At 71.9% G+C, this 55074-nt stretch carries 54 protein-coding genes, 1 tRNA gene and 1 riboswitch (1 of these 56 only partly in view); of the genes, 25 read left to right on the forward strand and 30 right to left on the reverse strand.

Annotation, left to right across the window (positions count from 1 at the left end; translation table 11 throughout):
- The first annotated feature begins 393 nt into the window (after window positions 1–393).
- A complete protein-coding gene (locus ACVJ1F_RS13660; RefSeq protein ID WP_456886860.1) occupies window positions 394–1689 on the forward strand; it encodes an MFS transporter in 1296 nt (431 codons plus the stop codon).
- Between the two features lie 92 nt (window positions 1690–1781).
- Here ACVJ1F_RS13660 and ACVJ1F_RS13665 read toward each other — a convergent pair whose 3' ends face one another.
- Together ACVJ1F_RS13665 and ACVJ1F_RS13670 are read right to left on the reverse strand one after the other, a co-directional pair.
- A complete protein-coding gene (locus ACVJ1F_RS13665) occupies window positions 1782–1907 on the reverse strand; it encodes a hypothetical protein (protein ID WP_255349713.1) in 126 nt (41 codons plus the stop codon).
- Window positions 1908–2036: 129 nt separating this feature from the next.
- Window positions 2037–2522 carry an Asp23/Gls24 family envelope stress response protein gene (locus ACVJ1F_RS13670; RefSeq protein ID WP_456886862.1) on the reverse strand — a complete coding sequence of 162 codons (486 nt, stop codon included), beginning with the start codon at window positions 2520–2522 and terminating at the stop codon, window positions 2037–2039.
- A 182-nt stretch (window positions 2523–2704) separates the two neighbouring features.
- Between ACVJ1F_RS13670 and ACVJ1F_RS13675 the strand changes: the two genes are divergently transcribed.
- Together ACVJ1F_RS13675 and ACVJ1F_RS13680 are read left to right on the forward strand one after the other, a co-directional pair.
- Window positions 2705–4273, forward strand: coding sequence for a cryptochrome/photolyase family protein (locus ACVJ1F_RS13675; RefSeq protein ID WP_456886864.1), 1569 nt, complete (start codon window positions 2705–2707; stop codon window positions 4271–4273).
- A gap of 323 nt (window positions 4274–4596) precedes the next feature.
- Window positions 4597–5193, forward strand: a complete 597-nt coding sequence (locus ACVJ1F_RS13680; RefSeq protein WP_456886866.1) for a hypothetical protein — start codon at window positions 4597–4599, stop codon at window positions 5191–5193.
- A 201-nt stretch (window positions 5194–5394) separates the two neighbouring features.
- On the opposite strand, the gene ACVJ1F_RS13685 is transcribed toward ACVJ1F_RS13680, so the two are convergent.
- The gene (locus tag ACVJ1F_RS13685) at window positions 5395–6564 is read right to left on the reverse strand and encodes an SGNH/GDSL hydrolase family protein (RefSeq protein ID WP_456886868.1); all 1170 of its coding nucleotides are present in this window, start codon (window positions 6562–6564) and stop codon (window positions 5395–5397) included.
- A gap of 58 nt (window positions 6565–6622) precedes the next feature.
- Entirely contained in the window at window positions 6623–8314 is a 1692-nt protein-coding gene (locus ACVJ1F_RS13690) for an ABC-F family ATP-binding cassette domain-containing protein (protein ID WP_123571212.1), read from the reverse strand.
- Between the two features lie 79 nt (window positions 8315–8393).
- Between ACVJ1F_RS13690 and ACVJ1F_RS13695 the strand changes: the two genes are divergently transcribed.
- Complete coding sequence (locus ACVJ1F_RS13695; RefSeq protein WP_054147120.1) at window positions 8394–8579, forward strand: PspC domain-containing protein; 186 nt, start codon at window positions 8394–8396, stop codon at window positions 8577–8579.
- A 127-nt stretch (window positions 8580–8706) separates the two neighbouring features.
- Here the strand turns inward: ACVJ1F_RS13695 and ACVJ1F_RS13700 are convergent, their stop codons facing one another.
- Window positions 8707–9183, reverse strand: a complete 477-nt coding sequence (locus tag ACVJ1F_RS13700; RefSeq protein ID WP_456886871.1) for a DUF2017 domain-containing protein — start codon at window positions 9181–9183, stop codon at window positions 8707–8709.
- Complete coding sequence (gene clpS, locus ACVJ1F_RS13705; protein ID WP_123571211.1) at window positions 9180–9485, reverse strand: ATP-dependent Clp protease adapter ClpS; 306 nt, start codon at window positions 9483–9485, stop codon at window positions 9180–9182. Before clpS ends, ACVJ1F_RS13700 begins: the two co-directional genes overlap by 4 nt.
- 60 nt (window positions 9486–9545) lie before the next feature.
- A riboswitch (ZMP/ZTP riboswitch) is annotated at window positions 9546–9629 on the forward strand.
- A gap of 44 nt (window positions 9630–9673) precedes the next feature.
- Between clpS and glyA the strand changes: the two genes are divergently transcribed.
- Both glyA and ACVJ1F_RS13715 read left to right on the forward strand, forming a co-directional pair.
- Window positions 9674–10978: a serine hydroxymethyltransferase gene (glyA, locus tag ACVJ1F_RS13710; RefSeq protein ID WP_456886968.1), complete on the forward strand. Its 1305-nt coding sequence runs from the start codon at window positions 9674–9676 to the stop codon at window positions 10976–10978.
- A 62-nt stretch (window positions 10979–11040) separates the two neighbouring features.
- Window positions 11041–11958 carry a bifunctional methylenetetrahydrofolate dehydrogenase/methenyltetrahydrofolate cyclohydrolase gene (locus ACVJ1F_RS13715; RefSeq protein ID WP_456886969.1) on the forward strand — a complete coding sequence of 306 codons (918 nt, stop codon included), beginning with the start codon at window positions 11041–11043 and terminating at the stop codon, window positions 11956–11958.
- Window positions 11959–12195: 237 nt separating this feature from the next.
- On the opposite strand, the gene galK is transcribed toward ACVJ1F_RS13715, so the two are convergent.
- Together galK and galT are read right to left on the reverse strand one after the other, a co-directional pair.
- Window positions 12196–13401, reverse strand: coding sequence for a galactokinase (galK, locus tag ACVJ1F_RS13720; RefSeq protein ID WP_056043260.1), 1206 nt, complete (start codon window positions 13399–13401; stop codon window positions 12196–12198).
- A complete protein-coding gene (gene galT / locus ACVJ1F_RS13725) occupies window positions 13398–14501 on the reverse strand; it encodes a galactose-1-phosphate uridylyltransferase (protein ID WP_054146884.1) in 1104 nt (367 codons plus the stop codon). Before galT ends, galK begins: the two co-directional genes overlap by 4 nt.
- 55 nt (window positions 14502–14556) lie before the next feature.
- Here galT and ACVJ1F_RS13730 point away from each other — a divergent pair, with 55 nt between their 5' ends.
- Window positions 14557–15447 carry a DeoR/GlpR family DNA-binding transcription regulator gene (locus tag ACVJ1F_RS13730; RefSeq protein WP_402752898.1) on the forward strand — a complete coding sequence of 297 codons (891 nt, stop codon included), beginning with the start codon at window positions 14557–14559 and terminating at the stop codon, window positions 15445–15447.
- Between the two features lie 70 nt (window positions 15448–15517).
- Window positions 15518–16459 (forward strand): aldose 1-epimerase family protein, encoded by a 942-nt coding sequence (locus ACVJ1F_RS13735; RefSeq protein WP_456886874.1) that lies wholly within the window; start codon window positions 15518–15520, stop codon window positions 16457–16459.
- 445 nt (window positions 16460–16904) lie between these two features.
- Here the strand turns inward: ACVJ1F_RS13735 and ACVJ1F_RS13740 are convergent.
- Window positions 16905–16977, reverse strand: a tRNA-Lys gene (locus ACVJ1F_RS13740).
- A 158-nt stretch (window positions 16978–17135) separates the two neighbouring features.
- Between ACVJ1F_RS13740 and ACVJ1F_RS13745 the strand changes: the two genes are divergently transcribed.
- The 3 genes from ACVJ1F_RS13745 to ACVJ1F_RS13755 all read left to right on the forward strand — a co-directional run bounded on the left by ACVJ1F_RS13745 (window position 17136) and on the right by ACVJ1F_RS13755 (window position 20080).
- On the forward strand, window positions 17136–17765 hold the full coding sequence (locus ACVJ1F_RS13745; protein ID WP_456886876.1) for a DNA-directed RNA polymerase subunit beta: 630 nt from the start codon (window positions 17136–17138) through the stop codon (window positions 17763–17765).
- Between the two features lie 777 nt (window positions 17766–18542).
- Window positions 18543–19139, forward strand: coding sequence for a sigma-70 family RNA polymerase sigma factor (locus ACVJ1F_RS13750; RefSeq protein ID WP_056043251.1), 597 nt, complete (start codon window positions 18543–18545; stop codon window positions 19137–19139).
- The gene (locus tag ACVJ1F_RS13755; RefSeq protein ID WP_456886878.1) at window positions 19136–20080 is read left to right on the forward strand and encodes an anti-sigma factor; all 945 of its coding nucleotides are present in this window, start codon (window positions 19136–19138) and stop codon (window positions 20078–20080) included. Before ACVJ1F_RS13750 ends, ACVJ1F_RS13755 begins: the two co-directional genes overlap by 4 nt.
- 115 nt (window positions 20081–20195) lie before the next feature.
- Here ACVJ1F_RS13755 and pstB read toward each other — a convergent pair whose 3' ends face one another.
- The 10 genes from pstB to ACVJ1F_RS13805 form a co-directional block, all read right to left on the reverse strand.
- Entirely contained in the window at window positions 20196–20975 is a 780-nt protein-coding gene (gene pstB / locus ACVJ1F_RS13760) for a phosphate ABC transporter ATP-binding protein PstB (RefSeq protein WP_043597259.1), read from the reverse strand.
- 64 nt (window positions 20976–21039) lie between these two features.
- Window positions 21040–22134, reverse strand: coding sequence for a phosphate ABC transporter permease PstA (gene pstA, locus ACVJ1F_RS13765; protein WP_137847467.1), 1095 nt, complete (start codon window positions 22132–22134; stop codon window positions 21040–21042).
- Entirely contained in the window at window positions 22134–23096 is a 963-nt protein-coding gene (gene pstC, locus ACVJ1F_RS13770; protein WP_137847466.1) for a phosphate ABC transporter permease subunit PstC, read from the reverse strand. The genes pstA and pstC overlap by 1 nt, the downstream gene beginning before the upstream one ends.
- A 161-nt stretch (window positions 23097–23257) precedes the next feature.
- A complete protein-coding gene (locus ACVJ1F_RS13775; protein ID WP_402752895.1) occupies window positions 23258–24358 on the reverse strand; it encodes a phosphate ABC transporter substrate-binding protein PstS in 1101 nt (366 codons plus the stop codon).
- Between the two features lie 226 nt (window positions 24359–24584).
- On the reverse strand, window positions 24585–25526 hold the full coding sequence (locus ACVJ1F_RS13780) for an NUDIX hydrolase (RefSeq protein WP_456886882.1): 942 nt from the start codon (window positions 25524–25526) through the stop codon (window positions 24585–24587).
- Window positions 25523–27694, reverse strand: a complete 2172-nt coding sequence (locus ACVJ1F_RS13785; RefSeq protein WP_456886884.1) for an RNA degradosome polyphosphate kinase — start codon at window positions 27692–27694, stop codon at window positions 25523–25525. The genes ACVJ1F_RS13780 and ACVJ1F_RS13785 overlap by 4 nt, the downstream gene beginning before the upstream one ends.
- A gap of 154 nt (window positions 27695–27848) precedes the next feature.
- Complete coding sequence (locus ACVJ1F_RS13790) at window positions 27849–28067, reverse strand: hypothetical protein (protein ID WP_054146872.1); 219 nt, start codon at window positions 28065–28067, stop codon at window positions 27849–27851.
- Window positions 28068–28209: 142 nt separating this feature from the next.
- On the reverse strand, window positions 28210–29547 hold the full coding sequence (locus ACVJ1F_RS13795) for a hypothetical protein (protein WP_456886886.1): 1338 nt from the start codon (window positions 29545–29547) through the stop codon (window positions 28210–28212).
- A gap of 93 nt (window positions 29548–29640) precedes the next feature.
- The gene (gene mshD, locus ACVJ1F_RS13800) at window positions 29641–30471 is read right to left on the reverse strand and encodes a mycothiol synthase (RefSeq protein ID WP_456886888.1); all 831 of its coding nucleotides are present in this window, start codon (window positions 30469–30471) and stop codon (window positions 29641–29643) included.
- Between the two features lie 13 nt (window positions 30472–30484).
- Window positions 30485–31165 carry a winged helix-turn-helix domain-containing protein gene (locus tag ACVJ1F_RS13805; protein WP_056043227.1) on the reverse strand — a complete coding sequence of 227 codons (681 nt, stop codon included), beginning with the start codon at window positions 31163–31165 and terminating at the stop codon, window positions 30485–30487.
- Between the two features lie 113 nt (window positions 31166–31278).
- Here ACVJ1F_RS13805 and ACVJ1F_RS13810 point away from each other — a divergent pair, with 113 nt between their 5' ends.
- The 4 genes from ACVJ1F_RS13810 to ACVJ1F_RS13825 all read left to right on the forward strand — a co-directional run bounded on the left by ACVJ1F_RS13810 (window position 31279) and on the right by ACVJ1F_RS13825 (window position 34799).
- Window positions 31279–31569 (forward strand): hypothetical protein, encoded by a 291-nt coding sequence (locus ACVJ1F_RS13810; protein WP_056043223.1) that lies wholly within the window; start codon window positions 31279–31281, stop codon window positions 31567–31569.
- Between the two features lie 202 nt (window positions 31570–31771).
- Window positions 31772–32395: an FABP family protein gene (locus ACVJ1F_RS13815; protein ID WP_043597230.1), complete on the forward strand. Its 624-nt coding sequence runs from the start codon at window positions 31772–31774 to the stop codon at window positions 32393–32395.
- Between the two features lie 34 nt (window positions 32396–32429).
- On the forward strand, window positions 32430–33650 hold the full coding sequence (gene ygfZ / locus ACVJ1F_RS13820; protein WP_456886970.1) for a CAF17-like 4Fe-4S cluster assembly/insertion protein YgfZ: 1221 nt from the start codon (window positions 32430–32432) through the stop codon (window positions 33648–33650).
- 33 nt (window positions 33651–33683) lie between these two features.
- Window positions 33684–34799, forward strand: coding sequence for an FUSC family protein (locus ACVJ1F_RS13825; RefSeq protein WP_456886891.1), 1116 nt, complete (start codon window positions 33684–33686; stop codon window positions 34797–34799).
- Between the two features lie 70 nt (window positions 34800–34869).
- On the opposite strand, the gene ACVJ1F_RS13830 is transcribed toward ACVJ1F_RS13825, so the two are convergent.
- On the reverse strand, window positions 34870–35646 hold the full coding sequence (locus ACVJ1F_RS13830) for a hypothetical protein (RefSeq protein WP_056043213.1): 777 nt from the start codon (window positions 35644–35646) through the stop codon (window positions 34870–34872).
- A gap of 41 nt (window positions 35647–35687) precedes the next feature.
- On the opposite strand from ACVJ1F_RS13830, the gene ACVJ1F_RS13835 reads away from it, so the two are divergent.
- The gene (locus ACVJ1F_RS13835) at window positions 35688–36431 is read left to right on the forward strand and encodes a phosphoglyceromutase (RefSeq protein ID WP_159827656.1); all 744 of its coding nucleotides are present in this window, start codon (window positions 35688–35690) and stop codon (window positions 36429–36431) included.
- A 96-nt stretch (window positions 36432–36527) separates the two neighbouring features.
- Here the strand turns inward: ACVJ1F_RS13835 and ACVJ1F_RS13840 are convergent, their stop codons facing one another.
- The gene (locus ACVJ1F_RS13840; RefSeq protein ID WP_456886893.1) at window positions 36528–37061 is read right to left on the reverse strand and encodes an AAA family ATPase; all 534 of its coding nucleotides are present in this window, start codon (window positions 37059–37061) and stop codon (window positions 36528–36530) included.
- A 371-nt stretch (window positions 37062–37432) separates the two neighbouring features.
- Between ACVJ1F_RS13840 and ACVJ1F_RS13845 the strand changes: the two genes are divergently transcribed.
- The gene (locus tag ACVJ1F_RS13845) at window positions 37433–39418 is read left to right on the forward strand and encodes a cytochrome c oxidase assembly protein (RefSeq protein WP_456886895.1); all 1986 of its coding nucleotides are present in this window, start codon (window positions 37433–37435) and stop codon (window positions 39416–39418) included.
- Between the two features lie 128 nt (window positions 39419–39546).
- Here ACVJ1F_RS13845 and ACVJ1F_RS13850 read toward each other — a convergent pair whose 3' ends face one another.
- Both ACVJ1F_RS13850 and ACVJ1F_RS13855 read right to left on the reverse strand, forming a co-directional pair.
- Window positions 39547–40581, reverse strand: coding sequence for an LLM class flavin-dependent oxidoreductase (locus ACVJ1F_RS13850; protein ID WP_456886897.1), 1035 nt, complete (start codon window positions 40579–40581; stop codon window positions 39547–39549).
- Window positions 40582–40763: 182 nt separating this feature from the next.
- Complete coding sequence (locus ACVJ1F_RS13855) at window positions 40764–41408, reverse strand: HD domain-containing protein (RefSeq protein ID WP_456886899.1); 645 nt, start codon at window positions 41406–41408, stop codon at window positions 40764–40766.
- Between the two features lie 211 nt (window positions 41409–41619).
- On the opposite strand from ACVJ1F_RS13855, the gene ACVJ1F_RS13860 reads away from it, so the two are divergent.
- The 4 genes from ACVJ1F_RS13860 to ACVJ1F_RS13875 all read left to right on the forward strand — a co-directional run bounded on the left by ACVJ1F_RS13860 (window position 41620) and on the right by ACVJ1F_RS13875 (window position 44654).
- Entirely contained in the window at window positions 41620–42624 is a 1005-nt protein-coding gene (locus ACVJ1F_RS13860; RefSeq protein ID WP_456886901.1) for a GlxA family transcriptional regulator, read from the forward strand.
- A 73-nt stretch (window positions 42625–42697) separates the two neighbouring features.
- On the forward strand, window positions 42698–43057 hold the full coding sequence (locus ACVJ1F_RS13865) for a GntR family transcriptional regulator (RefSeq protein ID WP_173154511.1): 360 nt from the start codon (window positions 42698–42700) through the stop codon (window positions 43055–43057).
- Window positions 43054–43947 carry an ATP-binding cassette domain-containing protein gene (locus tag ACVJ1F_RS13870; protein WP_456886903.1) on the forward strand — a complete coding sequence of 298 codons (894 nt, stop codon included), beginning with the start codon at window positions 43054–43056 and terminating at the stop codon, window positions 43945–43947. Before ACVJ1F_RS13865 ends, ACVJ1F_RS13870 begins: the two co-directional genes overlap by 4 nt.
- The gene (locus tag ACVJ1F_RS13875) at window positions 43944–44654 is read left to right on the forward strand and encodes a hypothetical protein (protein ID WP_456886905.1); all 711 of its coding nucleotides are present in this window, start codon (window positions 43944–43946) and stop codon (window positions 44652–44654) included. The genes ACVJ1F_RS13870 and ACVJ1F_RS13875 overlap by 4 nt, the downstream gene beginning before the upstream one ends.
- 10 nt (window positions 44655–44664) lie before the next feature.
- Here the strand turns inward: ACVJ1F_RS13875 and ACVJ1F_RS13880 are convergent, their stop codons facing one another.
- Window positions 44665–45678, reverse strand: a complete 1014-nt coding sequence (locus tag ACVJ1F_RS13880) for a hypothetical protein (protein ID WP_157485563.1) — start codon at window positions 45676–45678, stop codon at window positions 44665–44667.
- A gap of 103 nt (window positions 45679–45781) precedes the next feature.
- Between ACVJ1F_RS13880 and ACVJ1F_RS13885 the strand changes: the two genes are divergently transcribed.
- Complete coding sequence (locus tag ACVJ1F_RS13885; protein WP_233568441.1) at window positions 45782–47116, forward strand: ATP-dependent DNA helicase; 1335 nt, start codon at window positions 45782–45784, stop codon at window positions 47114–47116.
- 90 nt (window positions 47117–47206) lie between these two features.
- On the opposite strand, the gene ACVJ1F_RS13890 is transcribed toward ACVJ1F_RS13885, so the two are convergent.
- Both ACVJ1F_RS13890 and ACVJ1F_RS13895 read right to left on the reverse strand, forming a co-directional pair.
- The gene (locus tag ACVJ1F_RS13890; protein WP_456886907.1) at window positions 47207–47851 is read right to left on the reverse strand and encodes a biliverdin-producing heme oxygenase; all 645 of its coding nucleotides are present in this window, start codon (window positions 47849–47851) and stop codon (window positions 47207–47209) included.
- Between the two features lie 142 nt (window positions 47852–47993).
- Window positions 47994–48446, reverse strand: a complete 453-nt coding sequence (locus ACVJ1F_RS13895; protein WP_056049797.1) for a DUF4383 domain-containing protein — start codon at window positions 48444–48446, stop codon at window positions 47994–47996.
- A gap of 238 nt (window positions 48447–48684) precedes the next feature.
- On the opposite strand from ACVJ1F_RS13895, the gene ACVJ1F_RS13900 reads away from it, so the two are divergent.
- On the forward strand, window positions 48685–49614 hold the full coding sequence (locus tag ACVJ1F_RS13900; protein WP_456886909.1) for a diacylglycerol kinase family protein: 930 nt from the start codon (window positions 48685–48687) through the stop codon (window positions 49612–49614).
- A 183-nt stretch (window positions 49615–49797) separates the two neighbouring features.
- Here the strand turns inward: ACVJ1F_RS13900 and ACVJ1F_RS13905 are convergent, their stop codons facing one another.
- Window positions 49798–50757 (reverse strand): helix-turn-helix domain-containing protein, encoded by a 960-nt coding sequence (locus ACVJ1F_RS13905; protein WP_056049799.1) that lies wholly within the window; start codon window positions 50755–50757, stop codon window positions 49798–49800.
- 118 nt (window positions 50758–50875) lie between these two features.
- Between ACVJ1F_RS13905 and ACVJ1F_RS13910 the strand changes: the two genes are divergently transcribed.
- Entirely contained in the window at window positions 50876–51358 is a 483-nt protein-coding gene (locus tag ACVJ1F_RS13910) for a glutathione peroxidase (protein ID WP_056049801.1), read from the forward strand.
- Window positions 51359–51377: 19 nt separating this feature from the next.
- On the opposite strand, the gene ACVJ1F_RS13915 is transcribed toward ACVJ1F_RS13910, so the two are convergent.
- Together ACVJ1F_RS13915 and ACVJ1F_RS13920 are read right to left on the reverse strand one after the other, a co-directional pair.
- On the reverse strand, window positions 51378–52856 hold the full coding sequence (locus ACVJ1F_RS13915) for a signal peptidase I (RefSeq protein ID WP_267659000.1): 1479 nt from the start codon (window positions 52854–52856) through the stop codon (window positions 51378–51380).
- Window positions 52857–52970: 114 nt separating this feature from the next.
- On the reverse strand, window positions 52971–53570 hold the full coding sequence (locus tag ACVJ1F_RS13920) for a hypothetical protein (RefSeq protein WP_056049806.1): 600 nt from the start codon (window positions 53568–53570) through the stop codon (window positions 52971–52973).
- A gap of 277 nt (window positions 53571–53847) precedes the next feature.
- On the opposite strand from ACVJ1F_RS13920, the gene ACVJ1F_RS13925 reads away from it, so the two are divergent.
- Window positions 53848–54378, forward strand: coding sequence for a MarR family transcriptional regulator (locus tag ACVJ1F_RS13925; protein WP_456886912.1), 531 nt, complete (start codon window positions 53848–53850; stop codon window positions 54376–54378).
- A gap of 59 nt (window positions 54379–54437) precedes the next feature.
- Here the strand turns inward: ACVJ1F_RS13925 and ACVJ1F_RS13930 are convergent, their stop codons facing one another.
- Window positions 54438–55074, reverse strand: the 3' portion of a protein-coding gene (locus tag ACVJ1F_RS13930; protein ID WP_456886914.1) for a hypothetical protein. Its footprint extends 203 nt past the window's final position; the window shows 637 of its 840 coding nt (coding positions 204–840); its start codon lies beyond the right edge, outside the window — the gene reads right to left on this strand; its stop codon occupies window positions 54438–54440.

Consider the following 55074-nt stretch of genomic DNA (forward strand, 5'->3'; position numbering starts at 1 on the left):
AACCCGTCGAGCGCGCGACCCCCCCCCCCCCCCCCCCCCCCCCCCCCCCCCCGGGGCGGCCCCCCCCCCCCCCCCCCCCCCCCCCCCCCCCCCGGGGGGGGGCCCCCCCCCCCCGCGGGGGGGGGGGGGGGCCACGAAACGCGGTGCGCCGCCGCACACCGGGCCCCTGGCCAGGCCGGGCACGAGCGGGTAGGCTCGACCTCGGTCGGGCGGTACTCCCGGCCCCGGGCGTGCACGACAGCGCGCAGTCGGGATCACCATCCTCCCCGAGTCACCCACGGTCACGAACGGCACCCGCCGCGAAGGCCGTGCCGCCGGCAGATCGTCACGATCGGCCGGCCCGTGGCCACCATCGGGTCGAGAGAACGGCGCCCGCCGACCACCCCAGGTTCCATGACACTCGCACCCCCGCGCCCCACCGCGCCGTCGTCCACCCCGTCCGCCCGCTTCCCGTGGGCCGGCCTGATCGCCATCGCCGTCGCCACGTTCCTCTCGATCTCGGGCGAGATGCTGCCGACCGGCCTGCTGCCCGAGATGAGCGCCGACCTCGGCGTCACCGAGTCGAGCATCGGCCTGCTCGTCAGCGTCTTCGCCTTCACGGTCGTGCTCACCAGCACCGGCCTCACCCACCTCACCCGTCGCCTGCCCCGCCACCTGATCGTTGTCGGCCTGATCGTCGTCCTGGCGATCAGCGCGGGCCTCACCGCGATCGCACCGACCTACGAGCTCGTGCTCGCCAGCCGCGTGCTCGGCGGTCTCGCCCACGGCATGTTCTGGGCCATCGGCGGCGCCTACGCCGGTCACCTCGTGCCCCGGGCCCAGGTCGGCCGCGCGCTCGCCGTCGCGATGAGCGGGGGCACCCTCGCGTTCGTGCTGGGCGTCCCGCTCGGCACCGCGCTCGGCCAGGCCCTCGGCTGGCGTGAGGCGTTCGGCATCCTCGCCGGGCTCATGGCGCTCGGTGCGGTCTTCGTCTACAAGTTGCTGCCGCCGGTCGGTCGGGGCACGGCGCACGAGTCGGTGCCGGAGCCGGTGACCGACGCGGTCCCGACGCTGGTCGACGGCACCGCGCCTCCTGCGGGGGCCGTCCGTCGCCGTCGCTCGCTGCCGAGGCCGAGCGTGCTCGGCGTCGTCCTGAGCTGCGTGATCACGGCGGTCTTCATGATCGGCCACTACTCGTTCTTCACCTACATCACGCCCTACCTCGTGCGCTCGACCGGGGTGCCCGAGCAGGGTCTGGCCGCGTGGCTCTTCGCGTTCGGCGTCGCCGGGGCCGTGGGGCTCGGCATGGTCGGGTGGTTCCTCGGGGCGCGACCGCGGGTGAGCATCCCGATCGGCGTGGCCGTGGTCGGACTGGCCGTGACCGGCATGCTCGTGTTCGAGGGCATGCTCGTGCCGTCGCTGGTGGCCTTCGTGCTGTGGGGCGTGACGTTCGGAGCGCTGCCGCCGCTGTTCCAGACCCGGATGCTGCAGGTAGCCCCCGAGCGGATGCGCGACCTCGCGAGCGCCTTCTACACGACCGGCTTCAACGCCGGCATCGGCGGGGGAGCACTGATCGGTGCCCTCGTGCTCGACGGGTCCGGGCTCGACTCGCTGCCCGTCCTCTACATCGTGGTCGCCGCGGTGGTGCTCGTCGCCGTGCTGGCCAGCGACCGCCTGCTCGCCCGTCGGTCGGCCCGCCCCGCCGCCTGAGCGGCGCCGCCGGGACGAACGAAGACGCAGGAGGCGCGACTCGCGTGAGTCGCGCCTCCTGCGTCCGAGGCGGTGCGGATGGTGCTGTTGGGTCAGCGACGGCGACCGGGCTGCTGGTAGCCACCGGCCTGGCCGTTGCCGCCGCCGCGCTTGTTCATGATCTTCTTGATGACGAAGCCCACGATGAGCGGGGCGAAGCGTCGGAGCAGTGATGCCATGGGGTGCCTCCTGGGGCGATGGTGCACGGGTCGTGCGGTCGAGCCGGTCGGCTCGGTGGGGTGCGGCCCGCGGTGCTGCGGGGACGATCGTGTCGGGACGACCGCCGCGGGTACCAGTGAACTCGCTGTCTACTGAACCCGCTGCGAGTCGTTCGCGCCGTCCGAGTCGTCGTCCTGTCCGGCGATGAAGATGTCGCTGACCTCGATGTTGATCTCGACGACCTCGAGCCCGACGAGCTGGGTGATGGCGTCGGCGACGGCCTGGCGGACGTCGTCCGCCACCTGCTGCACCGACAGCGGGTAGTCGACGACGATGCTGAGGTCCGCGGCGGCCTGGGTCTCGCCGACCTCGACCTTGACGCCCTGGCCGTGGTCCTGCTGGCCGACGGCGGTGCGCAGCGCGCCCACGGCACGCGACGCGCCGCCACCGATCGAGTGGACGCCGGGCACCTGACGGGCGGCGATGCCCGCGACCTTGGCGACGACGCCGTCGGCGATCCGCGTGGTGCCCGCGGCGTCGGACGACACGGTCGAGGCACCGTCCACGCGCGCGGCGCCGTCGACGCGCGAACTGCTGGTCAGGGTGGCGGGGGTGGGAGCGGCGGTGTTCGACATCTCGGGTCCTCTTTCGGCTGGGGGAGTCGTGCGGATGGTCGTGCGGTGGTCGTCGTGCGAGCGGGCGTGTCCGGGCGAACCGGGGCGACCCGTGCTGCACGTCAATGAGACGCCGCGCCCGCCCCGTTCGTCACGGTGAACATGCTGGCAACCCGCTGAGTGCCCACGTCTACTGTCGGGGCATGCAGCGCACCCGGTGGATCTTCCTCGACCAGCTCGGCCCGCACTTCGACGACGGCGACCCGATGCTGCTGGTCGAGAGCCGGTCGTCGTGGCGGGGCCGCACCCTGCACCGCGCCAAGCTGCAGCTGATCCTGTCGGCGATCCGGCACCGGGCGGCCGAGCTCGGCGACCGTGTCGACTTCCGGCAGGTCGAGCACTACTCCGAGGCCCTCGAGGGGCGGGACGACCTGCAGGTGGTCGACCCCACCTCGTACCGGGCGCGCCGTCTCGTGCGGTCGGTGGGAGCCGAGGTGCTGCCGAGCCGCGGCTTCGTCTCGAGCGAGGCCGAGTTCGCCGAGTGGGCCGCGGGTCGCCAGGGCGGACGCGGCCCTGGCCGGTCGGCAGGCGCGACGGCGGACGCCGACGACGCCCGTCGAGGAGGCGCGGGTCGACCGACCCGCGCGTCCGGCGGTCGACCGGCACCGCGCCTCCTGATGGAGGACTGGTACCGGGCGGTGCGCCAGCGCACCGGACTGCTGATGGAGGGCCCGCAGCCCGTCGGAGGCCAGTGGAACTACGACCACGACAACCGCGAGAAGCCGCCGAAGGGGGCGGCCACTCTCGGGCTGCCGCCGCAGGAGTGGCCCGAGGAGGACGAGATCGACGCCGAGGTGCGGGCCGACCTCGACCGCTGGGAGCGCGACGGGGTCGTCCGCCTCGTCGGCGACGACGCGCCCCGACGGTTCGCGGCGACCCGGGCCGAGGCGACGGCCGCGCTGGCGGACTTCGTCGAGGTGCGGCTGCCCGACTTCGGCCCGTTCGAGGACGCCACGCTGTCGGGCGACTGGACGATGGCGCACTCCCTGCTCAGCGCCCCCATGAACCTCGGGTTGCTCGACCCGCGCGAGGTCGTCGAGGCCGCCGTCGCGTCGTACCAGGCCGGAGACGCCCCCCTTCGGAGCGTCGAGGGGTTCACCCGGCAGATCGTCGGCTGGCGTGACTGGGTCTGGCACCTCTACTGGCACCTCGGCGAGGACTTCGCGACGACGAGCAACGCCCTCGGGGCGACGCAGCCCCTGCCCGAGGTGTTCGCCGGGCTCGACGTCGAGGCCGTCGAGGCCGAGTGCCTCAGCGAGACGCTCGACGGCCTGCGGCGGCACGGCTGGAACCACCACATCCAGCGGCTGATGATCCTCGGCAACTGGGCCCTGCAACGCGGGGTCGACCCGGCGGCACTCAACCAGTGGTTCGTCGACATGTACATCGACGGCACGCCCTGGGTGATGCCGGCCAACGTCGTGGGCATGTCGCAGCACGCCGACGGCGGGATCGTCGCGACGAAGCCGTACGCGTCGGGTGGTGCCTACATCGATCGCATGACCGACCACTGCGGTCCGTGCCGGTTCGACCCGAAGAAGCGGCTCGGCGAGGACGCCTGCCCGGTGACCGCCGGCTACTGGGCGTTCCTCGACCGCGTCGAGCCGGTGCTCTCGGGCAACCCGCGCATGGGCCAGCAGTTCGCCGGGCTCCGCGGGCTCGCCGACCGCGAGGCCGTCGTCGAGCAGGAGCGCACCCGCACGACCTGGTGAGCCGCGGCGACCGACGCCGCCGGAGGTCGCACCACCGTCGCGGGGGGGGACCCCCCGCCCGGGGGGGGGGGCCCCCCCGCGGCCCGGGGGGCGCCGCGGGGGGCCCCCGGGGGGGGGGGGGGGGCCCCCCGCCCCCCCCCCCCCCCCCGGGGGGGCCCGGCGCCCCCCCCGCCGGGGGGGGGCCCCCCCCCGGGGGGGGGGCCCCCCCCGGGGGGGGGGGGGTCCCCCCCCGCGGCGACGGTGCGTCCTCGGAGGTGCCCCTCGTTAGGGTGACGGGAGCACCGGGCACAGCGAGCCCGAGGCAGATCACGAGGGAGCCCCCGATGACCACGACCATGCGCAGAACGGCCGTGACGGCCACCACCACGGGCGTGCTCGCCCTCGGCCTGCTGCTCGCCGGCTGCACCTCAGGAGGCGCGGGTGACGGTGACGAGGCCGGTTCCGGCGGGTCCTCGGCCGGCTCGACGGAGGGCACCTTCGACGACCTCGCCAGCTGCGACGACGTCGGCTCGGCACTCGGCGGCGTCGTCGACGGCCTCGAGCTGCGCGACGACAGCACGTTCTCGGGTGACCAGGCGAACTGCCAGTGGGCCACCCCGACCACCGAGGCGACCGACGCCGCCGACGTGACGGCGATCGTCGTCCTCGCCCAGCGCCAGGAGTTCAGCGCCGACGACATCAGCGCCCAGACCTCGCAGATCGAGGGCACCGAGGGGGTCGAGACCGTCGACGACTCGCGCGTCCAGGCGTTCGGCGGCCAGGCCTTCTCGCAGTCGGTGACGCAGCAGGGCATCACGGCCTCGGCCAGCACGGTCCTCTCGCCTCACGGCCTGATCGCCGTCACGGCGACCGGTGCGGGGGACGACGCCCCGCTCAGCACCGACGAGACGCTCGACGCCGCCTACGGCCTCTTCGACTGAACCCCGCCGGGGCGGGCGTCTGTCCTCGTGACGCGCCCGCGCCTCCTCGTCCGACCACTCGACGTCACGCGCCGGCGATCGGGGCGGGCACGGGCGCCGAGTGGGCAGAAGATGCTCTCCGCCGACGTGTGAGTAGCATTTTCTGCCCACTCGGCGCAGCGACGCCCAGCCGAGCCGTGCCGTGCCGTGCCGTGCCGGGGCTCAGCCGACGCTGAGCTTCTCGAGCACGAAGTCGGCGATGACGCGTTGGCCGGCGTCGTTCGGGTGCACCCCGTCGGCCGAGAGCAGCGAGGCGATCCCGTCGGCGGGCAGGGCGTCGGCGAGGTCGACGTAGGCGCTGCCGGTCTCGGCCGCGAGGCGCTGCACGACGGCGTCGTACTCGGCGGCATCGCCGGCCAGCCCCTCGGTGAGGTTCGTGCCCGGCACGAACTCGCCCATCAGCATGACCGACGGCGGGTCGTCGAGGCTCTGCAGGCCGTCGATCAGGGTGCGGTAGTCGTCCTCGAACTGGTCCGGCGTGCGGCTGAACGCGTCGTTGGCGCCGAGCGTGATCGTGACCAGGTCGGGCTTGGTCGCGGCGATCGAGTCGAGGAACCCGGGCAGGTCGGCCGTGAAGGTGCGGGCCGTGGCGCCGGAGCGGGACGAGTCGAAGAGCGTGATGCCGCGGTCGCGATCGCCGTCGAAGGCGGTGAGGCCCTCGAGGTCGACCGGCGTCTGCGCATGGATCGTCACGGTGTGTGCGCCCGCGTCGAGCCCGGTCACCGACGTGATCCCGCTGGTGGCCATGGAGTCGCGGGTGTCGACCTCGATCGCCTCGCCGTCGTCGACGGCGTAGTCGAAGGTGCCGCGTCCGCTCGACCACCAGAGGTCGAGGTCGGTGCCCGTGAACGGGTACGTGGTGGTCGCGCCGGCACCGAGGGTGACCGCGCGGTAGCCGAGGTCGGCGGTGCGGGACGATGCCGACACCGACCCCTCGCTGCTCGAGGCCCAGCGGGCCCAGGTCGAGGCCGGGGGAGCGACGGCGAACGCGGCCGGCCGGTAGCCGACCCCGCCCGGCACGTCGTCGGTCGGGTAGCGCTCGCGCAGGCCGTCGAGGGTCAGGTCGATCCACCGGGAGTCCACGGTCGAGGCGCCCATGCCCTCGGAGATCGAGTCGCCGACGGCGACCCAGCGGGCGGAGTAGTCGTCGCGGGCGTCGAGGGCGGTCGCCCAGTCGGCGAGCTCCGAGGAGGCGCGGGTCGGCTGGGGAGAGGAGATCCCGTCCGTGGAGGCGCCGCCCGTGGGCTCGCTCGGGTCGGTCGGGGCCGCCGTGCAGCCCGTGAGCAGGGCGAGGGCAGCGGCGACCGCGACCAGTCGGGTGGTTCGGGTCATGACGACGACGGTAGTCGAGGGGCGCGGGGGTCGTTCACCGGCGACGGCGTCGGCGCCCTCACGACTCGGTGACGGTGCCGCCCTCGACCCTCCAGTGGCGATCGAGCCGGACCGTCTCGAGCATGCGCCGGTCGTGCGTGACGAGCAGCAGCGTGCCGTCGTACGACTCGAGGGCCTGCTCGAGCTGCTCGATGGCGGCGAGGTCGAGGTGGTTCGTGGGCTCGTCGAGCACGAGCACGTTGACGCCTCGGGCCTGCAGCAGGGCGAGGCCGGCGCGGGTGCGTTCGCCGGGCGAGAGCTCGTCGACCGGACGCGAGACGTGGTCGGCCTTGAGCCCGAACTTGGCGAGCAGCGTCCGCACCTCGGCCTGGGGCCAGTCCGGCACGAGCGCCTCGAACGCGTCGGCCAACGGCACGTCGCCGGCCAGGAGTGCCCTGGCCTGGTCGATCTCGCCGACGGCGATGCTGGCTCCGCGACTCGCGCCTCCTTCGCTGGGGGCCTGGCGGCCGAGCAGGCCGCGCAGCAGGGTCGACTTGCCGGCGCCGTTCGGGCCGGTGATGCCGATGCGGTCGCCGCCGTCCACCTGCAGCGACACCGGACCGAGCACGAACTCGCCCGTCGCGGGGTCGCCCTGGCGGAACACCGCACCGCTGAGGGTCGAGACGACCGAGCTCGACCGGGGTGCGGCTCCGATCGTGAACTCGAGCTGCCACTCTTTGCGGGGCTCGTCGACCTCGTCGAGGCGGGCGATGCGGCTCTCCATCTGGCGGACCTTCTGCGCCTGCTTCTCGCTCGACTCGGCCGAGGCCTTGCGACGGATCTTGTCGTTGTCGGGCGCCTTCTTCATCGCGTTGCGGACGCCCTGGCTCGACCACTCTCGCTGCGTGCGGGCGCGGCCGACGAGGTCGGCCTTCTTCTCGGCGAACTCGTCGTAGGCCTCCCGGGCGTGACGGCGGGCCGTCTCGCGCTCGTCGAGGTAGGCGTCGTAGCCGCCGCCGAAGACGCGGTTCGACGACTGCGCGAGGTCGAGCTCGAGCACCTTCGTCACGCATCGGGCGAGGAACTCGCGGTCGTGGCTGACGAGGACGATGCCGCCCCGCTGCCCCTGCACGAAGCGCTCGAGTCGTTCGAGGCCGTCGAGGTCGAGGTCGTTCGTGGGCTCGTCGAGCAGCGCGACGTCGAAGCGGCTGAGCAGCAGGGCGGCGAGGCCGACGCGGGCGGCCTGGCCTCCGCTGAGGCCGGTCATCGGGCTGTCGGGGCCGACGGCTCCGTCGCCGTCACGGTCGAGGCCGAGGTCGGCGAGCACCTGCGGCAGGCGGTCGTCGAGGTCGGCGGCGCCGCTGGCGAGCCACCGGTCGAGGGCGGTCGAGTAGACGTCGGCGGGTTCGAGGCCGTCGGCTCGGGGAGCCGGGTCGGGGTCGCCGAGGGCGGCGGCGGCGGCGTCCATCTCGGCGGTGGCCTGCGTGCTACCCGTGCGGCGGCCGATGTAGTCGGCGACGGTCTCTCCGGGCACGCGCTCGTGCTCCTGCGGCAGCCAGCCGACGAAGGCGTCGCCGGGGTTGAGGGTGACCGTGCCGGCCTGCGGCTCGTCGACCCCCGCCAGGAGGCGCAGCAACGTCGACTTGCCGGCCCCGTTCACGCCCACCACCCCCACGACGTCACCCGGGGCGACGGTCAGGTCGAGGTCGTCGAAGAGGGTGCGGTGCCCGTGGCCGCCGGCCAGGCCCTTGGCCACGAGTGAAGCGCTCATCCGGCCATTCTCGCGTACCGGGCGCCGGCCCGCGAGGCGGCCCTGGCGCCCTCCAGGCGGGGCTGGCATGCTCGGGGGCATGGCCTCCCTCACTCGTCCCCGCCGCGGCAAGATCATCGCCGGAGTCTGCGCCGCCCTCGCGAACCGCTTCGGCATCAGCGCCTTCCTGGTGCGCCTGATCTTCGTGCTGTCGATCATCCTCCCCGGGCCCCAGGTGCTCGTGTACCTCGTGCTCTGGGTCGTGTTCCCGAAGGAGAACCGCTAGTCCTCGCCACACGGGTCTGCCGATCGCCGGGTCGCGGCCCTCGCCCTGCGGGGCGCCGGGCGCGTGGCGCCGGACTGGGGCGCCGGGCGCGTGGCGCCGGGTCGGTGCGCCGGGTCAGGGCGCTGGGTCAGCCCTTGGGCAGGGACCGCAGCAGCGCCTCCTGCAGGTAGCCCAGCCAGTCGAAGACGTGGCCCATCGCCTGCAGCTGTCGGTCACCGCCCTCGGGGAGGCCGTCGCCGGTGGCCCCCAGGCGCTCGCCGAGGGTCAGGCGCAGGTCGTTGAGGGTGCGCAGCCACGACTGCTGGGCGGCACGGTCGAGCGTCGACCCCGGATCGCCGAGCGTCGCCAGCACCGCCCGGCCGTTCTCGACCTTGCGCCGGGTCAGGTCGTCGGCCGTGAACCGCCGGAACTCGGCGGCCGCCTCGGCGTCGTCCCGGTACGCCGCCGGCAGGAGGCGCGCCAGGGCCGGATCGCCCTCGTCACCGTTCTCGAGCAACGACAGCAGTTGACCGACCAGGTCGGTGAGCAGGCCCCGCTCGTCGGCGTCGAGCCGCACGCGGATCTCGTCGCCGCCCCGGGGGCGGACGAACGGCACCAGCGTCACGCCTCGTCCTCCTTCGAGAGGGTCGCCCACAGGCCGTAGTCGTGCATCGCCTCGACGTGCCGCTCCATCTCTTCGCGGTTGCCCGTGGCGACGACCGCACGACCCTCGGTGTGTACCCGCATCATCAGGCGCTTAGCCTCGGCCCGGCCGAAGCCGAAGTAGGTCTCGAAGACGTGCGTGACGTAGGTCATCAGGTTGACCGGGTCGTCCCAGACGAGCGTCACCCAGGGGGTGTCGGGCGAGGTCAGGAGGCGCTGGTCGGCCTCCGTTCCCGTGCGGGTGTCGTCGAGGGTGGGGCTCACCCGTCCAGGGTGTCACACGGTCGCCGAGCGGGTTCCCCGTCAGGGGTCGTCTTGTTATGCTGTGCGGGTCGCGACTGGCGTTCAGATGGTCACCATCGGGGAGCGACTGACACACGTGCGTGGCCGTACGCCTGGGCCACGACATCCGACCTCCGTCCGTCCCGTGTGCCAAGGAGTCCTCCGTGACCATCTCCGACCAGACCGCCGCCTCGTCCGCCGAGTCGACCGATCGCCAGCCGTCGACCTTCAACCAGCCGCTCTCGGTCGTCGACCCCGAGATCGCCGCCGTCCTCGAGCAAGAGCTCGGGCGCCAGCGCGACTACCTCGAGATGATCGCCTCCGAGAACTTCGTGCCGCGTGCCGTGCTCGAGTCGCAGGGCTCGGTGCTGACGAACAAGTACGCCGAGGGCTACCCGGGTCGTCGCTACTACGGCGGTTGCGAGTTCGTCGACGTCGCCGAGAACCTCGCCATCGAGCGCGCCAAGTCGCTGTTCGGCGCCGAGTTCGCCAACGTCCAGCCGCATTCGGGTGCCCAGGCGAACGCCGCCGTGCTCGCCGCGATCGCCGACATCGGCGACACGATCCTCGGTCTCGAGCTGTCGCACGGCGGCCACCTGACCCACGGCATGAAGCTCAACTTCTCGGGCAAGATGTACAAGGCCGTGGCCTACGAGGTCGACCCCGAGACCTACCTGATCGACATGGACGTCGTCCGTCGCCAGGCGATCGAGCACCAGCCCAAGGTCATCATCGCCGGCTGGTCGGCCTACCCCCGTCAGCTCGACTTCGCGGCCTTCCGTGCCATCGCCGACGAGGTGGGTGCCTACCTCTGGGTCGACATGGCGCACTTCGCCGGCCTCGTCGCCGCGGGCCTGCACCCGTCGCCCCTGCCGCACGCGCACGTGGTCTCGTCGACGGTGCACAAGACCCTCGCGGGTCCCCGCTCGGGCGTGATCCTCTCGAACCACGAGCCGCTGTTCAAGAAGCTCAACTCGGCCGTGTTCCCGGGCCAGCAGGGCGGGCCCCTGATGCACGTCATCGCCGCCAAGGCGACGGCGTTCAAGCTCGCCGCCGAGCCCGAGTTCAAGGACCGTCAAGAGCGCACCATCCGCGGTGCCCAGGCCCTCGCGGCCCGCCTCACGGCCGACGACGCCAAGGCCGCCGGGGTCGACGTGCTGACCGGTGGCACCGACGTTCACCTGGTGCTCGTCGACCTCCGCGCCAGCGAGGTCGACGGCAAGCAGGCCGAGAACCTGCTGCACGACGTCGGCATCACGGTGAACCGCAACTCGGTGCCGTGGGACCCCCGCCCGCCGATGGTCACCTCGGGCGTGCGCATCGGCACGTCGGCCCTCGCCACCCGCGGCTTCTCGGATGACGAGTTCGCCGAGGTCGCCGACATCATCGCGCTCACCCTGATGCCCTCGCCCGACGTCGAGGCCCTCGCGGCCCGCGTCAAGGCGCTGACCGACGCGTTCCCGCTCTACGCGTGAGCGCTGACGTCGCGGCCGGGACTCCGGCGGGCGTCGGGGTCGAGGCCTCGTCACGGGGTGCGGTGGGCGTCGAGCGTGCCCGTTTCGTCCCCGGCGACGACTCGTCCGCCGTGAAGATCGACGGCAATGCTCTGGCCGCCGCCGTCAAGGACGACCTGCGCCTCCGGGTGGACGCCCTCAAGGCCCGGGGCATCGCGCCGGGACTCGGGACGATCCTGGTCGGGGCGAACCCCGGTTCGCTGTCCTACGTCGCGGGCAAGCACCGTGACTGCGCCGAGGTCGGCATCGAGTCGATCCGCATCGACCTGCCCGACACGGCGACCGAGGACGAGATCCGTCGGGCGATCGAGACGATGAACGCCGACCCCGCGGTCACGGCGTTCATCATCCAGTTGCCGTTGCCCGCCGGCATCGACCCGACGGCGATGCTCGAGCTCATGGACCCGGCCAAGGACGCCGACGGCCTGCACCCGGTCAACCTCGGCGAGCTCGTGCTGGCCGTGCCCGGCGGCAAGGGGTCGATCGACACGCCCCTGCCCTGCACGCCGCGCGGCATCGTCGAGATGCTGCACGCCTACGACATCCCGATCGCGGGGACGCACGTCACGATCATCGGCCAGGGGCTGACGGTCGGGCGGCCGCTCGGGCTGCTGTTGACCCGCCTCGAGGCGACGGCGACGCTGACGCACTCCCGGACGGTCGACGTCGCCGCCGAGGTGCGCCGGGCCGACATCGTCGTGGCCGCCGCGGGCGTCGCGGGGCTGGTCAAGCCGGACTGGGTGAAGCCCGGGGCCGCCGTGATCGACGTGGGCATCACCCGCGTGCTGAACGAGGAGACGGGCAAGTACAAGCTGCGCGGAGACGTCGACCCGGCCGTCGCCGCGGTCGCGGGCTTCCAGTCGCCCGTGCCGGGTGGGGTCGGGCCGATGACCCGGGCCATGCTGCTGAAGAACGTGGTCGAGGCCGCCGAGCGTCCCTGACGCCAGGGCCCGCGGTGTGTGCTGCCGCTGCCCGCACCACGCCCTCATCCCGCCACGAACGACATACGCCGCCACGCAATGACGTGGCGGCGTATCGACTTCGTGGCGGGGAGCACTGCCGCCGCTCCCACCACGCCAGAAGATGGGCACAGCGCCATGTTTTCCCCTGGCGCTGTGCCCATCCCCTGGCGCTGTGTCCAACTCGTGGCGCTGTGCCCGTGGCAGGGCAGCCCGGCGTCAGGCGTCGCGGCGGGCGCCCTCGGCGGCGTGCACCGTGAAGACGGTCGGAGCCGTGTAGCCGGCCTCGGCGAAGGCGGCGACGATCGCGGCTTCGACGTCGGCGCGGGCCTCGGTGGGGACGAGCGCGATGGCCGACCCGCCGAAACCGCCACCCGTCATGCGGGCACCCACGGCGCCGGTCGCCTGGGCGGTGGCGACGGCGAGGTCCAACTCGGGGACCGAGATCTCGAAGTCGTCGCGCATCGACACGTGCGAGGCGTCGAGCAGGTGGCCGATCGCCTGCGGGCCGTCGGTGCGCAGCGTGCGGACGGTGTCGAGCACGCGCTGGTTCTCGGTGACGACGTGACGGACGCGACGGAAGGTCTCGTCGTCGAGCAGCTCTTCGGCCCGACCGAGGTCGTCGGCGTCGAGGTCGCGCAGGGAGTCGACGCCGAGGGCGGCGGCACCCTTCTCGCACGACGCGCGGCGCTCGACGTAGCCGCCGGTGGCGTGGGCGTGCTCGACGTGCGTGTCGACGACGAGCACCTCGAGGCCGGCGGCGGCGAAGCCGAGGTCGACGACGTCGGCGTCGAGGCTGCGGCAGTCGAGGAACACGCCCGAGTCGGCCTCGCCCAGCAGCGACGCGGACTGGTCCATGATGCCCGTCGGTGCGCCGACGACCTCGTTCTCGGCGAGTTGCCCGACCGCGGCCAGGGCCGAGCGGTTGACGTCCAGCGACCAGAGCTCGGCGAAGGCCACGGCCACCGAGCACTCGAGCGCCGCGGACGACGAGAGCCCCGCGCCGACCGGCACCTCGGATTCGACGAACAGGTCGAGGCCGGGGACGCCCGACAGGTCGATGGTCGACAGGTCGCCCCCGGCGGCCGCGAACGAGGGTGAGTCGGCGCGGTCGTGTGCGACCGACAACGCCCAGGCGATGCCGAGGGCGTACGCCGACCACCCCGACATCGATGCCGGGTCGAGGTCGTCGAGCGACACCTCGTGCACGCCGCCCTCGAACGACGACGCCACGCGCAGCAGGCGGTCGTCGCGCCGACCGACGGTGACGGTGGTGCGTCGGTCGATGGCGAAGGGCAGCACGAAGCCGTCGTTGTAGTCGGTGTGCTCGCCGATGAGGTTCACGCGGCCCGGGGCGGACCAGCGTCCGGCGACCTCGGTGTCGAAGACCTCGCGGAAGCCCTGGGGAGTGGTGGTGTCGGTCATGATCGCTCGATCGCCTCTCGGATTCGGTCGGCCTGCACCTCGGGGACGAGGTCGCCCACCCAGGCTCCCATCGCCGCCTCGGAGCCTGCCAGGAACTTCAACTTGCTCTCGGCCCGGCGAGGCGAGGTGATCTGCAGCATCAGGCGCACGGTGTCGCGTCCGACGCCGACGGGGGCCTGGTGCCAGGCGGCGATGTAGGGCGTCGGGTCGTCGTACAGGCCGTCGACACCCCGCAGGAGGCGCCGGTACATGACCGCGAGTTCGTCGCGTTCGTCGTCGGTCAGCGCCGCGAAGTCGGGGGCGTGACGGTGCGGCAGCAGGTGGATCTCGATGGGCCATCGCGCGGCGAACGGGACGAACGCCGTGAAGTGCTCGCCCGCGAGGACGACGCGGGGGCCGGAGCGTTCGCGGTCGAGCAGGTCGGCGAAGAGGGTCGGCCCGTAGGTCTCGATGCTGTCGAGCAGCCGCGTGGTGCGCGGCGTGACGTAGGGGTAGGCGTAGATCTGACCGTGCGGGTGGTGCAGGGTGACGCCGATGGCCTGGCCGCGGTTCTCGAAGGGGAACACCTGCTGGATGCCGGGCAGCGCCGACAGGGCGGCCGTGCGGTCGGCCCAGGCCTCGACCACGGTGCGGGCGCGTGACTCGCTCAGGTCGGCGAACGACCCGTGGGTCTCGGGGCTGAAGCAGACGACCTCGCACCGGCCGACGCTGCGCAGGGTGCGTTCGAGGCCGATGCGGGTCAGGTCGTCGAGGCCCTCGGGAGCGTCGTCGCTCTCGAGCAGCGGCCCGAACGACGGCGAGCGGTTCTCGAACACGGCGACGTCGTAGACGTCGGGGATCTCGGACGGGTTGGTCTCGCTGGCCGGCGCCAACGGGTCGAGCTCGGCCGGGGGCAGGAACACACGGTTCTGCCGCGACGCGGCGATCGAGACCCACTCGCCGGTGAGGACGTCCTGTCGCATGGTCGCCGTGTCGGGTCGCGGATCGAGCGTGCGCGCGTCGACGCGGCGCTCGGCCGTGAGCGTGGTGTCGGCGTCGTCGAAGTAGATGAGTTCGCGACCGTCGGACAGGACCGTCGCGCGTTTCGTGATGGACGACATCGCGCCTCCTTCAGTTCGGGGCACTCGCGACCACGATTTGCAGTTGCGAAAGTACGTGAAAGCATACGAAACTAGCCGGGTGAACGGCAACTCGACCCCGCCCCCGGTGCCGCAGCCCGCGCCGCTGCCGGGTGAGCGGCGCCGCGACCGCATCGCCGACCTCGTCGGGCGTCGCGGCTTCGTCCGCACGGCCGAGCTGGCGCGCGAGTTCCGGCTGTCCGAGGTGACGATCCGCACCGACCTCGAGAGCCTGGCGGCCGACGGCCTCCTCTCGCGCGTGCACGGCGGGGCGCTGTCCGTCGACCGCCCGGCCGAGCGACCGTTCGAAGAAGAGAGCTCGGTCTCGACCGAGGCCAAGCGGGCCATCGGGGTCGAGGCCGCGTCGCTCGTACGGTCGGGTGACTGCGTCGTGCTCGACGTCGGCACGACCACCACCCAGATCGCTCTGGCCCTGCTCGAACGGCACGACCTCGAGGGCGTCGTGGTCGTGACGAACGGCCTCACCATCGCGCTGGCGCTCGAACAGGCCGTGCCCCGGTTCACGGTCATCGTGTCCGGCGGCACCCTGCGGCCGTTGCAGCACTCCCTGGTCAACCCGCTGGCGACGAGCGTGTTCGCGAGCGTCACGGCCGACCTGGCGTTCATCGGCTGCACCGGCGTCCACGCCCTCCACGGGGTGACGAACGTCAACCTGCCCGAGACCGACCTCAAGCGCCTCATGACCCAGACCGCCCGCCGGTCGTACATCGTCGCCGACGGCAGCAAGCTCGGCGAGGCCCACCTCGGCGTCATCGGTCCGCTCGACACCTTCGAGGCCCTCATCACGGCGGGGGCCGACGAGGCGCCCGTCGCCGAGCTGCGTCGAGCCGGCCTCGCCGTCGTCACCGCAGGAGGCGCGGGCGAGGTCGACGCGCCTCCTCGCGACCCTGCCCCCTCGCGTCCCTGAGCCCGGGCCCCCGTCGCGGGGCCTCGAGCGATCCCGGACGCCACCGACACCCGAGAGCGAGACTGGAACGATGACGACGAGCAGCCCGACCGGAGAACAGTACGACCTCGCCCTCGAGCACGACGGGCACCGCGTCACGGGTGTGGTCACGCAGGTGGCGGCGGGCATCCGCGCGCTGGCCGTCAACGGCATCGCCCTGACCGAGACGTTCGGTGCCGACGAGGTGCCGCCGTCCGCCTGCGGCATCACCCTCGTGCCCTGGCCGAACCGGGTCGCGCGCGGCCGATGGACGCTCGACGGCCGCGAGCAGCAGCTCGACCTGACCGAGCCGTCCAAGGGCAACGCCAGCCACGGGCTGCTGCGGTACACGGCCTACCAGGTGGTCGACCGCGAGCCCCACGCCGTGACGCTCGGAGCGACGGTGTTCCCCCAGCACGGCTATCCGTTCGAGCTCGACACGAGCGTGCGGCACGAGCTCGTCCCGGACGGCATGGTGGTGACGCACACGATCACGAACGTCGGCCCGGACCGGGCCCCGTTCGCCGTCGGGTCGCACCCGTTCTTCCGTGTGGGCGACCACGATCCGGCGACGCTGACCGTCACGCTGGCGGCCTCGACGCGCTACGAGACCGACGAGGCGAGCATCCCGGTCGGGACGGTGCCGGTGGCCGGCACCGAGTTCGACCTCTCGCAGGGCCCTCGCCTGGGCGACCTCGACCTCGACACGGGTTACCGCGACGTCGAGCCCGACGCCGACGGCATCCGCACGACGACCTTCACGGCCCCCGACGGCTCGGCGACCGAGCTCTGGCAAGACCCGTCGTTCGAGTACGTGCAGGTGTTCACGCCCCGCAACTTCCCCCGGGACGGGGTCGAGGGGCTGGCCGTCGCCGCCGAACCGATGACGGCACCGGCCAACGCGCTGGCCTCGGGCGAGGGCCTGCGCTGGCTCGAGCCGGGCGAGACGTGGACGGGCACGTGGGGCGTGCGGTACCGGGCGTCCGGCTCATGACGATGACGTGGCGGTTCGTCGCAACTCGCTCGAGCGTCGATGTCCAGAAAACGCGAACCTGAGACCGGCGCGATGCCGGGCGCGTAACGTCGACTGCTGTCTCCCCAGGGTCCCGTAACCCTGGCGTACCCCGTAACGACTGCGTCGGCTTGCCCGACACGTGTCGCGAGGAGGCCGAGCGCCCCTCCCGGCCCGAACCGGAGGGGCGCTTTCTCTCGCCCTCAACAGACTCGTCGAGACGCGGAGGCGGACAGGGCGTATGTTCTGCCCATGCCAGGTGGGTGGGACCCACCTGAAATCGGGGGACAGGATTCGGGTTCGGTCTCTCGTGGTGGGGCCGCCGCATTCGGGTGCGACGTCGGCCCCACCTTCCTGGTCGGAAGACGGCCGTCCGTGACGGGCGACGACGACGTCGGAGCGATGTGGTGACGGCGACGCGTACAGGTGGGCCCCGTGGGGCTCGAACCCACGACCCGCGGATTAAAAGTCCGATGCTCTACCAACTGAGCTAGAGGCCCGTGCGCGTCCACTTTACGGGATGCCGCGCCTCCTGGCCGCCAGGCCGACCCGCGCCTCCCCGGTGTCGACGGGTGTCGACGGGTGCGCCCGGTGCAGGCGGTGATGCCGTGGGCGAACGCCCGGCTCGGTGTCGGTGGTCGCGCCTATCGTGGGTCCGGTGCCGAGACCATTCCACCGCCCGACCCAGTTCTCGGGGTCCGAGTTCGAAGCCTTCCAGGGCGGAGACGACCCCGCGACGATGAACCGCGTCGCCCACGAGTCGGCCTCGGCCCTCGTCGCGCGCGTCAAGCACGACCCGAGCCCCGAGATCCTCGACCGGCTCGTCACCTTCACCGACCAGCACGGCATCGACGCGGTCGCCGAGCTCTGGGCCCGGGCCAGTCCCCACAGCCTTCCCGGCGCCCTCTGGCGCATCTACCTCGTGCGGGCCGTCATCCGGCAGAACCCGGTCGAGGTCACCCAGCTCTTCGAGCGCGGGGTCGAGGCCGCCACCACGATCGACCCGGTCGTCGCGGGTGCGCCCGCTCCGGCCAGCCCGGAAGAGATCCTCGAACTCGCCGACCTGATCCTCCGCGGGGTCTTCGTCGGCGACTTCGCCATCGCCCTCGAGCGGGGTGCCGCGTTCTGCCGCCTCGCCGCCGCCGGCGCCACCTCGGTCGCGGACGACCAGGACGCCGTAGGGTCCGACCGCGCGGGCGAGCTCACCCGTCGCGCCCTGCGCTTCAGCGAGCTCGGGGTCGACCTCGTCGCCTGCGCCCACCTGTGGCGCGACGACAGCCTCGACTGAGCGCCGGGGCCAGCGCCGCGCGGGCGGGCCTGCGCCGCGCTGAGGAGGGCGGCACGGCCGAGCGCCGACCGCCGACCGGCGACCGCCCCCCGCTCGACACGCGCGGACCCGCCTCGCGTTCGCACGACGCGAACTCGGCGGACCGCTCGGCCCGAGGCGGGTAAAGTCTTCCCTGTCGGGCCGCAGTAACCCCGGGCTCCAAATTTAGCCGCTTCGAGCGGCCTCGCGCCGAGAGGCGTTTCTGCGGTCCGGCGCCTCTTCCTCCCGAGGTGGGTCCTCGGTCGAGAGCCGACGTGACGACCGACCGTCGGCCTCCTTTCCGCCGGCACCGCGGCTCGTCGGCTCGTCGGTGTGGGAACGTTACGAGCAGGCGACGGCGTCGGGCGATCGCTGGGTGACGGTGAGCGACGCGTCGGGGCGAACCCGTCGGCCCCTGGACGGCTGTCGGTCCGCCCCTGTCAGGTTCGACACCCGGGGTCCGGCCGGACACCACGAGCGTGCCGGGATGTTCACCCAATCCGGCGGGCCCCCCGTGCCGAATCATTGACGTGAGGGATCCACGATCCCCCGCCGACTCCCGTCCTCCCTTAGTTTCGGGCGTCGGCGGGCTGGTCTCCCTGCGATGCACCGGGCCTGAACGCCATCCCAGACGGACGCATCGCAGGGAGTCCCGTCCGCACCACGAACACCGCACCACGAACACCGCACCACATCACGATCCGCCCCGGATCGTGACCCACGACCCGACGAACAGTGCGACCGGAGGTGAACCCTGACATGCTCGAACTCGTGACCCGAGAGACAGAGACACCCGAGAGCGGGCCTGCTCCGTCGACCCCCGACATGTTGTTGCCGCGGGTCGCGCAGGGTGATCAGGCCGCTTTCGCCGAGCTGTACGACCAGACGGCGCCCCGCGTGCTGGGTCTGATCAAGCGCCTCCTGAAAGACCACGCCCAGTCCGAAGAGGTGGCCCAAGAGGTCTTCCTCGAGATCTGGCAGAACGCCACGCGCTTCGACTCCACCCGGGGCAGCGCCGCCAGCTGGATGCTCACGATGGCGCACCGACGAGCCGTCGACCGCATCCGCGCCTCCCAGGCCGGCCGCGATCGCGACCTCAAGATCGGCGTGCGCGACCTCGAGACCGACTTCGACTCGGTCACCGAGTCCGTCGAGATCCGCATCGAGCACGAGCGGGTCGAGCGGGCCCTCGGACGCCTCACCGAACTGCAACGGCAGGCGGTGAAGCTCGCCTACTACGGCGGCCTCAGCCACAGCGAGGTCGCGAAACTGTTGGACGTGCCGATCGGCACGGTCAAGACCAGACTGCGCGACGGCATGATCCGTCTGCGCGACGAGATGGGGGTGGCTTCGTGACCGACCACGACGAGCCCACGCACGGCCGCCACGCGGACGACGCGGGCACCACGAGAACCGACACCGACAACCTGTCCGGCGCCTACGTGCTCAACGCACTGAGCGACGACGAACGACACGCGTTCGAGGCACTCCTCGACGACACATCAGACCAGCACGACGACACCAGGACGGAGGTGGCCGAATTGAGAGAGACCGCATTGTTGCTCGCTCACGCGGCCCGGCCCGTCACCCCGTCGGCCGGGCTCCGCGCAAGCGTGCTCGACCTCATCGCGTCGACGCCGCAGCTCGCGCCGCTCACGGCGACGGCGGCCCCGACGAGCCCCACGGCAGACCACGACCTCGCGACGACCGCAGGAGGCGCGGGTGACGACGACCACGCACGTCGCGTCGAGCGCACCCCCGCCCCCGAGATGGAGCCGAGCGAATCCGAGGGTGCTCGCGTCCTCACGCCGACCGGCGCCGCGCACCGTCGTTGGTTCACGCGCCCCGTCGCCGTCCTCGGGGCGGCCGCCGCGGCCGCCGCGCTCTTCTTCGGCGGTGGAGCCCTCGTCGAGGGCCTCGGTCAGTCCGGCCAGCAGCAAGAACAGCAGGCCTCGGGCATCGACGAGATCTACGCCGCGAGCGACTTCCAGCGCTCGGTGGCCGACGTCAGCACCGGCGGCAAGGCGACCCTCATCTGGTCGGACGAGCTCGGTCGCTCGGCCGTCGTCGTGGACGGGATGACCTCGCTGCCCGGCGACCAGACCTACGAGCTCTGGTACATCAACGATGACGGCGCCGTCCCCGCGGGCACCTTCGACGCCTCGTCGAGCGCCCCGGCCACTCACCTGCTCAAGGGTGAGATGAACGCGGGCGACACCATCGGCATCACGGTCGAGCCGGCGGGAGGCTCGTCCTCGCCGACCAGCGACCCGGTCGTCGCCATCCCCAGCGCCTGACCCGTCGCCACGCCAGAAGAGGCGGTCCACCACGTGGTGGACCGCCTCTTCTCGTGTGCCCCTCACGGACACGCCGCGGGTGGGTGCGCCTCACCCCGAGGAGGCGCGGCGCCGATCAGCCGAAGCGTCCCGACACGTAGTCTTCCGTGGCCTGCACGCTCGGGTTCGAGAACATCTTCGCGGTGTCGTCGTACTCGATGAGCTTGCCGGGCTTGCCGGTGCCCGCGATGTTGAAGAACGCGGTCTTGTCGCTGACGCGGCTGGCCTGCTGCATGTTGTGGGTCACGATGACGATCGTGTACTGCTGCTTGAGCTCCTCGATGAGGTCCTCGATGGCGAGCGTCGAGATCGGGTCGAGGGCCGAGCAGGGCTCGTCCATCAGCACGACGTCGGGGGAGACCGCGATGGCCCGCGCGATGCAGAGGCGCTGCTGCTGACCACCCGAGAGGCCCGAGCCGGGCTTGTCGAGGCGGTCCTTGACCTCGTTCCAAAGGTTCGCGCCCTGCAGCGACGACTCGACGAGGCCGTCCTGGTCGCTCTTCGACATGCGACGGTTGTTGAGCTTGACGCCCGCGAGCACGTTGTCGCGGATGCTCATCGTCGGGAACGGGTTGGGGCGCTGGAACACCATGCCGACCTGTCGACGGACCAGGACGGGGTCGACGCCGGGGCTGTAGAGGTCGTTGCCGTCGATCAGCACCTCGCCCTCGACGTAGGCACCGGGGATGACCTCGTGCATGCGGTTCAGCGTGCGCAGGAAGGTCGACTTGCCACAGCCGGACGGGCCGATGAACGCGGTGACCGTGCGGGGCTCGATGGTGATGTTGACGTCTTCGACAGCCTTGAACTTGCTGTAGTAGACGTTGAGGTCGTTGACCTCGATGCGCTTGGACACGGTGATTCCTTCGGGGTGGGAGCCGGGCGGGAGCCGGGACGGGGTGTGGGTCGGGGCGGCCGGGTCAGCGGCCGAGCTTGGGGGCGAAGACGCGGGCGATCACGCGGGCCAGCAGGTTCAACGCCATCACCAGGAGGATGAGGGTGAGGGCCGAGGTCCAGGCTCTGTCGATGAACGCGGCGGCGTCGGTGCCCTGGCTGACGTACGAGCTGTAGGCGAAGACCGGAAGCGACTGCATGGCTCCGCCGAACAGGTTGTAGTTCATGTTCGCCGTGAACCCGGCGGTGATCAGCAGCGGAGCCGTTTCGCCGACAACGCGGGCGATGGCGAGCATGACGCCCGTCGTGATGCCGGCCACCGACGTGGGGATGACCACCTTCAGGATGGTCAGCCACTTCGGCACGCCGAGGGCGTACGACGCCTCGCGCAGCTCGTTCGGCACCAGCTTGAGCATCTCTTCGGTGCTGCGCACGACGACCGGGATCATCAGCACGGCCAGGGCGACCGAACCGGCCGCGCCCATGCGGACGCCCGCACCGAAGAAGATGACGAACAAGGCGTAGGCGAACAGGCCGGCGACGATCGACGGGATGCCCGTCATGACGTCGACGAAGAACGTGATGGAGCGGGCCAGGCGGCCCTGGCCGTACTCGACGAGGTAGATGGCCGTGAGCAGCCCGATCGGCACGGAGATCACCGCGGCGAGGGCGGTGATCAGCAGGGTGCCCGTGACGGCGTGCAGCCCGCCGCCGCCGGCGCCGACGATGTTGCGCATCGACATCGAGAAGAAGTCGGCGTCGAACCGGTTCGTCCCGGACGTCACGACGGTGATGAGCAACGACACCAGCGGTACGAGCGCGATGATGAAGGCGGCGCTCACGAGGGTGGTGACGACGCGGTCCTTCGCCCGGCGGATGCCCTCGACCTGCATCGCGACGACGAACACGAGCGCGGCGTAGAGCACGGTCCCGAGGACGATCGCGCCGACCCAGTTGAAGGTCTCGGTGACGCCGGCTGCGTTCAGGAGGGCGAAGACGACGCCCATGACGACCCAGCTGCCGAGCAGGATGACGAGGGGCGCGGCCTTGGGCAGGCGCCCCGTCGTGAGGGCGTTGACCGTGCGGGTGGACCGGCGCACGCCGGCGGTGGTGGTGGCCATCAGTTCGCTCCCGAGAAGGCCTTGCGGCGGTTGATGACGTAGCGGGCGATCGAGTTGACGATCAGGGTGATGACAAAGAGCACGAGGCCCGTCGCGATGAGGGTGTTGATCCCGATGTCGTGTGCCTCGGGGAACCTCAGGGCGATGTTGGCCGCGATCGTCGACGAGTTCGTCGACGTGAGGATCGCGGGGTTGATCACGAGGGCGGGTGACAGCACCAGGGCGACGGCCATGGTCTCGCCGAGCGCGCGTCCGAGCCCCAGCATGGCCGACGAGATGATGCCGGGCCGGCCGAAGGGCAGCACGGCGATCTGGATCATCTCCCACCGGGTGGCGCCGAGGGCCAGGGCGGCCTCCTCGTGCAGCACGGGCGTCTGCAGGAAGACCTCGCGGCTGAGGGCGGTGATGATCGGGAGGATCATCACGGCGAGCACGATCGAGGCGGTCAGCAGCGTGCGCCCGGTGCCCGAGACGGGGCCGGCGAAGAGCGGGAACCAGCCGAAGGTGTTCACGAGCCAGTCGTAGAACGGCTGGATCGCCGGGGCGAGCACGATGCTGCCCCACAGGCCGAAGACGACCGAAGGCACCGCGGCCAGGAGGTCGATGACGTAGCCGAGGCCCTGGGCGAGCTTGCGGGGAGCGTAGTGCGAGATGAAGAGCGCGATGCCGATGGCGACCGGCAGGGCCATCAGAAGGGCCAGCGCGGCGGCGTAGACGGTACCGAAGGCCAAGGGGCCGACGTACTGCCAGAAGGTGCCGGGGTAGCCCGAGAGCGAGACCTCGCCCGGGGCGGCGGTGAGTGCCGGGATGCTCTGCACGACGAGGAAGAGGGCGACGGCGGCCAGGATCGCGAGGATGAGACCACCCGCGACGACGGTGCTGCCCGAGAAGATCCGGTCGGCGGGACGTCGCTTGGGCTTCGGGACGACGGCGGGGGCCGAGGTCGTGGCGGGGGCGGTCATCGGACGGGGTCCTCCGGAGGCTCGGGTGGGGATCGGGGGCGAACGGGTACGAACGGGTGCGGGTGTGCAGGTGGTGCTGGTGCAGGTGCTGGTGGTGCCTGTCAGGCCGACGGCCCGGGAACGCACGCGGTGCGTTCCCGGGCCCCCGAGGTGGTGCGGTGTTACTTGATCAGTGCGATGGCGTCGGCGACCTGACCCGAGAGGGTGCTCGAGATCGGGGCCGAACCGGCGGCGTCGGCCGCGGCCTTCTGGCCTTCTTCGCTGGTGACGTACGAGAGGTACGCCTTCACGAGCTCGCCCTTGGCGGCGTCCTCGTACGACTCGCAGGCGACGAGGTAGCTGACCAGGACGATCGGGTACACGCCGGATGCGGTCGAGGTCCGGTCGAGCGCGATGGCGATGTCGCCCTCGGTGCGGCCTTCTTCTTCGGGCGACTCGTCGACGATGGCGGCAGCGGCCTCGGCCGAGTAGCCGACGAAGTCGTCGCCGACCTTGACCTTGACGGTTCCGAGGTCACCGGCGCGCGAGGCGTCGGCGTAGCCGATGGTGCCGGTGCCGTTGGTGACGGCGTCGATCACGCCGGTGGTGCCCGAGGCGCCCTCGCCGCCGAACGCGGTCGGCCAGGTGCCGTCGGCCTCTTCGGTCCAGGTGTCGCCGGCCGTGGCGTGCAGGTAGTCGGTGAAGTTCTCGGTGGTGCCCGAGTCGTCCGAACGGTGGACGGCGGTGATGCCCGTGCTGGGCAGGTCGGCGTCGGGGTTGTCGGCCTTGATCTCGGAGGCGTCCCAGGTGGTGATCTTGCCGCTGAAGATGCCGGCGAGGGTGGCGGGCGTCAGGTTGAGCTCGTCGACGCCGTCGAGGTTGAAGACGACCGCGATGGGCGAGACGTAGGCGGGCAGCTCGACGATGCCGGTGTCGGGCGTGCAGCCGGCGAAGGTGCTCGACGAGATCTCGTCGGTCTTGAACGCGCGGTCGGAACCGGCGAAGTCCGCGGCACCCGAGATGAAGCTCTCGCGGCCGCTGCCCGAGCCGGAGGGCTCGTAGCCGATGTTGGCGTCGGGGTTGGCGGTCTGGAAGGCCGCGACCCAGGCCTCCTGGGCGGCCTGCTGCGACGAGGCGCCGACGCCCTTGATGGAGCCGGAGACGTCGCTGGACGATGCGCCGCCCGAAGGCGTGGCGCCGCCTTCGTTGCTGGCGCAGGACGCGAGGAGCATGGTTCCGACCGCGGCGATCGCGACGATGCTGCCGGTGCGCTTGAAGTTCACAGGGGGGTCCTTTTCGGGATGTGATGGCTGGGTGCTGTGGGCCAGGTGCCGACCCGTGCGAGACGCTACGGCGACGGGTTAACCACGGTCGCCTGCCCCGGTGAACGGAAGGTGAACGAGGGGGGAACATCGGCCCGGACAGGCGCGTCCGGACGGCGGTCGGTCCCCGCCCGGTGCGGGCGGGGGTCGACCGTCTCGGCGTCGCGACGAGCCGAGGAGGCGCGGGTCAGGCGGCCGGGCCGTGCGTCTCGATCGCGACGAGCGCCGTGTCGTCGACCGAGACGTGCAGGACCGTGAACTCGGCCGTGCCGAGCGACGAGGCACGGCGCAGGTCGACGCGGTCACCCCCCTTGGTGCCCAGCGAGATCTGGCGGATGACCTCGGGCAGTACCGGGCCGTGGCTGCAGATGACGGCCGCGGCCTTCTTCTTGAGGCGCTTCTTGACGACCCCGGCGACGTCGTCCGTGCCCTGCTCGAAGGCGTCCTGGCTGATCGCGTCGGTCTGCTTGACGCCGACCCGAGTCAGCTCGGAGAGGGGCTCGAGGGTGGCCAGGCAGCGCGCCGCCGTGCTGCTGACGATGCGGGTGGGGGCCCAGGCCGCGATGACGGGGGCGACCGACCTCGCCTGGCGGCGGCCCTGGGGCAGCAGGGGGCGCGTGGCGTCCGAGCCGTGCCAGTCGGACGGCGAGGTCGTCTTGGCGTGGCGGAGGGCCACGATCGGGAAGGTGCGGGCCGTGCCCGTCGCCACCCGGTCGGCGAAGCGCTGCAGCACGTCGGCGTCGCGGGCGTAGGTCAGCATGGCCTTCGCCTTCTCGATGCCGACCCACTCGATGGCGGCGACCTCGTGGTTGGGCGTGAACGTCCCGGCCGCGGCGAAGGACTCGTCGGTCACCTCGGCGGACCAGTAGTGCACCACCTTGTCGCGACCGCCGGGCAGCAGGTACTCGGCCGTGCCGAGCGGGGCGCCAAGCGTCACTCGGTAGCCCGTCTCCTCGTGGATCTCGCGCACGGCCGTCTGCGGCGTCGCCTCGCCCGGGTCGACCTTGCCCTTCGGCAGCGAGACGTCGCCGTGGTGGTCGCGGTGGATCAGCAGCACCCGGACCTTGCCGTCGACGAGGCGCCAGCAGACGGCACCCGCGGCGACGACCGTCGTCGAGGTGATGGTCATCGCTTGGAGCGCTTCCGCTGCGTGATGGCCTTCATCTGGGCGTTCTGCAGATCGGTCAGCGAGCGGCCGTCGGCGTCACGCGCGTGGCGGGTCCAGGTGCCGTCGGCCTCGAGCCACCACGAGGCGGTCTCGTCCGACATCGCCTGCTCGAACAGGTCGGCGACCTCGGCGAGGTGGTCGGCCTGCGTCAGGCGCACCAGGGCCTCGACGCGACGGTCGAGGTTGCGGTGCATCATGTCGGCGCTCCCGATGAAGACCTGCGGGTCGCCGTCGTTGAGGAACCAGAACAGACGGCTGTGCTCGAGGTACCGCCCGAGGATCGACCGCACCCGGATGTTCTCGCTCAGGCCCGGCTCGCCCGGCTTGATGGTGCAGATGCCGCGCACCCAGACGTCGACGGGCACACCCGCCTGGCTCGCCTTGTAGAGGGCGTCGATGATCTGCTCGTCGACGATGGAGTTGATCTTGATGCGGATGCCGGCGGGTCGGCCGGCCTGGGCGTTCTCGATCTCGTTCTGGATCTGCTTGAGCAGACCTCGGCGGAGGTAGCGGGGGGCCACGAGCAGTCGCTTGAACTTCTTCTCGATCGCGTAGCCCGACAGTTCGTTGAACAGGCGCGTCAGGTCTTTTCCGACCTGGTCGTCGGCGGTGAAGAGCCCCATGTCTTCGTAGATGCGGCTGGTCTTCGGGTTGTAGTTGCCCGTTCCGATGTGCGTGTAGTGCTTGAGCGTGCCCTTCTCCTGGCGGATGACCAGGGCGAGCTTGCAATGGGTCTTGAGCCCGACGAGGCCGTAGACGACGTGCACGCCGGCCTTCTCGAGCTTGCGGGCCCAGGTGATGTTGTTCTGTTCGTCGAACCGCGCCTTGACCTCGACCAGCGCGAGGACCTGCTTGCCCGCCTCGGCGGCGTCGATGAGCGCCTCGATGATCGGGCTGTCGCCGCTGGTGCGGTAGAGGGTCTGCTTGATGGCCAGCACGTTGGGGTCGGCCGCGGCCTGTTCGAGGAACGCCTGCACGCTGGTCGCGAACGACTCGTACGGGTGGTGCACGAGGATGTCCTGCCGGGCGATGCTCGCGAACATGTCGGGCTTCATGTTCGGCTCGGTCTGCTGCAGCTGCACGGCGGTGGTCGGCAGGTGCTTGGGGTACTTGAGGTCGGCCCGCGGCATCTTCGTGATCTCGAACAGGCCGGCCAGGTCGAGCGGGGCCGGCAGCTTGTAGACCTCTTGATCGGTCACGTCGAGTTCGCGCACGAGCAGCTCGAGCGTGACCGGGTCCATGTCGTCGGTGATCTCGAGGCGGATCGGCGGACCGAACCGGCGGCGCAGCAACTCGCGCTCGAGGGCCTGGATGAGGTTCTCCGACTCGTCCTCGTCGACCTCGACGTCCTCGTTGCGGGTGACGCGGAACACGTGGTGCTCGACGACCTCCATGCCGGGGAAGAGGTCTTGCAGGTGGTTGGCGATCAAGTCCTCGAGGGGGATGAACCGCACGCGCCCGCTGTCGTTGTCGGGCAGCTGCACGAAGCGCGGCAGCATCTGCGGCACCTTGAGGCGCGCGAACTCCTGTCGCATCGTCTTGGGGTTGCGGACGCGGATGGACAGGTTCAGGGACAGCCCCGAGATGTAGGGGAAGGGGTGGGCCGGATCGACGGCCAGCGGCATGAGGACCGGGAAGATCTGCTCGGCGAAGATCTCGCGCATGCGGACCCGGTCGGCCTCTTCTAGGTCGGACCAGTTCTCGATGTGGATACCCGCGTCGTCGAGGTCGGGCTTGACGAGGTCGAGGAACGCCCGGGCGTGGCGTTCTTGCAGCTCGTGGGCCTTCCGGTTGATGTCGGCCAGCACCTCGTTCGGCCCGCGCCCCACGTTGGTCGGCACGGCGAGGCCCGTCGCGATGCGGCGCTTGAGGCCGGCGACCCGCACCATGAAGAACTCGTCGAGGTTGCTCGCGAAGATCGCCAGGAAGTTGGCCCGTTCGAGCAGCGGCGTGGTCTGGTCTTCTGCGAGCTCGAGCACTCGCTGGTTGAACGCGAGCCAGCTCAGCTCGCGGTCGAGGTAGCGCTCGGCGGGCAGGGTGCCGTCCTCGAAGCTGACGATCTCGTCGAAGTCGTCGAGGAAGTCGGGGGTGACGCCGGCGCCGTCGACGCGGGGTTCGCTGCTGTCCATCGCACCATCGTGCCACCCCCGACCGCCTCGCAGCGTCGTCCCGGGTAAACGCGAGATGACGTGTGGACACCCGGCCGCGGGGGAGGAGCGGTCGAGGGGACGACGACGCCCCCGCCGGGTGGGCGGGGGCGTCGTCGTACTGGTGGTGTCGTGCCTACTTCTCTTCGTTCTTCAGGGCGAGGCCCAGGGCGAAGAAGGTCGGCGCCCAGTGGCCGATGAAGATGCCCCAACGGTCGGACTGGGCCTTGTCGGACGAGTCCTTGCCCTGCGAGGCGATCCAGGCCACGAGGGCGATCACGATCGAGGCGAACCCGCCCCAGTAGGCGTGCTTGCTCTGGAGGCCGAGATCGGAAAGGAACTTGACGGGGTTCATGTTGTTCTCCTGACGATGGGATGCGTGCCTTGCGCGGTGCCTCAATCCACTCCCCGGTGCTGGGAGTGCGGTGGCAGGTCGGCTCGGACCCCAGGAGTAGGCGTCGCCGCCCCGCTTCTGTACCCCGGCTGTACCCCTTGGGTCAGGTGAGCGGCGTGGCGACGCTCGAGGTGAACGTGGCGCCGTCGGCGGTCACGTCGCTGATGAGGCCGCCCACCCGCACCGGCACGGGGGCGAGCGAGCCGTAGACGCCGCTGTTTCCCGCAGCATCGACGCCCTGGGCGGTGAAGGAGGCCGAGCCCGGAGTCGTGGTGCTCACCGTCCACCCGCCGTCCTGCCAGTCGCCGACGGTGAACTGCGGCGCGGACTCGAGAGTCCACTTCTGGCCGGACAGCGTGTACCGACCGGACTCCGTGTCGTACAGGCCGAAGCTGCAGCCCTCGGGACGCAGGTCGGTCGAGGCGATGCAGCCCGCCACCCAGGCGTCGACGGCCGCGGTCGCCGCCTCGGTGCCGGCGGGCGTGAGTGCGGTCGTGAGCAGGGTCGGTTGGGCGATGGCGTCGGCGCCTTCGACCACGGCCGTGGCGGCGGTCGCCGAGTACGACTCGTTCTCGGCGGCGAGGGCGACCTCGTAGCTGCCGGGGAAGGCCTTGAGGCTCACCGATCCGTCGGACCCCCGGGTCACGGGGGCCCCGTCGACGGCGATCTCCGCCGATGCCGGTCCGGCGACCTGCACCGAGACCGTGCCGAGGTCGACCGGCTGGAGCGCCCATCGGTCGAAGAAGAGCAGATCGCGCCCGTCGCGCACGAGCGTGAACTCCTGGGCGTGGGTCGACCCGTCGCCGCGGTGCACGACGGTCTCGACCTGCGCGTCGTCCCCGTCGGTCGAGACGGCACCCACCTGGAACCCGTCGACCCGGTCGCCGGCCGCGGCATAGGCCACGTCGGTCAGCAGCACGTCGCCCTTGGCGACCTCGGTGCCGTCGAGCGCGAGGGCGCGTTCGACCTCGCCGGCCTGGACGGCGCCGAGGTAGTCGCGGACGGTCGCCTCGGGCCGGTGGGAGGCGCTCATCGTGGCGAACGTCACGGCACCTGCCACGACCAGCACGAGCAGCAGGGCTGCTCCACCGATCAGGCCGATCAGCAGTCGTCGACGTCGTGCGGCCTCTTCGGGCGTCCTCGGTGCCGGGGGAGTCGGAGCCTGCGCGTACGCGAACTGCGAGGTCGGCTGTCCCGAGGCGTCGTACGGCTGCTGGTACGCCCCCTGCGGCTGTCCCTGGTCGCCCGGCTGCGGCGAGGAGCCGTAGAGCTGGTCCCCGTAGCCGGTCGCCTGGTGCGGGTTCCCCTCGGGCTGCTGCCCGTACGGCAGTCCCTGGTACGGGAACGCGGCGGGCTGCTCGTGGCCCCCGGCCGGTGCCCCGTCGTGCTGCGGCTCGTCGTGCCCCTGGTCGTCGCCGTCCGGTCTGGTCTGATCGGTCATGATGCCCCCTCGATCGCTGTCATCCGATCCGCAGCATATCGGTGGACCGGAGGGGCCCGCACCCCCCGAGGACGGGCCGTGCCCGGGCGGGGTTCAGCGGGTGAGGGTGTACTGCACGTCGACGGCGTGGTCCGTGAACCCGCGGGCCGCGTAGAGCCGGAGGGCGGCGGTGTTGTCCCCTTCGACGTACAGCGCCGCGGTGCCGGCACCGCGCTCGGCGAGGCGCGCGAACCCGGCGTCGACCACCGCGCCTCCGAGTCGTTCGCCCTGGTGGTCGGGCGAGACGCCGACCGCGTAGAACTCCCCGGGCTGGCCCTCGTCGAGCTTCAGCCAGCAGAAGGCCAGCAGGTCGTCGCCGCGCCAGAGCAGGAGGAAGTCGTCGGCGTCGAACCACGACTCGGCCTGCCGGGCGTCGAGGTCCGCCTGGACCAGCGAGCCTTGCTCGGGGTGGTCGGCGAACGCGCGGGCGTTGAGGTCGAGCCAGGCCTCGTCGTCGACTCCCGGCCGGAACGAGGCGACCCGGTCGGCGTCGCGGAGGCGGGGCGCACGGGGTTCGGCGGGGACGTCGGCACGCTGTTGCAGCAGGCGACGGGTCTCGGCGAGGCCGAAGCGCGCGGCGAGCACGCGGGAGCCGGGGTGGTCACCGTGTGCCCAGAACAGCAGCGGGCCCTCGGTCTCGTCGACGAGTCGTTGCAGCAACTCCGCACCGCGACCCTGTCGGCGGTCGTCGGGATGCACGACGAGCTCGGCCTCGCCCTCGCGCAGCACCGCCGCGGCGTGCGCGTCGCCGACGACGGTCGCGACGCCCGACCGGACGTCGACCAGGGTCTGGTCGGAGAACGGCGGGCTGCCGTCGGCCGTGGTGGCCGCTCGGGCGAGCGGGGGCACGAAGGAGGCGCCGGTCGCGTCGGCGGCGTCGGTCACCGCGACACCGTGCTCACGAGACGACCGCCTGGGCGTCGTCGTCGTAGACGTTGAACCGGTAGCCCACGTTGCGCACCGTGCCGATCAACGACTCGAGGTCGCCGAGCTTGGCCCGGAGTCGCCGGACGTGCACGTCGACCGTGCGCGTGCCGCCGAAGTAGTCGTAGCCCCAGACCTCGCTGAGCAGCTGTTCACGGGTGAAGACGCGGGAGGGATGCGTGGCGAAGAAGCGCAGCAGCTCGAACTCTTTGAAGGTGAGGTCGAGGGGGCGACCGTGCACCTTCGCCGAGTAGCTGGCCTCGTCGATGACGACACCGGAGGCGTGGATCTTCGAGCCGTTCTGCGACTGGGCGAGGCGACCGGTGACCAGTCGGATGCGGGCGTCGATCTCGGCGGGGCCGGCCGTCTCGAGGATGACGTCGTCGACGCCCCACTCGCTGTTGACGGCGGTCAGTCCGCCCTCGGTGAGCACCAGGACGAGCGGCACCGTGACGCCCGTGGTCCGCAGGATCTTGCAGAGCGACTTGGCGCTGGCGAGGTCGACGCGGGCGTCGACGAAGATCAGGTCGCTCGAGGGGGCGTTCACCAGTTGCGCGGGTTCGGCCGGGATCTGCCGGGTACGGTGGCTGAGCAAGGCGAGAGACGGCAGGACCTCGGGGCCGCCCGCAGACGTCAGTACCAAGAGCTGCGCCACACGACCTCCAGTGAATGTACTGTCGAGCAGTCTAAAACATGAGACCCCGCCACTCCGACCATCCGATGCTAGGGCAGGTCGGCAGAACGGCGGACACGAACGAGGGACGAACGGTGCAGACAGGCGAACGAGACGTCGACGCGACGACGGCACGGCTCAAGCCGATCACGGTCGTCCCGGTCTGGGCCGCCACGCTCGTCGTGGCCGTGCTGATCGGCCTGCGGTCGCCCGCCTCCGAGTACTGGGACCACGTCGTCCTGGCCCTCGGCGGGGCCATCGTCCTCACCTTCGTGCTGCAGCTCGCCACGAGCCAGAAGGACGGCCTGGTCTCACGCACGATGCTCAGCACCTGCGGCAGCCTGGTGATCCTGGCCGTCGTGACGGGCGTCTTCGCACTCGTCTGAACGCCCGACCCCCGGCTCGTCTGAACGGTCGCCCCGAAGGACTGGGCACGTCCGCGGTCGCCGGGTAGGCTCGACGGCATGGATTCCCTGCTCGCACTCGAGGTGTTCTACATCGGGCTCCTCGGCCTCGCCACCCTCGCCATCGGCTTCGTCTCGGTCGTCGTCCTGCTCAAGTTGTTCAAGGGTCAGCGCTGACCGCTCCATGATCGACATCCCCACCGACCTGCCGTCCGAGCTCGTCCCCCTTTCCTGGTTGATCGGCGTCTGGCAGGGCACCGGCGTCGTCGACTACAAGATCGGCGAGGGCGACCCCGACTCCGAACCGGGCACCGAGCGTCGCACCCACGAGTTCGGGCAGCGCATCAGCTTCAGCCACGACGGCCTGCCGTTCCTCAACTACAGCTCGTTCACCTGGCTGCTCGACGACGAGCACACGCCACTGACGAGCGAGACGGGCTACTGGCGGCTCGAACGTCCGGCCGAGCCGGGTGACCGCGGCCCGGGCATGCTGCCCGGCGTCGGAGTCCAGCCCTTCACGTCGGCCCGGGCGGTCGAGATCCTCCGCACGCCCGACGACGGCTTCGGCCTCGAGGTGCAGATCGCCCACCCGACCGGCGTGAACGAGCTCTACCTCGGTCGGGTCAAGGGGCCGCGGATCGACCTCGCGACCGACGCCGTCGTCCGGTCCAGCAACGCGAAGGAGTACTCGGCGGCCACCCGCATGTACGGCCTCGTCGAGGGCAAGCTCTTCTGGGCATGGGACATCGCGGCCCTCGGGCAAGAACTGCGCTCGCACGCATCCGGGCAGCTGGCGCGCGTTGACTGACGTCGGCGGCCCGTCCCTCGACGCCAAGGGCCCCGTGGTCTCGCCCTTCTCAACCCGTGACGGCTTCGTCGACGACGGCTCGGGCGTGGCGTCCCACTACGGCAATCCGCTCGGCGAACAGCGACTGCTCGCCCGGGGAGCGGCGATCGTCGACCTCTCCGATCGTGGCGTGCTGACCGTCACGGGGCCGGACCGGCTCAGCTGGCTCAACTCGCTGACGAGCCAGGCCCTGGTCGGTCTCGCGCCGGGCGTCTCGACCGAGACCCTGCTGCTCGACGCCAACGGCCGCCTCGAGCACGCCGCCCGCGTCCTCGACGACGGCGAGACCACCTGGCTGCTCGTCGACCGCTCCGAGGTCGAACCGCTCGGCACCTGGCTCGACCGGATGCGCTTCATGCTGCGCGTCGAGGTCGTCGACCGCACGGCCGACGTCGCGACGATCGGCTCGATGCACGACCTGCTCGACGGCTCCGACGGCTCCGACGGCTCCGACGGCCCTGACGGCTCCGCTCCGCTCGTCCCGGTCCTGACGTCACACGACACGGCGCTCGTCTGGGTCGACCCCTGGCACGAAGTCGCGGCCGGCGGTCACAGCTACGCCGACTCCGACCGTCACCCGGGTCACGACTGGACCTACCGCGAGAGCCTCGTCCGGCGCTCCGACCTCGACGCCCTCGCCGCGTCGCCGGCCGACCGGCTCGCCGTCGCGGGCACCCTCGCCCTCGAGGCCCTGCGCATCGAGGCCTGGCGTCCCCGGCTCTCGACCGAGGTCGACGAGCGGACCATCCCGCACGAGCTCGACTGGATGCGCAGCGCCGTCCACCTCACCAAGGGTTGCTACCGCGGGCAAGAGACCGTCGCCAAGGTGCACAACATCGGTCACCCGCCGCGTCGGCTCGTCATGCTCCACCTCGACGGCAGCGACGGCGTGCTGCCCCAGCGCGGTGCCGAGGTCGTGCTGGCCCCGGTCGACGGCGGTGCCCCCGACGCAGCCGCCACCGCAGGAGGCGCGGTGTCCGATCCCGAGGCGACCGCACCCAAGTCGGTCGGGCACGTCACGAGCGTCGCCCTGCACCACGAGCTGGGCCCGGTGGCCCTCGCGCTCGTCAAGCGCGGCACCGACGAGGCCGCACCGCTGGCCGTCGTCGTCGACGACCTGATGATCGCCGCTGCGCAAGAGATCGTCGTGCCCGCCTCGGCCGGTGCCGCCGCAGGCGTTCCCCGGTTGCCGCGCCTCGGCGCCGTCCGCCGCTGACGGCCTGGTGACGCGGTGCACCCGGGCCCGGTCGTGACCGGGCCGACGCGCGGCGGCGGGCTGCGACGCGGCTGGCACCGCGCCTCCTCGTCCTTCGACGTGCGCGACGCGACAGCGCGGACGATCGCGTCCGGTCCGGCGATCGTCCAGATCGTGCTCGCCGTGGCGGGGGCCTACGCCATCACGCACTACGGACTCGGGCACGCGATCCCCCTGCTGGCCGTGACCGTCACGATCTCGTCACTCGGCCTGGCCCGTGACGCCCGTCCGCGTCGGGTGCTCGAGAACGCGGTCGGCGTGCTCATCGGCATCGCGCTCAGCGAGGTGCTGCTCATGGTGGTGGGCAAGGGGCTGTGGCAGATCGCCCTGGTGCTGTTCGTGACGCTCCTCGTCGCCCGGTTCTTCTCGTCGAGCAGCGCCTTCGCCGCGGCCGCCGCGACCCAGTCGATGCTCGTCATGCTGCTGCCCGACCCCGACGGCGGGGCGTTCGTCCGCAGCATCGACGGCGCGGTCGGGGGAGCGGTGGCGTTGCTCGTCACGGCGATCGTGCCGCGCGACCCGGTCGGCCTGGCCCGCCACGACGCCCGGCGCCTGTTCGACGAGCTCGACCGGGCCTTCGCGGCGCTCGTCGGCGCCCTCCGCACCGACGACGCCCCGCGGGCCGACGACGCCCTCGAGAGGTTGCGGTCGACCCAGCCGGTGCTCGACGACTGGTCGTCCACCCTCGAGTCCGCCGAGTCGATCGCGCGGCTGTCACCGTTCCTCCGCTCCCGGTTGCCCGACCTGCGGCAGCAGGCGACGGTCCGGCGCTACGTCGACCTCGCCGTGCGCAACCTGCGCGTGGTGGCGCGACGGCTCGACACGCAGCTCGGCGACGGCGTCGACCGGTCGGCCCTGGCCGACCTCCTCGAGTCGACCTCGCGCGCGGTCGCCGTGCTGGGCCGGTCGATGCACGACGTCGAGCAGCGGCCCGTCGCCCGTGAGGCCCTGTCGGCCGTCGCCCGTCGACTCGATCCGACGGTCGTGCTGCCCGGGGCACCCGTGACCGAGGCGATGGTCGTGCTGATGCTGCGCCCGCTGCTCGTCGACCTGCTCATGGCCACCGGCCTGGACCACGACGAGGCCCGAGGCCGACTCGCCCACGTCTGAGGACACCCGCCCCGCCCCGCCCCGACCCGACCCGGCTCGCCCCGACCCACCCGACCGGGCTCGACCCGGCTCAGTCGCGCGGCGTCACGGCGGCCCAGGGCAGCGAGAGCTCGCCGAGCCGCCAGCGGGACCGCCCGCCGAGCACCGGCCAGCCCATGTCGCGGAGCCCCTGCACCGTCGCCAGCCACCGTTGGACCGGCCCGTAGACCGAGAGCGGGGCCGCCACCGCCCACTGCCGGTCGAGGTCGACGAGCAGGTCGTGCACGCGCTCACCCGGCACGTTGCGGTGGATCAGGGCCTTGGGCAGCCGTTCGGCCACGATCGAGGGCAGCTCGAGCCCGGCCAGGCGCAGCGAGATCGTGAACGTCGTGGGCCCCTCGGGGGTCACGTCGATCCAGCTCGCGACCCGCCCCACCTCGTTGCAGGTGCCCTCGACGAGGACGCCTCCGGGCTGCAGCCGGCCGGTCATCAACGCCCAGGCGTCGGCGACCTGGGACTCGTCGTACTGCCGGAGCACGTTGAACGCCCGGATCACCGCGGGTCGCCGGTCGCCGTCGAGCGGCACCTCGAAGCCGCCCCGCCGGAAGCTCACGCCCGGCCGCGCCGAGAGGCTCGCCAGCCGGACGCGCTCGGGCTCGATCTCGATGCCCACGACCTCGACGTCGTCTCGCACCTTCAGGAGGCGCTGGTGCAGTTCGAGAGGAGTCGTCGCGCTCGCCCCGTACCCCAGGTCGACGACGAGCGGGTCGTCCGCCCGCCGGAACGACGGGTGCGCGGCGATCCAGCGATCGACGCGGCGCAGGCGGTTGGTGCCGGTCGTCCCTCGCGTGACGGAACCGATGGGCATGAGCCAAGTCTGCCATCGGGCCGTCGCGATACGCTGGCGGCATGACTTCGACCCTCATCCTCCTGCGTCACGGCAACAGCGAATGGAACGCGAAGAACCTCTTCACCGGATGGGTCGACGTGCGGCTCACCGAGCAGGGCCGCGCCGAGGCCAAGCGGGCCGGCGAGCTGCTGCGCGAGGCCGACCTGCTGCCCGACATCCTCTACACGTCGCGCCTGACCCGGGCGATCCAGACCGCCGACATCGCGCTCGAAGAGGCCGACCGGCTCTGGATCGACGTCAAGCGGTCGTGGCGACTCAACGAACGCCACTACGGCGCCCTGCAGGGCAAGGACAAGGCCCAGACGCTCGAGCAGTACGGGCCCGAGCAGTTCCAGACCTGGCGTCGCTCGTTCGACGTGCCGCCGCCCCCGCTCGACGACGACAGCGAGTTCTCGCAGGCGCACGACAAGCGCTATGCCGAACTCGGCATCGACGCGCCGCGCACCGAATCCCTCGCCCTCGTCATCGAGCGCATGCTGCCCTACTGGCACAGCGACATCACCGAGAGCCTGGCCGCCGGTGACGTCACCCTCGTCGTCGCACACGGCAACTCGCTGCGCGCGCTGGTGAAGCACCTCGACGGCATCGGCGACGACGAGATCGCCGAGCTGAACATCCCCACGGGCATCCCGCTCGTCTACGAGCTCGACGACGACTTCGTGCCCACCGGCCCGGCCCGCTACCTCGACCCCGAGGCCGCCGCCGCCGGTGCCGCCGCCGTCGCGAACCAGGGCAAGAAATAGCGCCTCCCGACGTTCCCGCGCCCCGCGCCCCGTTCTCGGGGGCGTGGGGCGCTTCGGCGTCCGGCACCCCCGGCACCACAGGGTTCGGGGCGGTCGTCAGACGAACCGCTCGCTGATCTGCACGACCAGGTCGTCCATGTCGACGGGCGTGCTCGTGTCGACGCGGATCACGGGCCAGTCGCCGAGTGGCTCGGCCGCGGCGGCCCACGTCGGCCACGAGGCCCGGGCCGATTCGACCGTGCCGTGGGCCGGGTGCCGGCCGCCGGCCGCGAGCCGGTCGACCACGCGCTGCAGCGCCGTGTCGGGGTCGACGTCGCACCACACCTCGACCGTGCGGGGCGACCCGGCACGCTCGACGCCGGCCCGGGCGAACTCGAGGTCGCGCTCCCGGTGCCAGAAGGCGTCGACGACGACACCCGCCTCGACCTCGCCCGCCATCGCCCAGACGGTGTCCATCGCGATGCCGCCGAGGGCCTCGGGGGCGATCATCGGCCCGGCCAGGTCGACCAGCGCCTCCTTGACGGGGTCCTTCGCGAGCAGCGGGCACCCGAGCACCCCGGCGAGCGTGGCCGAGAGGGTGGTCTTGCCCGATCCGGGCAGACCGTTGACGAGGATCGCGACTGAAGCCATGTCCCCATCCTCGCGGACGGCGAAGGCCCGACGGGACGCAGGAGGGGGGGGGGGGGGGGGGGGGGGGGGGGGGGGGGGGGGGGGGGGGGGGGGGGGGGGGGGGGGGCGGGGGGGCGGGGGGGGGGGGGCGCCGGGGGGCGCCCCCGCCGGGGGGGGGGGGGCCGCGGCCCCCCCCCCCCCCCCCCCCCCCGGGGGGGGGGGGCCCCCCCCGGGCCCCCCCCCCCCCCTTCTCTCGTTCCCCCTCGTCTCGTCCCGCCCCGCCGACAGGCTCGGTCGTCCGTGCGCCGGTCGCCCGGACGGATCACTCGACGTCGAGCGACGCCCCCCACCCGCACCCGTTCACCAGGCGATCCGACTTACCCTGGTAGACGATGCCCAGACTCGCCCGCACCACGGCGCCCGCACTGCTCGTGCTGGTGGCGTTCGCGTCCCTCCTCGCCGCTCTGAAGTTCGGCGGGGCGGCCGACGCGCCCCTCGTCGTCGACCCCGGCGAGGTCGTCCGCTACGGGCTGCCCATGGCCAAGATGCTGGGCAACGTCGGCGCCGCCCTCACCATCGGCACGCTCTTCCTGACCTGCTTCGCACTCACCCGACGCGAAGCGGAGTACGACCGCGCCATGGACGTCGCCGCCGCCGCGGCGGGGTTCTGGGCCGTCGCCTCGGCGATCACCACCTTCTTCACCTTCCTCAGCGTCGCCAACGTGCCGGTCACCTTCGACGACCAGTTCGGGCGGACGCTCGCGTTCTTCCTGACGAACACCGAACTCGGCATCGCCTGGCTGATCACGACGCTGATCGCGGCGACCGTCACGGTGCTCTGCTTCATCGTCCGCAACATCTGGTTGATCGTCGCCGTCACGGTGCTCGCCGCCGGCGGGCTCATCCCCATCGCCGAGCAGGGCCACGCGGCCGGCACGAGTGGCCACGACGCCGCCGTCACCGACCTCGCCCTGCACCTGGTCGGGGCGTCGGTCTGGCTGGGCGGCCTGCTCGCCATCGTGCTGCTGCGCGGGCACCTCTCGAGCGGGCGGCTGGCGATCGTGCTCGCGCGCTACTCGAGCGTGGCGATCGTCTGCTTCGTGGTCGTCGCGGTGTCGGGCATCGGCAGCGCCGCCATCCGCATCGGCGACTGGCCGGCCCTGACGTCGGGCTACGGCGTGCTCGTGCTGGTCAAGACGTTCGCCCTCGTCGCGCTGGGGTTGTTCGGCGTCGTGCAACGGCGCTGGCTCGTCGGCCGCCTCACGACCCACCCCAAGGCGACGACGAAGGCCTTCTGGTGGTTCGTCACCGCCGAGCTCGCGTTCATGGGGCTCGCCTCCGGCGTCGCCGCCGCACTGGCCCGGACGGCCACCCCGGTCGAGCAGGTCGCCGCAGCCGACCTGGCCGACCCGACCCCCGCGGTCATCCTCACCGAAGAGGCGCTGCCACCCGAGTTGACGCCGCTGCGCTACCTCACCGAATGGAACGTCGACCTGCTCTGGGGGCTGCTCTGCGCCTTCGGCGTCTTCTTCTACCTGGCCGGCGTCGTCCGCCTGCACCGCCGCGGCGACCGGTGGCCGGTCGGCCGCACCGTGTCGTGGGTGGCCGGCCTGGTCGTGTTGTTCTACATCACGTGCGGCGCCCCGAACGTGTACGAGGAGTACCTCTTCAGCACGCACATGCTCGCGCACATGGCACTGGGCATGCTCGTACCCGTGCTGCTCGTGCCGGGCGCGCCCGTGACGCTCGCGTTGCGCACCATCAAGAAGCGCAGCGACGGCACCCGTGGTGGCCGCGAGTGGATCATGATCCTCGTGCACTCCCGGTTCGCGACCTTCGTCAGCAACCCGATCATCTCGGCGGTGCTGTTCGCGGGCTCACTGTGGGCGTTCTACTACACGCCGTTGTTCAGCTGGGCGACGACCACGCACATCGGCCACTACTGGATGATCGTGCACTTCCTGATCACCGGCTACCTCTTCGTGCAGTCGATGATCGGCATCGACCCCGTCAAGGGTCGACTCCCCTACCCCGCCCGACTCGTCGTGCTGCTCGGGACCATGGCGTTCCACGCGTTCTTCGGCCTGGGCATCATGAGCGCCACGGGGCTCTTCCTCGCCGACTGGTACGGCGCCATGGGGCGCACCTGGGGCCCGACGCCGATGCAGGACCAGTACGTGGCCGGCGGCATCGCCTGGAGCGTCGGCGAGATCCCCACGATCGTCATGGCCATCGCCGTCGCCATCATGTGGAGCCGCAGCGACGGCCGAGAGGCCGTCCGCAAGGACCGCCAGGCCGAGCGCGACGACGACGCCGAGCTCCGGGCGTACAACGAACAGCTCGAGGCGCTGTCCCACCAGCGCGAGCGCACCCGCTGACGCGAGCCGTGAAACAGCAACGCACCGTGTTTCGTGCAGGGCACCGCGACTAGTCGGGGTGCGGTGCACGAAACGCGGTGCGCTGGTCGGGGCCGTAGGGCACGAGCCCCGAGGAGGCGCGGGTCGCGTCAGGCTAGCATCTCGCGCACCAGCGGGACGACCTTCGTGCCGTACAGCTCGATGCTGCGCATCATGAGCTCGTGCGGCAGGCGGCCCATGCTGTACCGCATGTCGAAACGCGTCGCGCCGAGCAGGCGCATGTTCTGCGCGATCTTCGTGGCGACGGTCTCGGGCGAGCCCACGTAGAGCGCGCCGGTCGAACTGGCGCTGGCCTCGTACTGCGCGCGGCTGTAGGGGGGCCAGCCGCGTTCGCGACCGAGCTGGTTCGTCTGCTCCTCTTGGTAGGGGAACAGCGCCTCCTTGGCTTCGGCATCGGTCTCGGCCACGAAACCGGGCGAGTGCATCGCGATCGGCTGGGAGTCGTGGCCGAACTCGCCGAGGGCGCGTCGGTAGAGGTCGGCGTACGGCGCGAACTGCGCCGGCTGGCCTCCGATGATCGCGAGGAAGAGCGGGAAACCGTAGTGCGCGGCCCGGATGACCGACTGCGGCGATCCGCCGACGCCGACCCAGGTGCGGATGGAGCCGCCTTCGGTCTTGGGGTAGACCTCTTGCGCGTCGAGGCCGGCGCGGACGGTGCCCGACCAGGTCGTCGGGCCCTCCTTCAGCAGCTCGGCGAAGAGCTGGATCTTCTCCTCGAAGAGCACCTCGTAGTCCTGCAGGTCGAGGCCGAAGAGGGGGAACGACTCCGTGAACGAGCCGCGGCCCAGGATGACCTCGGCACGGCCGTTCGAGATCGCGTCGACCGTGGCGAAGCGCTGGAACACGCGCACGGGATCGTCCGAGCTGAGGACGGTGACGGCCGAGCCCAGGTGGATGGTCTTCGTGCGGGCGGCGATCGCGGCGAGCACGACCTCGGGGGCCGAGACGGCGAAGTCCTTGCGGTGGTGCTCGCCGACGCCGATGAAGTCGAGACCGACCTCGTCGGCCAGGACGGCCTGGTCGACCAGGTTGCGGATGGCCTGGGCGTGCGTGACGGGGCTGCCGTCGAGGCGGTCGGTGATGTCGCCGAAGGTGTCGAGGCCGAACTCGAGGGGGTGTGCCATGCGGGTGCTCTCCTGATTCATACGTTCGCATCATTCTAGCCGATGGAGCGCGAGCGCGGGAGGGGGCCGGGCGCACGTGGCCGTGGCCCACCCGGTGCTGGGCGGGTGCCCGGGCGCCGGGGTGCCAGTGCGCCGGGTGCTCGTGCGCGGGGTGCCCGGGCGCGGGGTGCTCGGCGCCGGGGTCAGAGGTGGTCGAGCGGGTTCGCGGCGATCCGGTCGCGCATGCCGCCCCGGATCGTGCGGGCGGCCTCGGACCCGGGCTTCCAATGCGCCTGCGTCGACATCAGCCCGCCGAACTCGGCACCGAAGCCGTCGCGGGGCAGCCGCTCGACCAGGGCGGCGACCAGCTCGGCCGGCCAGTCCTCACCGCCCACCCCCGACACGTCGAGGCTCGTCGCCCGCTCGAGCAGGTGACCCTCGACGTCGAGGTCGGCCGAGACCGCGGGCCACATGTGCCGCACGATGACGTCGACCACTCGTTGCGACCGGTCGGACGACCACCCCGCCCCGGTCGCGAACACGCGGGCGACCTCTCCCCCGGCCCGCTCGAAGGGCTCGGCGTGACTGTCGAACGGGCCGGCCAGTCCGACGTCGTGCAGCGCCGCCGCCACGAACAGCAATTCGTGGTCGAAGGCCAGCCCCTCGCGTCGCCCCAGGGCCACGGCGAGCGCCGCCGAGCGTCGGCTGTGTGCGAGGAGGGCCGGGCTCGACACGACGGCGGCCGCCTCGAGGGCACGGGACGCGACGGGCGTAGGAGGCGCGAGCAGGTCGTCGAGGACGGCGGCGGTCGGTCGGGGCTCGGTGGTCGGTCGGGGCTCGGCGGTCATGGCAGGAACTCTACGAGTGGACACGTCCTGCCACGAGCGGCAGTCTGGCCACTACCCGTCGACATCCCGCCACACCGCCAGCCCGGTCAGGCCGCCCACCACACCGCCCGCCAGCCCGCCAGCCCGCCACGAAATAAACAGGCCGCCATCTTTTTGCGTGGCGGATTGTTTACTTCGTGGCGGAGTACTGGACATTCCCCGAGGAGCACCCATGCCGTTCCGCACCGTCGCCACGATCGTCGCCGACGGCGTCGCGCCGTTCGAGTTCGGCGTGCTCTGCGAGGTGTTCGGCCTCGACCGGACCGACGAGGGCGCGCCTCCGTTCGAGCACCGCATCGTGACCGAGCACCCGGGGCTCGTCCGCACGAACCAGGGCTTCTCGATCACGGTCGACCTCGACCTGGGCGCCGCGGCCGACGCCGACGTCGTCTGCGTGCCGGCCCTGTGGAACCGGCCCGACCAGGCCGAACTCGTCTCCCCGGCGGTGCGCGAACTGCTCGTCGCGGCCGAGGCGCGGGGGGCGTGGTTGCTCAGCGTCTGCAGCGGTGCGTTCGTCCTGGCCGAGGCCGGGCTGCTCGACGGCCGCCGGGCGACGACGCACTGGCGGTACTCCGACGCCCTGCAGCGGGAGCACCCCGCGATCGAGGTCGACGCCGACGTGCTCTTCGTCGAGGACCGCCGGATCATCACGAGCGCGGGCACGGCCGCCGGCATCGACGCCTGCCTGCACCTCGTCCGCCGCGAGCACGGCGCCGCCGCGGCGAACGTGATCGCCCGCCGGATGGTCGTGCCGCCGCACCGCGACGGCGGTCAGAGCCAGTTCATCAAGACGCCCCTCCCGGTCGAGGTCGACGACTCGCTCGCACCCCTGACCGACTGGATGCTCGGACATCTCCGCGACGACCTGAGCATCGAGGGGTTGGCCGCGAGGGCGCACATGTCGCCGCGCACCTTCGCCCGACGGTTCAAGGCCGAGCTGGGGGCGACGCCGGGGGCGTGGCTCACCCGCCAGCGCCTCCTGCGGTCGCAGGAGCTGCTCGAGGCGACGGGGCTCGGCATCGACGCGATCGCCGACGAGGTCGGCTTCGGTTCGGCAGCCGTCCTGCGACACCACTTCGCCCGCGTCCTCGGCACCACCCCGCGGGCCTACCGAGCGACCTTCGGCGGCGTCGACGACCTGCGCGACCTCGAGCGGGCCGGGGCGGCCACCGCCTGACCAGGACGGCCCTTGACAGGCCGATCCGCGCCTCCTAGGTTAACTACTTAAGTAGCTAACCAAAGGAGCTTTCGTGCTCGACGACGGGACGCCGATCTTCCAGCAGCTCGCTGCGCAGATCGAGAAGGACGTGCTCGACGGCACCTATGCCGACGAGGCACCGGTGGCGTCGACCACCGAGCTCGCCGCGTTCTACCGGATCAACCCGGCCACGGCCGGCAAAGCCGTCAACCTGTTGGTCGACCGCGGCATCCTCTACAAGCGCCGAGGCGTCGGCATGTTCGTCACGACCGGCGCCCGCGAGCGCCTGGCCGAACACCGACGGGCCCGCTTCGCCGACGAGTACGTGCGCCCCCTGGTGGCCGAGGCTCGCGCGCTGGGCATCGACGTCGCCGCCCTCCACCACCTGATCGAACAAGAGGACCAGTCATGAGCCCCGTGATCGAGATCACCGACCTGAGCCGTCGTTACGGCTCCTCCCTCGCCCTGGACGGCGTCGACCTCCACGTCGACGAAGGCGTCATCTGCGGCCTCCTCGGCCGCAACGGCGCCGGCAAGACCACGTTGATGGCCTGCGTCGCCGGGCAGGAACGACCATCAGGAGGCGCGGTGAGGGTCTTCGGCCGAGAGCCCGCCGACCACGCCGACGTCCTGTCGCGGGTGTCGTTCGTGCGCGACAGTCAGCGGTACCCGGACGGTTTCCGGCTCAAGCACGTGCTGTCGGTGGCGCCGGCCTTCCACCGCGGGTGGGACGCCGCGCTCGCCCGCGACCTGGCCGCCGAACTGCGGGTGCCCGACAAGACCGACCTGAAGAAGATGTCCCGCGGGCAGCTGTCCGCCGCGTCGATCGTGATCGGCATGGCCTCCCGGGCCCCGTTGACGATCTTCGACGAGCCCTACCTCGGCCTGGACGCCACGGCCCGGCAGCTCTTCTACGACCGCCTGCTCGCCGACTACTCGGCCCACCCCCGCACGATCCTGCTCTCGACCCACCTGATCGACGAGATGGAGGCCCTGCTCGAACGGGTGGTCGTGCTCGACGAGGGCCGGGTGCGGCTCGACTCCGACGTCGACCAGGCGCGGGCCTCCGCCTACCAAGTCGCCGGTACGGCATCCACCGTCGACCGGTTCACGAGTGGGCGCCGCCTCCTGTCGCAGCACGCGGTGGGCGGGCTGAAGACGGCGGTCGTGGACGGCGTCGCCGACGGCACCGCGCGCGCCGAGGCCGCCACCGCGGGCGTCGAGCTCTCGGGGGTCTCACTGCAACAGGTCGTCGCGGCGCTCGGGTCGCGCGACGCCGAACTCGAAGGAGCCGCCTCGTGAACCGCATCCTGCCCGTCGTCCGCCTGCAGTTCGCCCGTCGACGCAGCGTCCTGCTCGTACCGTTGCTCATCGTGGCCATCACGGTCGCCGTCACCGTGGTGATCCAGGTCACCCTCCAACGCTCGGGCGCCTACGACGACGGCACCTCGTACGCCACCGGCGCGCGCTTCAACCCGGGGGTCGTGTGGGCCCAGTCCGGGTACCTCGTCGCCATGGGCGTCGCCTCGGTCGCCTCGACGTTCCCCCTCGCCGCCTCGTTCGGGGCGACGCGGCGCGCGTTCGCGTTGGGCACGGCCGTGACGCACACCCTCGTCGCGCTCTACCTGACCGGCGTCGCCGCCGCCCTGCTCGCGCTCGAGGTGCTGACGGACCACTGGTTCGGCGGCTTCTACGTCTTCGACGTCAACGTCCTCGGTGCCGGCGACCTGGGCGCGCTCGTCCCGATCGTGTTCCTCGGCGCCCTCGTCGCCCAGACGGCCGGTGGGGTGTTCGGAGCGGCCTGGCTGCGGTTCGGGCCGCGCGGTCCGCTCGGCATCTCGATCGGCGTCGTCCTCGTGCTGGCCGTCGCGCTCCTCGCCTCCGGCCCCTCGCTGCCCACCGTGTTCGCGAACTACCAGAGCTGGTGGTCGGCCCTCACGGCGGCGCTGCTCGCGGCGGCCGCGATCGCGGGGACGTACGCGTTCCTGCGCCGCGCCTCCGTCCGTTGACCGGGCGGGCCTAGTCGAACGTCAGCTCGTCGGACGTGCTGATGCGCATCAGGTACGTGACGGTGAACGGGACGTCCTCGTCGATCGTGTAGCGCTTCCCGTCGAAGAGCGACTGGGCGCCGACGACGAGGTGGGCGGTGCCGGCCACGCCGGGCACCTGCCACTGACCCGACGGGCCGGGGACGATCGAGACGACGGGGTGGACGGGCACGGTCCACGTCGGGTCGTCGGTGACCCGGTCGTCGACCTGGCGGCCGAAGGGGCACCCGGCCGGCAGCAGCACCTGCTGCGGGACGCACTGCTCGTCGAGCTGCTGGTCGACCATGTCCTGCACGGCCTCGACGAACTCGTCCCGGGGCTGCACCTCGATCGACACCCCCGACGTCGCCCCCACGCTGAGCACGTCGGCCTCGACGGTCGGCGCCTCGAGGTAGCGCGACGCGTGGTCGAGCTCGAACCGCGAGGGGGCGAGCACCGTGAACCGGGTCGCGACGTCGGGCGCGTCGGTCGTGACGTCGCGGCCGTCCACCGTGAAGCGGGAGTCGTGCTGGGGCGTCACGTCGAGCTGCGCGGTGGGTGCCTGGACGAAGCGCCAGGCGTGGAACAGTCCGAACCGGGTGCCGGCCCGCTGGACGACGAACTGCGACTGCGCGGGCGCCTCGGCCGTGGCCGACGTGCCCTGCATCGAGTACGAGAGCGTGATCGCGTGCGTGTCGTCGCCGAGGTCGACGTCGCCCACCTCGGTCACGTCGTCGACGCCGCCGAGCGAGGGCACCTCGAGCAGGGCGTCGGCCAGCTGGTCGGTCGGCGTGACGCCGGCGAGGGTCAACGCGCTCGACGTGTCGCCGCGGTCGACCGCCGCCACGTAGCCGCGGACGAAACCGGCGCCGCTGTAGACGGTGGCGTTCAGGGCCACGACGGTGACCCAGAAACCGATCAGCACGAAGAGCAGCGCCCCGCCCCAGATCGCGACGAAGGGCCAGCCGAGCGGTGGGCGCGTCTCCTCCCCCACAGACGACGACATGACGACAACAATAGGAGGCGCGGGTCACGAAGAACCGAGCGTCACGCCCGTCACGGGTAGATTGGTGGCCTCCCCCGCCCCCTCCCGAAAGGTGCTCGTCGTCGTGAGCGTGGCCCTCTCCGCCGAACAGCAGGCGCTGTACGACGCGATCGAGAACACCCGCGAGCACATCTTCGTCACGGGTCGGGCCGGCACGGGCAAGTCGACGCTGCTGAACCACCTGTCGTGGAACACCTCGAAACAGATCGTCATCTGCGCCCCCACGGGCGTCGCCGCCCTCAACGTCGGCGGCCAGACGATCCACTCGCTGTTCCGCCTCTCGGTGGGGCTCATCGCCGACCACGACATCGAGCAGAACGCCGAGCTGCGCAAGCTGCTGAACACCATCGACACGCTCGTCATCGACGAGGTCTCGATGGTCAACGCCGACCTGATGGACGCCATCGACCGCTCGCTGCGGCAGGCCCGGCAGCGCAAGCACGAGCCGTTCGGCGGCGTCCAGGTCGTGCTGTTCGGCGACCCGTACCAACTGCCGCCGGTGCCGGGCGACGCCGAAGAGCGCGAGTACTTCCGCGACAACTACCGCTCGATGTGGTTCTTCGACGCCAAGGTCTGGGCCGAGGCGAGCCTGCGCATCTACGAGCTGGCCTTCATCCACCGCCAGACCGAGGGCGACTTCAAAGAGATGCTCAACGCCGTGCGGCACGGTCGGGTCACGGCCGAGATCGCCGGGGCCCTCAACGGCGCCGGGGCACGCCCCGTGCCGACCGACGGCGGGGCCATCACCCTGGCCACGCGCAACGACACCGTCAACCGCATCAACAAGGTCGAGCTCGATCGCCTGTCGGGCAAGGTGATGACCGCCAAGGCCGAGGTCAGCGGCGAGTTCGGCGGCCGGGCCTACCCGGCCGACGAGGCCCTCGAGCTCAAGGTCGGGGCCCGGGTGATGTTCCTCCGCAACGACTCCGAGCAACGCTGGGTGAACGGCACGACGGGCGTCGTCACCCGGGTGCGTGACACGGTCTTCGTCGAGGTCGACGGCGAGGTCCACGAGGTGCAGCCCGTCGTGTGGGAGAAGCACAAGTATTCGTACTCGGCGACCACCAAGCAGCTCAAGAAAGACGTCGTGGCCGAGTTCACGCAGTTCCCGCTGCGCCTCGCCTGGGCCGTCACGATCCACAAGTCCCAGGGCAAGACCTACGACCGGGCCATCGTCGACCTCGGCTCACGGGTGTTCAGCGCGGGGCAGACCTACGTCGCCCTCAGCCGCATCACCTCGCTCGAGGGGCTGTACCTGTCGCGCCCGCTGCGACCGGCCGACATCATCGTCGACCTCGACGTGCGCCGCTTCATGAGCGAGGCGTCACGCGTGCCGGCCATCGAGGCCGCAGCCGACGCCGGCGTGGGCGACGACGCGACGACGGCCGCCACGGGCTGACCTCCCGATCCGACCACGCGGTGGCCCGGGACCCACCCCGTCGGCGAACGGCTAGGCCGCGGCCTTCGCGGCGGCGAGGTCGGCGATGGGCTAGGCCGCGGCCTTCGCAGCGGCGAGGTCGGCGAACAGCTCGGTGCTGAAGCGGTACGCGGCGCACACCTCGTCGAGCACGTGCTCGCGCTCGTCGGCCGACCAGGCGACGGCGTCGAGCTGGCGGCGGTAGGTCGTCTTGAACGACTTCGGCTCGGCGATCTCGGCGAACAGGAAGAACCCGACGCCGTTCGTGTCGAATCCGAACCGTCGCTGCAGGATGCTGCGGATCAGGTGCCCGCCCGACAGGTCACCGAGGCAGCGCGTGTAGTGGTGCGCGATGAAGCCACCGGCCCAGGCCGACGCCTGCTCGATCCGATCGACGTACGCCCGGGTGGTCGGCAGCGGTGAGACCCGGGCCCGCCAGTCGGTACCGAGCAGGAACGCCAGGTCGGCCTCGATGGCCGGCAACCGGGTCAGCCCCGGCGCGAGGAACGGAGCCACCACCGCGTCGCCGGACCACCCCGCGGCGGCGTCCTCGAGGGCGGCGTAGACGAAGTAGTGCTGAGCGAGCAGCTGCACGTAGTCGTCCCGCGTGCCCCGGCCGATCAGCAGGTCGGTCATGAACGAGCAGCCGACGTCGACGGGGACCCGCTCGGCCGTGCGCTCCCGCACCGCCTCGGAGAAGGGGATGACGTCGGTCATGGTGCGCACCTCCTGGTCACCTGGGTTAGGTGACCCTAACCCTAGCCAGGGAGGCGCGGTGCCGGTAGCCCCCGGGGCCGATCCCGGCGGACGTGCAGCCGGATCGCAGCCCGTCGAGAGGTGCGGCGCCCTGCGGCAGGGATCAGCGGCGGCGGCGCTCGGCCCCCACGGCGGTCGCGAGCAGCAGCAGGCCGCCGACGAGGTGCGTGACGTTGTCGCCGAGGTTGAAGGCCAGGAAGTTGACGTCGGTGCCCTCGAGGAAGAAGCCGGCGACGCCGAAGACCACGAAGATCAGGCCGATCCAGGTGTTGATGTACCGCGCGCTCGCTCGCGACGACGCGCCGGCGATGATCAGCGCGGCACCGGCCAGCACCCAGACCACGACCAGAGCAGGGTTGAGGTTCCAGACGAACCAGAGCGACGCGCCCTGCGTGGAGAAGAACGTGCCCATGTCCTCGACGAGGAACCCGATGGCGCCGAGCAGGAGGAACACCGTGCCGACGAACAGGCCGGCCCCGCGGTTGGGCGACTCGCGGATGGTCGGCTCGTAGGGGGCCGGGGTCGCGGTCGTCGTGGTGCCGTGGGTGCTGCTCATGGTGAAGATGCCTCTCGTCCGTGGGTCAGCGTCCAGTATGCCCGCCGTGCGACGCACCCGCCTCGGCGTCACACCCCCGGCTCGGCGTGACACCCCGGGAACGCGGGGTGTCGCGCCGGAACAGGGGTGTCACGCGGCGCGCGGGGCGCGGGGGGCGCGGGGCGCGGGGGGCGCGGGGCGCGGGGGGCGCGGGGGGCGCGGGGGGCGCGCAGGGCGCGGGGCTGGCAAGATCGACGCCATGACCCCGACGCCCCTCCGCCTGGTCGTGGCGATCAACCCCGGCGCCTCCGCCGGCGGCCGGAAGCACCTCGCCGACGGGGTGCTCGCCGGGCTCCGCGGTGCCGGCCACACGGTCGTGCCGCTCACCGAGTCGAGCTACGACGACCTCGTGGCCGCCGCCCGTCGCGAGCTCGACCCCGACCACGGCGAGCGTCCCGACGCCCTGATCGTCGTCGGCGGCGACGGCATGGTGAACCTCGGGGCCAACCTCGTCGCGGGCACCGACGTGCCGCTGGGACTGGTGCCGACCGGCACCGGCAACGACACGGCCCGGGCGTTCGGGCTGCCCCACGACGACGCCGAGGCGGCCACGCGCCTCCTGGTCCGGCTGCTCGAGGGCGAGCCGACCACGATCGACGCCGGACGCGTGCTGCAGGCCGACGGCCGGGCCACCTGGTTCGCCTGCATGGTCTCGGCCGGCTTCGACGCCGTCGTGAACGAGCGGGCCAACCGGCTGAGCTGGCCGAAGGGGCGCCGCCGCTACGACGTCGCGCTCGCCATCGAGCTGGTGCGCCTCCCGCGCATCTCGTACCGCCTCGAGCTCGACGGGGTCGCCTCGACGGTCGAGGGCACCCTGATCTCGGTCGGCAACGGCCAGTCGCTCGGCGGCGGCATGAAGGTCACGCCCGACGCCGTGCTCGACGACGGGCTGCTCGACGTGCTCGTGGTGGAGCGGCTGACGCGCTGGCAGTTCGTCCGGCTGTTCCCGAGCGTGTTCCGCGGCACCCACCTGAGCCACCCGAACGTGACCGTGCACCGCGTGCGTCGGGCCGTGATCGAGGCCGACGGGGTCGCCGCCTACGCGGACGGCGAGCGCGTCGGGCCGCTGCCCGTCACGGTCGAGGTCGTCCCGGGCGCCCTGCGCGTCTACGCCGCACCCGGTCGCTGACCGCCGGCTCGAGCCCGGGAGACGCGCTCGGCGGCGAGGCGGCCCGGGAGGCGCGCTCCGCGGCGGGGCAGCCCGGGAGGCGCGCTCGGCGGCGAGGCGGCCCGGGAGGCGCGCTCCGCGGCGGGGCGGCCCGGGAGGCGCGCTCGGCGGCGAGGCGGCCGCACGCTCCGGCCACCCCCGACCTCAGCCGCGGTGCAGCGTCTCGCGGGGGTACTCGCCGAACCGCTGCTGGTACGCCGCCGAGAACCGGCCGAGGTGCGCGAAGGCCCAGTGTCGGGCGACGTCGGCGACGGTGGTGGCGTCCGGGGCGGCCGCCCGCAGCGCGTCGTGCACGCGCTCGAGGCGGATCTCGCGCAGGTAGGCCGTGGGCGTGGTGTCGAGGTGACGGCTGAACGCCTGTTGCAGCCCGCGCGGGGTGAGCCCCGCCTCCCGGGCGATGTCCACGGCCGAGATCGGCAGGTGGGCGCTGGCGTGCATGTACTCGACGGCGAGGCGGAGGCTCGCGTTGCGCGGTGCCAGCAACGCCGCGGGCATCTGGCTCGAGGTGTGGGCGAAGGTGTCGAGCAGGGCCACCGCGGCCATCCGGGCCATCTCGGTGCGCATCAGGTCGCTGGGCTCGCCCGAGCCCAGGTAGGCGCGTCCGATCAGACGGACCGTGGCGTGCCAGGCCTGCATCGCGGCGGACGAGACGGGGGCGGCGTGGTCGAAGCGGAGCGTGCCGGGCATGATGCCGTGCTGCTCGGCCGCGACCTCGTCGACGACCGACTTGGAGAGGTGGAGCAGGCTCTGGTTGACGTCCTCGGTGGTGAACTCGAAGTCCCGCCCCTCGGGGAAGAGGATCGGTCGCCCGACGGCTCCGGCCACCTCGTCGCGACCGTTGTCGATCGTGGAACGCCCGTCGAGCAGCCAGTGGACGACGTGCTCGTCACCCGCGGCCGCCTGCCCGTCGACGCGACCCATGAACATCGTCGACCGCAGGGTCATCGCCCCGTCGCCGACGATGGTGTGGCGGAACGAGAAAGGGGCCTCGGTGGGAGCGACGCGGAAACCCCGGCCGTTGTACCCGGCCTGCAGGATGTCGACCGCCTCGTCCAGATCGCGCCCCCGCGCGTCGAAGCGCATCTTGTCGTCGCGGGCAGCCATCTCAGCGAATTGTTGCACGCACTCCAAACCCCGCACCAGTCGATCCCAGGGGGGTTGACAGTAGATGGACGACGTGCCTGAGGGCCGGCTCGCAGCGGGCGGGCCTACGGTCGGACCCATGACCCTCGACGACATCACCCTGACCACGATCCGCGGCGAGTCCACCACGTTCGGCGCCTACGCCGACAAGGTCGTGATGGTCGTGAACGTGGCCTCCCGCTGTGGCCTCGCGCCCCAGTACGAGAAGCTCGAGGCGCTGCAGAAGCAGTACGGCGAGCAGGGCTTCACGGTGCTGGGCTTCCCCAGCAACCAGTTCTTCCAGGAGCTCTCGAGCGGCGAGGCCATCGAGGAGTACTGCTCGGCGACCTGGGGCGTCACCTTCCCGATGATGGAGAAGGTCAAGGTCAACGGTCGCGGTGAGCACCCGCTCTACACCGAGCTGAAGAAGGCCACCGACGCCGACGGCAAGGCCGGCCGCGTGAAGTGGAACTTCGAGAAGTTCGTGATCACGCCCGGCGGCGCCGTGCACCGGTTCCGTCCGACGACCGAGCCCGACGCTCCCGAGGTCGTCGCGGTGATCGAGGAGGCGCTGGCCGGCTGAGCAGACCCGCTGCGGTCGCTCAGTGGCCGGCCGCGTACCGGGCCTGCACGGCCGAGGCGCTCTGGGCCGAGTTGTTGTAGATCGTCGTGCCGTCGACCGAGCCGACGAAGTAGCCGTTGGTCGGAGCCGACGGCAGCCCGCTGAGCGGGGCGTAGCCGACCCGCCAGTAACCGGTGGCCGTCTGCACGGTCTTGTTGGTGCTGTCGGTGACGACGGCGACGCCGTCGACGTAGACCACCGTGCTCGTGCCCGAGAGGGTGGCGACCACGTGGTGCCAGGCGCCGTCGTTGTACGAGGCGGGCGTCGTCGTCGCCTTGGTCGTGGTCGTGGTGGGGCGCACACCGAGGACGATCTTGCCCGCCGTGGTCAGGTACAGCGCGCGGTCGGCGGTCGTGTTCGTGCCGGTCTGTGCCGTCGTGAAGGCGGCCAGGGTGCCCCCGGCCGTGCTGGTCGTGCGGAACCAGGTCTCGATCGTGAAGGCGGCCTGGCCGGTGAGGTTGACCGCGGTCGTGACCTGACCCGTGCCGTCGAGCTGCAGGTAGGGGCTCTGGTTCGTGGCGCACGAGCCGGCGACGAACGTCGCCCCGCCGCTGAGGGTGCCCACGCGGGCGAACGAGCTGCCGTCGGTGGTGGTCGTGCCGGACGTCTCGTTGTACGGGAAACCGTACGAGGTCTGCGAGTTGTAGGTGTCCTGCAGGCAGTCGTAGTTCCCGGCACCGAAGCTCGAGGTCGGGTTGGCGGTCGGGGCGGCGAACGCGGCGTGCGCGCCACCGGACACGACGAGGGTGAGTGCGAGACCGCCACCGATCGCTGCCAGGCCGATCGCGCCTCCTGCGGTCCTCAGGCGACGGAGGCGCCGCTCGCGACGACGCTGGACGCGGCGGCCGGCGGGGACGGTCACCCGAGGCGACGCGGGACGCTCGTCACGCAGCAGGTACCGGTCGTTGCGGCTCAGCAGGACGACGAGGATCAGCAGTCCGCCGGTGACCAGCAGGTGGCCGTACTGGTGGGCCGCGGCCCAGACGAAGGGCGTTCCGACGTACGGCACGCGCAGGAACCCGACGCCGATGACGGCGCTGCGGTCGATCGGCGTCGAGTCGACGCTCGGGTTGGCGTCGCCCTTGGTGACGATCTGCCCGGCCTGGCCGTTGTCGTGGTAGCGGTGCAGCCGCAGGTGCCCGGCCTGGTCGGGGTCGTCGAAGAGGAGGACCTGACCGCGGTGCACGTCGGACGCCGCCACGGGCTTCGCGACGACGACGTCGCCGGGGTGGATGCGGGGCTCCATCGAGCCGGTCATCACGGTCGTGGGGCTCCAGCCGAGGGCGGCGGGGGCGGCCGCGTAGACCATCAGGCCGAGCAGCGAGTACAGCACGACGCGTGACGCGGTGCCGAGGGCCAGGCGCGTCCAGTCGAGCCACGGACGAGAGGCACCCAGGGGCACGGTGATCGAGGCCGCGGCCGCGGTGGTGGGCCGCAGCTTCAGGTCGATCGTGCTCATGGGTGCCTCTGCTCGGGGGTGGTGCGGATGATGCGGTCTCGGGCCGCCTGGTGCGGTGGTGCGCGGTGCTGGTGCGGTGTCGCCGTGACGCGGGGGTCAGCCGCGGGAGGGGCCTCAGCTGTTCTGGGCCTCCCAGGTGAGGCCGAGGCTCGCGGTGCCGCCCTGGGTCGTGTTGGGGGCGGTGTTCGAGACGGTGTAGGTCACCTGGTAGGTGCGGGTCTCGGACGCGGTGCCGGTGGGGGCCCAGGTGCCGACGCCGTTGGAGTAGTTGGTGTAGCTGGTGCCGAAGGCGGCCAGCGTGCCGTTGTAGAGGCTCGAGCCCGCCGAGAGCGGGGTGAAGCCGGTGCACGAGCCGAAGCCGCCGCCGGTGCCCTGCACGACGCTCAGCGTGATGTTCGACGCGAGGTTGTTGGTCGTGGCGGCGCCCGTCCCGTAGAGCTTGACGGCCGAGGCGAGCGAGCCCGTGCTGGTGACGGCGATGCAGTTGCTGCCGGTCTGGCCGGGCTTGAGGTTCGTGGCGGTGAAGAGCGCGGTGTTGCTGTCGTCGTCGGTCAGGGCGACGGTGCCGGCGGTCCAGTTGCTGGTGGGGTTGACCGTGGTCGACGAGAAGGCCGAGTACGACGCCGTCGAGACGACGATGCCCGAGGCGACGAGGGCGGCGGGGATGGCGATCCAGGCGGCGATGCGGGCGATGCGGGGCGTGGGACGGGACATGGTGTGCTCCAGGGCGAGAGGGTGGAAGGTGGGGGATGTCGGGGGCCACCCCGGCGAGGTGGTTCAGGGGCTTCGCCGGTGAGAAGCTCACCTCCCGAACCGTTCCGGTTTCGAGTGGTCGTTGTTCTCAAGTGGTACGACAATCAAATTACTTGGACTTCGAGAGGCACGCAAGGCGAACCATGTCCCCAGTGGTGGGGGTGTCACGATCGTCGAGATTCTTGTTGACTGAGCCGGTGCCATGGACGGCACGCCCACACGCGTCACGGAGGACCCCTTGCTCATCTCCCCACCCCGGGCCGACCCCGGCCTCGCCCCCGGCCCCGGCCTCACGTCCGACCCCGGCCTCGCCCCCGGCGACCTCGGCCGCCTGCTCGACTCGTTCCGCCTGTTGATGCTGAACCACTCGCGGGTGCTCGACCACCAGGGCGACCTCTTCGGGCTGGGCGACACCGACATCCGGTTCCTCTTCTACGTGTGGGCCACCGGCGACCTGGTCACCCCGAAGCGGGCGGCCGAGCACCTCGACCTCTCGTCGGGTGCGATGACCAACCTCGTCGACCGCCTCATCGACGCCGGGCACCTCGACCGGCGCCGCAACCCGGACGACCGCCGCAGCGTCATCGTCAGCCGCACGCCACGCGGCGTCGAGGTCACGACGGCCATCGCGAGCGCCTACGCCGCCGCGTTCGCCGAGGTCGTGCCGGCGTCGCGACACGGCGCCCTCGCCGACACGCTGCTCGACCTCGGCCGGGCGTTCGACCGCCACGGGGTCGGCACGCGCGACGCACCCCACGCCGCCGCCTGACCCGCCTCGGCCGCGGGCCGCGGGCCACGGGCCGCGGGCCGCGGGCCGCGGGCCGCGGCCTACGGGATGAGGCGGCGCAGGCGTGCGGCGTCGGCCAGGTCGGCCCGGAAGCGGTCGAGCGTCGACAGCGTGTAGAGCCCGTCGATCTGCTGGTCGATCCAGAGCTGGTGGATGCGCTTGAGGTCGGCCTGACGGCTCTTCCAGCCGATGCCGTCGATCACGGCCATGACGGTCTGTCGGGGCAGCCGCACGTCGGCCATCTCCTCGATCTCGCGGACGGCGTCGGTGAGCTTCGAACCGGTCGAGTCGAACCCCTTCGCCGCGACCACGATGGCGGGCTCCTCCGCCGAGGGGATCACCAGGTCGCACGGCGCCGTGCGGTTCGCCCGGCCGGTGAACCGCGTCCGCGTGCCGCAGGCGAGTCCGAGGTCACGGGCGATGGCCTCGATCTCGTCCTCGAGCCGCCGACCCGACACCCCGGCGCGGATCGCCGACGCCCGGGTGCCGGCCCGGGCCGAGAGCAGGTCGCCGAAGTCGTACGTGCGGTGCCGCTGGGACGCGACGAGACGGACGAGCTCGAACTCGTCGTCGAGGTGGGCGACCAGTTCGTCGGCCCGTCCCCGCGCGAGCGTCAGCCAGCTGGGGGTGTCGAAGGCGTGCCGTAGCGAGTTGCGCAGCTTCTCCTGCGACAGCCCG

The organism is Frigoribacterium sp. 2355 (assembly GCF_054060695.1).

What these genes read in the sequence shown, in the direction of transcription:
- ACVJ1F_RS13660 (WP_456886860.1), top strand. Translation starts at nt 394, where the DNA reads ATGACACTCGCACCCCCGCGCCCCACCGCGCCGTCGTCCACCCCGTCC.
- ACVJ1F_RS13665 (WP_255349713.1), bottom strand. Translation starts at nt 1,907, where the DNA reads ATGGCATCACTGCTCCGACGCTTCGCCCCGCTCATCGTGGGCTTCGTC.
- ACVJ1F_RS13670 (WP_456886862.1), bottom strand. Translation starts at nt 2,522, where the DNA reads ATGTCGAACACCGCCGCTCCCACCCCCGCCACCCTGACCAGCAGTTCG.
- ACVJ1F_RS13675 (WP_456886864.1), top strand. Translation starts at nt 2,705, where the DNA reads ATGCAGCGCACCCGGTGGATCTTCCTCGACCAGCTCGGCCCGCACTTC.
- ACVJ1F_RS13680 (WP_456886866.1), top strand. Translation starts at nt 4,597, where the DNA reads ATGACCACGACCATGCGCAGAACGGCCGTGACGGCCACCACCACGGGC.
- ACVJ1F_RS13685 (WP_456886868.1), bottom strand. Translation starts at nt 6,564, where the DNA reads ATGACCCGAACCACCCGACTGGTCGCGGTCGCCGCTGCCCTCGCCCTG.
- ACVJ1F_RS13690 (WP_123571212.1), bottom strand. Translation starts at nt 8,314, where the DNA reads ATGAGCGCTTCACTCGTGGCCAAGGGCCTGGCCGGCGGCCACGGGCAC.
- ACVJ1F_RS13695 (WP_054147120.1), top strand. Translation starts at nt 8,394, where the DNA reads ATGGCCTCCCTCACTCGTCCCCGCCGCGGCAAGATCATCGCCGGAGTC.
- galK (WP_056043260.1), bottom strand. Translation starts at nt 13,401, where the DNA reads ATGACCGACACCACCACTCCCCAGGGCTTCCGCGAGGTCTTCGACACC.
- galT (WP_054146884.1), bottom strand. Translation starts at nt 14,501, where the DNA reads ATGTCGTCCATCACGAAACGCGCGACGGTCCTGTCCGACGGTCGCGAA.
- ACVJ1F_RS13735 (WP_456886874.1), top strand. Translation starts at nt 15,518, where the DNA reads ATGACGACGAGCAGCCCGACCGGAGAACAGTACGACCTCGCCCTCGAG.
- ACVJ1F_RS13750 (WP_056043251.1), top strand. Translation starts at nt 18,543, where the DNA reads ATGCTCGAACTCGTGACCCGAGAGACAGAGACACCCGAGAGCGGGCCT.
- pstA (WP_137847467.1), bottom strand. Translation starts at nt 22,134, where the DNA reads ATGGCCACCACCACCGCCGGCGTGCGCCGGTCCACCCGCACGGTCAAC.
- pstC (WP_137847466.1), bottom strand. Translation starts at nt 23,096, where the DNA reads ATGACCGCCCCCGCCACGACCTCGGCCCCCGCCGTCGTCCCGAAGCCC.
- ACVJ1F_RS13780 (WP_456886882.1), bottom strand. Translation starts at nt 25,526, where the DNA reads ATGACCATCACCTCGACGACGGTCGTCGCCGCGGGTGCCGTCTGCTGG.
- ACVJ1F_RS13785 (WP_456886884.1), bottom strand. Translation starts at nt 27,694, where the DNA reads ATGGACAGCAGCGAACCCCGCGTCGACGGCGCCGGCGTCACCCCCGAC.
- ACVJ1F_RS13790 (WP_054146872.1), bottom strand. Translation starts at nt 28,067, where the DNA reads ATGAACCCCGTCAAGTTCCTTTCCGATCTCGGCCTCCAGAGCAAGCAC.
- ACVJ1F_RS13795 (WP_456886886.1), bottom strand. Translation starts at nt 29,547, where the DNA reads ATGACCGATCAGACCAGACCGGACGGCGACGACCAGGGGCACGACGAG.
- ACVJ1F_RS13815 (WP_043597230.1), top strand. Translation starts at nt 31,772, where the DNA reads ATGATCGACATCCCCACCGACCTGCCGTCCGAGCTCGTCCCCCTTTCC.
- ACVJ1F_RS13830 (WP_056043213.1), bottom strand. Translation starts at nt 35,646, where the DNA reads ATGCCCATCGGTTCCGTCACGCGAGGGACGACCGGCACCAACCGCCTG.
- ACVJ1F_RS13835 (WP_159827656.1), top strand. Translation starts at nt 35,688, where the DNA reads ATGACTTCGACCCTCATCCTCCTGCGTCACGGCAACAGCGAATGGAAC.
- ACVJ1F_RS13840 (WP_456886893.1), bottom strand. Translation starts at nt 37,061, where the DNA reads ATGGCTTCAGTCGCGATCCTCGTCAACGGTCTGCCCGGATCGGGCAAG.
- ACVJ1F_RS13845 (WP_456886895.1), top strand. Translation starts at nt 37,433, where the DNA reads ATGCCCAGACTCGCCCGCACCACGGCGCCCGCACTGCTCGTGCTGGTG.
- ACVJ1F_RS13850 (WP_456886897.1), bottom strand. Translation starts at nt 40,581, where the DNA reads ATGGCACACCCCCTCGAGTTCGGCCTCGACACCTTCGGCGACATCACC.
- ACVJ1F_RS13855 (WP_456886899.1), bottom strand. Translation starts at nt 41,408, where the DNA reads ATGACCGCCGAGCCCCGACCGACCACCGAGCCCCGACCGACCGCCGCC.
- ACVJ1F_RS13860 (WP_456886901.1), top strand. Translation starts at nt 41,620, where the DNA reads ATGCCGTTCCGCACCGTCGCCACGATCGTCGCCGACGGCGTCGCGCCG.
- ACVJ1F_RS13870 (WP_456886903.1), top strand. Translation starts at nt 43,054, where the DNA reads ATGAGCCCCGTGATCGAGATCACCGACCTGAGCCGTCGTTACGGCTCC.
- ACVJ1F_RS13880 (WP_157485563.1), bottom strand. Translation starts at nt 45,678, where the DNA reads ATGTCGTCGTCTGTGGGGGAGGAGACGCGCCCACCGCTCGGCTGGCCC.
- ACVJ1F_RS13890 (WP_456886907.1), bottom strand. Translation starts at nt 47,851, where the DNA reads ATGACCGACGTCATCCCCTTCTCCGAGGCGGTGCGGGAGCGCACGGCC.
- ACVJ1F_RS13895 (WP_056049797.1), bottom strand. Translation starts at nt 48,446, where the DNA reads ATGAGCAGCACCCACGGCACCACGACGACCGCGACCCCGGCCCCCTAC.
- ACVJ1F_RS13900 (WP_456886909.1), top strand. Translation starts at nt 48,685, where the DNA reads ATGACCCCGACGCCCCTCCGCCTGGTCGTGGCGATCAACCCCGGCGCC.
- ACVJ1F_RS13905 (WP_056049799.1), bottom strand. Translation starts at nt 50,757, where the DNA reads ATGGCTGCCCGCGACGACAAGATGCGCTTCGACGCGCGGGGGCGCGAT.
- ACVJ1F_RS13910 (WP_056049801.1), top strand. Translation starts at nt 50,876, where the DNA reads ATGACCCTCGACGACATCACCCTGACCACGATCCGCGGCGAGTCCACC.
- ACVJ1F_RS13915 (WP_267659000.1), bottom strand. Translation starts at nt 52,856, where the DNA reads ATGAGCACGATCGACCTGAAGCTGCGGCCCACCACCGCGGCCGCGGCC.
- ACVJ1F_RS13920 (WP_056049806.1), bottom strand. Translation starts at nt 53,570, where the DNA reads ATGTCCCGTCCCACGCCCCGCATCGCCCGCATCGCCGCCTGGATCGCC.